This window comes from Hyphomonadaceae bacterium ML37, from assembly GCA_027627685.1.
GTDB lineage: Bacteria > Pseudomonadota > Alphaproteobacteria > Caulobacterales > Maricaulaceae > Oceanicaulis.
In genome coordinates this window covers 1,183,986-1,239,632 of the sequence record CP091241.1, presented here as the reverse complement: position 1 = coordinate 1,239,632, position 55,647 = coordinate 1,183,986, and the positions used below count along the sequence as shown (strand labels likewise).

The 55,647-nt window shown below is 64.4% G+C and carries 58 protein-coding genes, 2 tRNA genes and 1 pseudogene (2 of these 61 running past the window's edge); 23 read left to right on the top strand and 38 right to left on the bottom strand.

From position 1 onward, the window contains the following. Positions 1–378, top strand: partial view of a tryptophan-rich sensory protein gene (locus L2D01_06080; GenBank protein ID WBQ11350.1) — the 3' portion only. 99 nt of this gene lie to the left of the window's left edge; 378 of the gene's 477 nt are visible here — the last part of the coding sequence; its start codon lies off the left edge, out of view; the stop codon is at positions 376–378. 322 nt (positions 379–700) lie between these two features. On the opposite strand, the gene L2D01_06075 is transcribed toward L2D01_06080, so the two are convergent. After that, positions 701–1,933 (bottom strand): TIGR03862 family flavoprotein, encoded by a 1,233-nt coding sequence (locus L2D01_06075; protein ID WBQ11349.1) that lies wholly within the window; start codon positions 1,931–1,933, stop codon positions 701–703. Then, a complete protein-coding gene (locus L2D01_06070) occupies positions 1,930–2,070 on the bottom strand; it encodes a hypothetical protein (GenBank protein ID WBQ11348.1) in 141 nt (46 codons plus the stop codon). The genes L2D01_06075 and L2D01_06070 overlap by 4 nt, the downstream gene beginning before the upstream one ends. Positions 2,071–2,611: 541 nt before the next feature. On the opposite strand from L2D01_06070, the gene L2D01_06065 reads away from it, so the two are divergent. After that, positions 2,612–3,145, top strand: a complete 534-nt coding sequence (locus L2D01_06065) for a hypothetical protein (protein ID WBQ11347.1) — start codon at positions 2,612–2,614, stop codon at positions 3,143–3,145. 15 nt (positions 3,146–3,160) lie between these two features. Here the strand turns inward: L2D01_06065 and L2D01_06060 are convergent, their stop codons facing one another. Further along, positions 3,161–4,048, bottom strand: coding sequence for a site-specific integrase (locus L2D01_06060; GenBank protein WBQ11346.1), 888 nt, complete (start codon positions 4,046–4,048; stop codon positions 3,161–3,163). Here L2D01_06060 and L2D01_06055 point away from each other — a divergent pair. Beyond that, positions 4,047–5,459 (top strand): phage portal protein, encoded by a 1,413-nt coding sequence (locus tag L2D01_06055; protein WBQ11345.1) that lies wholly within the window; start codon positions 4,047–4,049, stop codon positions 5,457–5,459. The genes L2D01_06060 and L2D01_06055 overlap by 2 nt on opposite strands. Next, the gene (locus L2D01_06050; GenBank protein ID WBQ11344.1) at positions 5,452–5,964 is read left to right on the top strand and encodes a DUF2190 family protein; all 513 of its coding nucleotides are present in this window, start codon (positions 5,452–5,454) and stop codon (positions 5,962–5,964) included. Before L2D01_06055 ends, L2D01_06050 begins: the two co-directional genes overlap by 8 nt. A 3-nt stretch (positions 5,965–5,967) precedes the next feature. Here the strand turns inward: L2D01_06050 and L2D01_06045 are convergent, their stop codons facing one another. From L2D01_06045 to L2D01_06015, 7 genes are all read right to left on the bottom strand, one after another. Beyond that, positions 5,968–6,213, bottom strand: a complete 246-nt coding sequence (locus L2D01_06045) for a hypothetical protein (protein WBQ11343.1) — start codon at positions 6,211–6,213, stop codon at positions 5,968–5,970. Positions 6,214–6,253: 40 nt separating this feature from the next. Beyond that, positions 6,254–7,318, bottom strand: a complete 1,065-nt coding sequence (locus L2D01_06040) for a hypothetical protein (protein ID WBQ11342.1) — start codon at positions 7,316–7,318, stop codon at positions 6,254–6,256. A 1,008-nt stretch (positions 7,319–8,326) separates the two neighbouring features. Further along, positions 8,327–8,698, bottom strand: coding sequence for a HigA family addiction module antitoxin (locus tag L2D01_06035; GenBank protein WBQ11341.1), 372 nt, complete (start codon positions 8,696–8,698; stop codon positions 8,327–8,329). Between the two features lie 27 nt (positions 8,699–8,725). Then, the gene (locus tag L2D01_06030) at positions 8,726–9,124 is read right to left on the bottom strand and encodes a type II toxin-antitoxin system VapC family toxin (protein WBQ11340.1); all 399 of its coding nucleotides are present in this window, start codon (positions 9,122–9,124) and stop codon (positions 8,726–8,728) included. Next, positions 9,121–9,372, bottom strand: coding sequence for a type II toxin-antitoxin system PrlF family antitoxin (locus tag L2D01_06025; protein ID WBQ11339.1), 252 nt, complete (start codon positions 9,370–9,372; stop codon positions 9,121–9,123). Before L2D01_06025 ends, L2D01_06030 begins: the two co-directional genes overlap by 4 nt. A 151-nt stretch (positions 9,373–9,523) precedes the next feature. Continuing rightward, positions 9,524–10,792, bottom strand: a complete 1,269-nt coding sequence (locus L2D01_06020; protein WBQ11338.1) for a type II toxin-antitoxin system HipA family toxin — start codon at positions 10,790–10,792, stop codon at positions 9,524–9,526. Continuing rightward, positions 10,789–11,079, bottom strand: a complete 291-nt coding sequence (locus tag L2D01_06015; protein ID WBQ11337.1) for a helix-turn-helix transcriptional regulator — start codon at positions 11,077–11,079, stop codon at positions 10,789–10,791. The genes L2D01_06020 and L2D01_06015 overlap by 4 nt, the downstream gene beginning before the upstream one ends. 224 nt (positions 11,080–11,303) lie before the next feature. Between L2D01_06015 and L2D01_06010 the strand changes: the two genes are divergently transcribed. Then, positions 11,304–11,450, top strand: a complete 147-nt coding sequence (locus tag L2D01_06010; GenBank protein ID WBQ11336.1) for a hypothetical protein — start codon at positions 11,304–11,306, stop codon at positions 11,448–11,450. A 190-nt stretch (positions 11,451–11,640) separates the two neighbouring features. On the opposite strand, the gene L2D01_06005 is transcribed toward L2D01_06010, so the two are convergent. Further along, positions 11,641–12,309, bottom strand: coding sequence for a hypothetical protein (locus L2D01_06005; protein ID WBQ11335.1), 669 nt, complete (start codon positions 12,307–12,309; stop codon positions 11,641–11,643). A gap of 136 nt (positions 12,310–12,445) precedes the next feature. Here L2D01_06005 and L2D01_06000 point away from each other — a divergent pair. Continuing rightward, positions 12,446–13,797 (top strand): IS3 family transposase gene (locus tag L2D01_06000; protein ID WBQ11334.1). Its coding sequence is split into 2 segments (ribosomal slippage): positions 12,446–12,782 and positions 12,782–13,797, totalling 1,353 coding nucleotides; the frame shifts between segments, so codons are not numbered across the junction. Positions 13,798–13,938: 141 nt separating this feature from the next. Here L2D01_06000 and L2D01_05995 read toward each other — a convergent pair. The 9 genes from L2D01_05995 to L2D01_05955 form a co-directional block, all read right to left on the bottom strand. Further along, complete coding sequence (locus tag L2D01_05995) at positions 13,939–15,225, bottom strand: nucleotidyl transferase AbiEii/AbiGii toxin family protein (protein ID WBQ11333.1); 1,287 nt, start codon at positions 15,223–15,225, stop codon at positions 13,939–13,941. Next, positions 15,222–16,031: a hypothetical protein gene (locus tag L2D01_05990; GenBank protein ID WBQ11332.1), complete on the bottom strand. Its 810-nt coding sequence runs from the start codon at positions 16,029–16,031 to the stop codon at positions 15,222–15,224. Before L2D01_05990 ends, L2D01_05995 begins: the two co-directional genes overlap by 4 nt. A 126-nt stretch (positions 16,032–16,157) precedes the next feature. Further along, complete coding sequence (locus L2D01_05985) at positions 16,158–16,340, bottom strand: hypothetical protein (protein ID WBQ11331.1); 183 nt, start codon at positions 16,338–16,340, stop codon at positions 16,158–16,160. Between the two features lie 1,215 nt (positions 16,341–17,555). Continuing rightward, positions 17,556–17,729 carry a hypothetical protein gene (locus tag L2D01_05980; protein ID WBQ11330.1) on the bottom strand — a complete coding sequence of 58 codons (174 nt, stop codon included), beginning with the start codon at positions 17,727–17,729 and terminating at the stop codon, positions 17,556–17,558. 95 nt (positions 17,730–17,824) lie between these two features. Next, the gene (locus L2D01_05975; GenBank protein WBQ11329.1) at positions 17,825–18,499 is read right to left on the bottom strand and encodes a hypothetical protein; all 675 of its coding nucleotides are present in this window, start codon (positions 18,497–18,499) and stop codon (positions 17,825–17,827) included. Positions 18,500–19,040: 541 nt separating this feature from the next. After that, entirely contained in the window at positions 19,041–21,080 is a 2,040-nt protein-coding gene (locus L2D01_05970; protein WBQ11328.1) for an alkaline phosphatase D family protein, read from the bottom strand. A gap of 14 nt (positions 21,081–21,094) precedes the next feature. After that, positions 21,095–23,326 (bottom strand): TonB-dependent receptor, encoded by a 2,232-nt coding sequence (locus L2D01_05965; GenBank protein WBQ11327.1) that lies wholly within the window; start codon positions 23,324–23,326, stop codon positions 21,095–21,097. Between the two features lie 257 nt (positions 23,327–23,583). Then, positions 23,584–23,898, bottom strand: coding sequence for a hypothetical protein (locus tag L2D01_05960; GenBank protein WBQ11326.1), 315 nt, complete (start codon positions 23,896–23,898; stop codon positions 23,584–23,586). Continuing rightward, complete coding sequence (locus L2D01_05955) at positions 23,895–24,278, bottom strand: hypothetical protein (protein ID WBQ11325.1); 384 nt, start codon at positions 24,276–24,278, stop codon at positions 23,895–23,897. Before L2D01_05955 ends, L2D01_05960 begins: the two co-directional genes overlap by 4 nt. A gap of 815 nt (positions 24,279–25,093) precedes the next feature. On the opposite strand from L2D01_05955, the gene L2D01_05950 reads away from it, so the two are divergent. The 6 genes from L2D01_05950 (at position 25,094) to L2D01_05925 (ending at position 29,286) form a co-directional block, all read left to right on the top strand. Beyond that, positions 25,094–25,750: a hypothetical protein gene (locus L2D01_05950; GenBank protein WBQ11324.1), complete on the top strand. Its 657-nt coding sequence runs from the start codon at positions 25,094–25,096 to the stop codon at positions 25,748–25,750. Between the two features lie 283 nt (positions 25,751–26,033). Beyond that, a complete protein-coding gene (locus tag L2D01_05945) occupies positions 26,034–27,893 on the top strand; it encodes an O-antigen ligase family protein (protein WBQ11323.1) in 1,860 nt (619 codons plus the stop codon). A 157-nt stretch (positions 27,894–28,050) separates the two neighbouring features. Beyond that, positions 28,051–28,272 carry a hypothetical protein gene (locus L2D01_05940; GenBank protein WBQ11322.1) on the top strand — a complete coding sequence of 74 codons (222 nt, stop codon included), beginning with the start codon at positions 28,051–28,053 and terminating at the stop codon, positions 28,270–28,272. Next, a complete protein-coding gene (locus L2D01_05935; GenBank protein WBQ11321.1) occupies positions 28,269–28,433 on the top strand; it encodes a hypothetical protein in 165 nt (54 codons plus the stop codon). Before L2D01_05940 ends, L2D01_05935 begins: the two co-directional genes overlap by 4 nt. After that, on the top strand, positions 28,430–28,609 hold the full coding sequence (locus tag L2D01_05930; protein ID WBQ11320.1) for a hypothetical protein: 180 nt from the start codon (positions 28,430–28,432) through the stop codon (positions 28,607–28,609). Before L2D01_05935 ends, L2D01_05930 begins: the two co-directional genes overlap by 4 nt. 146 nt (positions 28,610–28,755) lie before the next feature. Next, positions 28,756–29,286, top strand: a complete 531-nt coding sequence (locus L2D01_05925; protein WBQ11319.1) for a DUF3489 domain-containing protein — start codon at positions 28,756–28,758, stop codon at positions 29,284–29,286. Between the two features lie 55 nt (positions 29,287–29,341). On the opposite strand, the gene L2D01_05920 is transcribed toward L2D01_05925, so the two are convergent. The 3 genes from L2D01_05920 to L2D01_05910 all read right to left on the bottom strand — a co-directional run bounded on the left by L2D01_05920 (position 29,342) and on the right by L2D01_05910 (position 30,680). Beyond that, positions 29,342–29,581: a hypothetical protein gene (locus tag L2D01_05920; protein ID WBQ11318.1), complete on the bottom strand. Its 240-nt coding sequence runs from the start codon at positions 29,579–29,581 to the stop codon at positions 29,342–29,344. A 118-nt stretch (positions 29,582–29,699) separates the two neighbouring features. Beyond that, on the bottom strand, positions 29,700–30,122 hold the full coding sequence (locus L2D01_05915; GenBank protein ID WBQ11317.1) for a hypothetical protein: 423 nt from the start codon (positions 30,120–30,122) through the stop codon (positions 29,700–29,702). 24 nt (positions 30,123–30,146) lie between these two features. Further along, on the bottom strand, positions 30,147–30,680 hold the full coding sequence (locus L2D01_05910) for a flagellin (protein ID WBQ11316.1): 534 nt from the start codon (positions 30,678–30,680) through the stop codon (positions 30,147–30,149). An 886-nt stretch (positions 30,681–31,566) separates the two neighbouring features. Here L2D01_05910 and L2D01_05905 point away from each other — a divergent pair. The 4 genes from L2D01_05905 (at position 31,567) to L2D01_05890 (ending at position 35,096) form a co-directional block, all read left to right on the top strand. Continuing rightward, positions 31,567–32,949, top strand: coding sequence for a peptidoglycan-binding protein (locus L2D01_05905; GenBank protein WBQ11315.1), 1,383 nt, complete (start codon positions 31,567–31,569; stop codon positions 32,947–32,949). Between the two features lie 32 nt (positions 32,950–32,981). Beyond that, a complete protein-coding gene (locus tag L2D01_05900) occupies positions 32,982–33,692 on the top strand; it encodes a hypothetical protein (GenBank protein ID WBQ11314.1) in 711 nt (236 codons plus the stop codon). A 709-nt stretch (positions 33,693–34,401) separates the two neighbouring features. Then, positions 34,402–34,686, top strand: coding sequence for a hypothetical protein (locus tag L2D01_05895; protein WBQ11313.1), 285 nt, complete (start codon positions 34,402–34,404; stop codon positions 34,684–34,686). Then, positions 34,683–35,096, top strand: a complete 414-nt coding sequence (locus L2D01_05890; protein WBQ11312.1) for a type II toxin-antitoxin system VapC family toxin — start codon at positions 34,683–34,685, stop codon at positions 35,094–35,096. The genes L2D01_05895 and L2D01_05890 overlap by 4 nt, the downstream gene beginning before the upstream one ends. A 74-nt stretch (positions 35,097–35,170) precedes the next feature. Here L2D01_05890 and L2D01_05885 read toward each other — a convergent pair whose 3' ends face one another. The 5 genes from L2D01_05885 to L2D01_05865 form a co-directional block, all read right to left on the bottom strand. Beyond that, positions 35,171–35,689: a GNAT family N-acetyltransferase gene (locus L2D01_05885; protein WBQ11311.1), complete on the bottom strand. Its 519-nt coding sequence runs from the start codon at positions 35,687–35,689 to the stop codon at positions 35,171–35,173. After that, positions 35,686–35,961, bottom strand: coding sequence for a DUF1778 domain-containing protein (locus L2D01_05880; protein ID WBQ11310.1), 276 nt, complete (start codon positions 35,959–35,961; stop codon positions 35,686–35,688). The genes L2D01_05885 and L2D01_05880 overlap by 4 nt, the downstream gene beginning before the upstream one ends. Before the next feature lie 74 nt (positions 35,962–36,035). Continuing rightward, positions 36,036–36,467: a DUF6362 family protein gene (locus tag L2D01_05875; protein ID WBQ11309.1), complete on the bottom strand. Its 432-nt coding sequence runs from the start codon at positions 36,465–36,467 to the stop codon at positions 36,036–36,038. Further along, complete coding sequence (locus L2D01_05870) at positions 36,464–36,655, bottom strand: hypothetical protein (protein WBQ11308.1); 192 nt, start codon at positions 36,653–36,655, stop codon at positions 36,464–36,466. The genes L2D01_05875 and L2D01_05870 overlap by 4 nt, the downstream gene beginning before the upstream one ends. Further along, on the bottom strand, positions 36,652–37,188 hold the full coding sequence (locus L2D01_05865; GenBank protein ID WBQ11307.1) for a hypothetical protein: 537 nt from the start codon (positions 37,186–37,188) through the stop codon (positions 36,652–36,654). Before L2D01_05865 ends, L2D01_05870 begins: the two co-directional genes overlap by 4 nt. A gap of 436 nt (positions 37,189–37,624) precedes the next feature. Here L2D01_05865 and L2D01_05860 point away from each other — a divergent pair. Together L2D01_05860 and L2D01_05855 are read left to right on the top strand one after the other, a co-directional pair. Continuing rightward, positions 37,625–37,775: pseudogene (locus tag L2D01_05860) on the top strand (ATPase). Between the two features lie 496 nt (positions 37,776–38,271). Further along, the gene (locus L2D01_05855; protein ID WBQ11306.1) at positions 38,272–39,117 is read left to right on the top strand and encodes a Fic family protein; all 846 of its coding nucleotides are present in this window, start codon (positions 38,272–38,274) and stop codon (positions 39,115–39,117) included. A gap of 360 nt (positions 39,118–39,477) precedes the next feature. Here the strand turns inward: L2D01_05855 and L2D01_05850 are convergent. After that, positions 39,478–39,554 (bottom strand) — tRNA-Met (locus tag L2D01_05850). Positions 39,555–39,771: 217 nt separating this feature from the next. Here L2D01_05850 and L2D01_05845 point away from each other — a divergent pair. After that, on the top strand, positions 39,772–40,485 hold the full coding sequence (locus tag L2D01_05845; GenBank protein WBQ11305.1) for a hypothetical protein: 714 nt from the start codon (positions 39,772–39,774) through the stop codon (positions 40,483–40,485). 100 nt (positions 40,486–40,585) lie between these two features. Here the strand turns inward: L2D01_05845 and L2D01_05840 are convergent. Further along, positions 40,586–40,661, bottom strand: a tRNA-Lys gene (locus L2D01_05840). A 127-nt stretch (positions 40,662–40,788) separates the two neighbouring features. Between L2D01_05840 and L2D01_05835 the strand changes: the two genes are divergently transcribed. Continuing rightward, positions 40,789–41,388 carry a hypothetical protein gene (locus L2D01_05835; protein WBQ11304.1) on the top strand — a complete coding sequence of 200 codons (600 nt, stop codon included), beginning with the start codon at positions 40,789–40,791 and terminating at the stop codon, positions 41,386–41,388. Positions 41,389–41,475: 87 nt separating this feature from the next. After that, on the top strand, positions 41,476–42,705 hold the full coding sequence (locus L2D01_05830; protein ID WBQ11303.1) for a threonine synthase: 1,230 nt from the start codon (positions 41,476–41,478) through the stop codon (positions 42,703–42,705). Here the strand turns inward: L2D01_05830 and murD are convergent. From murD to pdxH, 3 genes are all read right to left on the bottom strand, one after another. Then, a complete protein-coding gene (gene murD / locus L2D01_05825; protein WBQ11302.1) occupies positions 42,702–44,027 on the bottom strand; it encodes a UDP-N-acetylmuramoyl-L-alanine--D-glutamate ligase in 1,326 nt (441 codons plus the stop codon). The two genes, L2D01_05830 and murD, sit on opposite strands and share 4 nt — an antisense overlap. A 72-nt stretch (positions 44,028–44,099) precedes the next feature. Next, positions 44,100–45,050, bottom strand: a complete 951-nt coding sequence (locus L2D01_05820; GenBank protein WBQ11301.1) for a DUF1499 domain-containing protein — start codon at positions 45,048–45,050, stop codon at positions 44,100–44,102. A 63-nt stretch (positions 45,051–45,113) separates the two neighbouring features. After that, positions 45,114–45,782 (bottom strand): pyridoxamine 5'-phosphate oxidase, encoded by a 669-nt coding sequence (gene pdxH / locus L2D01_05815; protein ID WBQ11300.1) that lies wholly within the window; start codon positions 45,780–45,782, stop codon positions 45,114–45,116. Between the two features lie 91 nt (positions 45,783–45,873). Here pdxH and L2D01_05810 point away from each other — a divergent pair, with 91 nt between their 5' ends. Both L2D01_05810 and aroC read left to right on the top strand, forming a co-directional pair. Continuing rightward, positions 45,874–46,407, top strand: coding sequence for a J domain-containing protein (locus tag L2D01_05810; GenBank protein WBQ11299.1), 534 nt, complete (start codon positions 45,874–45,876; stop codon positions 46,405–46,407). A 61-nt stretch (positions 46,408–46,468) separates the two neighbouring features. Continuing rightward, the gene (aroC, locus tag L2D01_05805; protein WBQ11298.1) at positions 46,469–47,560 is read left to right on the top strand and encodes a chorismate synthase; all 1,092 of its coding nucleotides are present in this window, start codon (positions 46,469–46,471) and stop codon (positions 47,558–47,560) included. On the opposite strand, the gene L2D01_05800 is transcribed toward aroC, so the two are convergent. The 5 genes from L2D01_05800 to L2D01_05780 form a co-directional block, all read right to left on the bottom strand. After that, the gene (locus L2D01_05800) at positions 47,548–48,618 is read right to left on the bottom strand and encodes a chromophore lyase CpcT/CpeT (GenBank protein WBQ11297.1); all 1,071 of its coding nucleotides are present in this window, start codon (positions 48,616–48,618) and stop codon (positions 47,548–47,550) included. The two genes, aroC and L2D01_05800, sit on opposite strands and share 13 nt — an antisense overlap. Before the next feature lie 90 nt (positions 48,619–48,708). Next, complete coding sequence (locus L2D01_05795) at positions 48,709–51,171, bottom strand: TonB-dependent receptor (GenBank protein WBQ11296.1); 2,463 nt, start codon at positions 51,169–51,171, stop codon at positions 48,709–48,711. A gap of 211 nt (positions 51,172–51,382) precedes the next feature. After that, positions 51,383–52,270, bottom strand: coding sequence for a DUF1838 domain-containing protein (locus L2D01_05790; GenBank protein WBQ11295.1), 888 nt, complete (start codon positions 52,268–52,270; stop codon positions 51,383–51,385). Positions 52,271–52,375: 105 nt separating this feature from the next. Beyond that, on the bottom strand, positions 52,376–55,645 hold the full coding sequence (locus L2D01_05785) for an error-prone DNA polymerase (GenBank protein WBQ11294.1): 3,270 nt from the start codon (positions 55,643–55,645) through the stop codon (positions 52,376–52,378). Further along, a protein-coding gene (locus tag L2D01_05780) for a DNA polymerase Y family protein (protein WBQ11293.1) crosses the window boundary here: on the bottom strand, positions 55,645–55,647 show its end. The gene runs 1,527 nt beyond the window's last position; the window shows 3 of its 1,530 coding nt (coding positions 1,528–1,530); its start codon lies off the right edge, out of view — the gene reads right to left on this strand; its stop codon occupies positions 55,645–55,647. The genes L2D01_05785 and L2D01_05780 overlap by 1 nt, the downstream gene beginning before the upstream one ends.

The window sequence follows — 55,647 nt, the reverse complement described above, 5'->3', positions numbered from 1 at the left end:
AAGCCGGCCTGGACGCCGCCCAACCTGCTCTTCCCGATCATCTGGGCGATCCTCTATGTGTCCATGTCCGTCGCGGCGGCGCGGGTGGGGAGTTATGAGGGGGCGGTTCTGGCCATCGCGCTGTGGGGCCTGCAGATCGGCATCAATACGCTGTGGTCGGCGGTGTTCTTCGGCCTGCACCGCATCCTGACCGGCGTGATCATCATCGCCCTGCTCTGGGTCGCCGTCGTGGCGACCGTGATCGCGTTCGCGCGCCACGAGCTATTCGCCGCCGCCCTGCTCGTTCCATACCTGATCTGGGGCACATACGCGTTCGCACTCAACCTGTCGGTCTGGCGGCGCAATCGCGGGCCACAGACGAAGGCATTTGCGGGCTGAGCGGGCCCAACCGGCCGGCATCGCGGCTCAAACCGTAAAAATGGCGGCTCTCCCGCCGTTGAGCACCGCCTTGCCCACAATACCGCGGTGGCGCGCGGCCAAACACATTGAGATCGTCGCCGCGCCGCCGGCGGTGATTGGCCGTCGCTCGTCCGTGCCGCAGCCCAACGGGCTTGCCAACCCGCGGCCCCGTCAGGCGAGTCTGCGGGCCCGCAGGTCTTGAGCCGGGGGCTCATTTCACAGGTGATTGAGTTCTTGGGCGCCATGCTGGGCGTCCGGGTGATCGAAGTGATCGCGGCAACTTGCGGCCTGAAAGAAAGTCTCATTTGCTTCCTGTGTTCAGCGCGTCCCCGCCATTAAGCCAGTCCGCCACCCCCTTCGCCGCCGCGGCGCCGCTGGAAAAGCTCGCCTGCAACAGATACCCGCCTGTCGGCGCTTCCCAGTCGAGCATTTCTCCAGCCACGAACGCGCCGGGCAGCGCGGTCAGCATGAAGCGCGCATCGACGGATGCCCGGGCAATGCCGCCCGCGCTTGATATTGCCCGGTCAAGGCCTTGCATGCCCGTCAGCGTAACGGGCAGCGCCTTGATGCGCGCGGCCAGGTGTTGCGGCTCGCGTGGCGGCTCGCCCGCTTCGCGCAGCAGCGCAGCCGGGAGCGGCGAGAGCCGGGCCTGCTTGCGCAGCGTGTTCGACAGGGACTGGCGGGGTTTGGCGGCTGCGAGCCGTTTCGCCAATACGTCCGCGGCGATGTCGGGCGCGAGATCAAGCGTCAGCACCGCCTGGCCGTCCCGCGCGATCGCGGTGCGCAAGCCCGCGCCCAGGGCGTAGATCGCCCCGCCCTCCACGCCATAGGCCGTGATCATGGCTTCGCCGCGGACTGTCCGGCCGCCATGTCTGAAATTGGCCGCTTTGAGCGGTTGCCCGGCGAAACGCTCCCTGAATAGAGCCGACCAGCCAACATCGAAGCCGGCATTCGCCGGCGTGAAGGGCGTGATCGCCACGCCGCGCGCCGCCAGCCAGCCGGTCCATTCGCCCCTTGATCCAAGACGCGGCCAGCTCGCCCCGCCCAGCGCCAGGATCACCGCATCGGCCTCCACCGGTCGTTCGAGGCCATCGGGTCCGGCGATCAGGACGCGGCCCGCATCGTCAAAACCCTGCCATGTGTGGCGGACATGGAGGGCGACTGCCAGCCCATCCAGCCTTGCCAGCCAGGCGCGCAGAAGCGGCGAGGCCTTCATGGCGCTGGGAAACACCCGCCCGCTGGAGCCGGTGAACACCCCCTGCCCCAACCCTTCACACCAGGCGATGAGGTCAGACGGCGGGAAGGCGCGAAGGGCTGGCTCCAGCCAGTCACGCGCCGCGCCATAGCGGTCGAGAAAGGCGTCCAGGGGTTCGGAATGGGTCAGGTTCAGCCCGCCCCGGCCCGCCATCAGGAATTTGCGCGCCACGCTGGGCATGCGCTCATAGACATTGACGGCGAAACCCGCGCCCGCCAGGCGCTCCGCCGCGATCAGGCCAGCCGGGCCAGCCCCGATAATGGCGATGCGGCGCGTCATGCTGCTGGCAGGCTGAAACGCCGGCCCCGGCCACGCCCGCCGGCGAACCCTGGGGCGGCGGCCATCGCAGTGCGCCGCGCCGGCCGGTCAATCGTGATGAAGGCGATGCACGCCCGGGTCTCGCAGTGGATGGTCATGGCTCTTCTCCCGCGCCCACACCGCCAGGCTGCGGCTGTCGAGGGCTAACAGAGCCGGATCGAACACGAAAGCCTGAACCCGGCAAGCCGCGCCGAGGCGGCGGGCAGGGCCCGCCCCCGGCGGCGCGAACCGGCGCTGGAAATCCACCCCGCCTTGACACGCATCGGCGCCGATTTGCCAGGCCATATCAAAGCCGTCAGCTGATCTTGCGTCCCCAGGGTTCCAAATTGCGGCAAGCAAGCGCCACCGTCAGACGCAGCCTCTTAAACTCATGTAATCATGAAAAGTTTGGGTGCGGGGGTAGGATTTGAACCTACGACCTTCAGGTTATGAGGGCTACCCGCGAACTCGCAATAGCTATGTTATTTCAGTTAGTTATTTGCTTTTTAGGAGCGCAATGTCGGCGTCGTGTCGCACGGAGCAGACGTTACAATTTGGGCGACTACCTATTCGAAGCATCGTCAGCAAGGCCTGCCCCGAAAAAACGTGACCGCTTATCCGCTTGCTACTATGATTGTGCGGTTATCGAGGAGGTCCACTATGTTCGGATGGTTAAAAGGTAGACAAGCGCAAGAGCGAGAGTTTTTTGCGTCATTGATGAGCGCTGCTGCGGAAGGTCAGGCTCGCGATTCAATTAACCGCGCCCTCGATAGCCTAAATGCAGAGATTCTGCCGCTTGATTCGAGCATAGACTTTTCCGTCCAAGCATCATCTGAGTTTATAAAGATACTTAGCTGGTCTTGCGGAATTTCGTTGTCTAAATGCAATGACGACGAGGCCTTTGTGCAACGTATTTTTTCGATGGTCGCGAGTGACTACATTTCTCAAAAGATCGGCGCGCAGTTCGAAAGCGTCTCGGCAGTTGCAATTCTGAATACGTTTGGGATTGAAAATCGCGACGAACTCGCCGAGATTATCGATAAATTCAATGAAATGGTGCTTAACGATAGCAATACGATCAATGCAATCGGCAGCGTGATTAAAATATGGTTCGAACAACCAACAAATGAGAATTTTTCAAAAATCCAGAGTCTATTTCGTTTCTGCGTTGCTAATGTTAAATCGCAATATTGATATTACTATATAAATTTAGAAATTATAGCCCAGCAGCTTGGCCTCGACCATAGCCATGGCCTTCTGGTGCTCGGGCGACGGGAACAGGTGCCCGTACCGCTCCATGGTCATTTGCACAGAGGCGTGACCGGCGAAGGTCATGATCTCCTTGATCGAGAAGCCCTGCTCGATCCAGAGCGACACGGCGAAATGGCGCAAGTCGTGCCAACGCAACTTCACACCGACCTGCTCCTGCAGCTTACGGAACCGGGATTGCGTATTGGTGTGCTGGAGGACACCGCCGCGTGGTGCGGGGAACACGAGGCAGAGCTGGCTCTTTGGGCAGCGCAATTTCCAATGGCGTAGAACATTCAGCACCATCGGCCCGGCCGGGATGTCGCGATACCCAGCACGCGATTTGGGCTCGCCCATCTTATTGTAGGCGTCGGCGCGTTGGCGGACATAGATAAAGCCCTTTTCAAAATCCACGTCCTGCCAGCGCAGACCACGCAGCTCGGAGGCGCGCAGCCCGGTCAGGGCCGAAACGATCAGCAGCGGTTTGAATTCCTCATCGGCCGCCTCGATCAGCGCGCGGATCGTCTCCTTCGAAGGCACCGGCGCCTTGTGCTCGATCCGGCTGGACTTGATCACCCGCACTCCTTGAGCAGCATTGGCGAACAGCTGGCCGTTATCGATGGCATGGTCGAGCAGCAGCTTCAGGGTCGAGAGCGCGCGGCGGGTCAGATGCTCAGATCGACCGTTCACGAGCAGCCTGTCCCGGAACTCATTCACATGGCGCCGCGTCAACTGGACGATCAGCTTAGGGTCGCTGACGTTTCCAGAGAGGCGGACCATCGATCTGTCTCCGTTTCCCAAATATTCCCAATAGCTTGAGGGCTCGTTTCGGGCGATTCTGCCGCCCATGCGGACCTTTCTCCATCGCCTTCTCGGCCTTGCGCGCGCTCGCGGCTTCGACGCTGCGGGCGGTGGGCGGCGTTGGGATGGGGCGCGGACGGTCAATGGGCTGAACACCGCGATCCTGGCGGGCGCGACCACGGCGGCACGGCGGGCCGGGTGGTATGCCCGGAACAATCCGTGGGTCACTGCGGCGGTGGACAGCCTGGTCGGCAATGTCGTCGGCGCCGGGATCAAGCCGCAGTCCACCCATCCCGACCGCGCGGTGCGCGAGCACCTGCAGGCGCTATGGCTGCGCTGGACGGACCATGCCGCCCCGGACGGGCTGGCCGATTTCTACGGGCTGCAGGCCATGGCCGTGCGCGCGATGGTCGAGAGCGGCGAGAGCTTCGCTCGCCTGCGCGTCGCAAGCGAGGCCGATGCCCTTCCGCTCCACATCGAGCTTCTGGATCGCGAGCAGGTTCCCATGGACCTGCATCGCGAGATCGGCGGCGGGGCGCGGATCCGCGCAGGCATTGAGTTCGACTCTGCCAGTCGCAGGGTCGCCACCTGGGTCTTGTCCTCCCGCCCGGGCGATCCGCTGGGGTCTCTCCGCATGGACCCGCTCCGCGTCCCCGCCGCCGATTGCCTGCACCTGTTCAAGCCGCTCGCGGCGGGCCAGCTGCGCGGGATCACCTGGCTCGCGCCGGTGCTGCTGCGGCTGCACGAGCTCGACCAGTTCGAGGATGCCGCGCTGGTCAAGGCCAAGGTCGCGGCGCTGTTCACCGGTTTCATCACCGATCCAGACGGCACGGCGGGCGGGCTCTCGGGTGCCAACTCCGGCGGCGCGCTGACCGTTGGAATGGAACCTGGCAGCCTGATCCCGCTGCCGCCCGGCACCGACATCCGGTTTTCCAACCCCACCGAGCACGCCGCCTACGCGCCCTTCGTGAAGAACCACCTGCGCGCCGTCGCGGCGGGGCTTGGGCTCCCTTACGAGCTGGTCTCAGGGGACCTGGAAGGCGTCACCTATTCCTCGATCCGGGCCGGGCTGATCGAATTCCGGCGCCGCGTCGAGCAGCTGCAGCACAATGTGGTGGTGCATCTGTTCTGCCGCCCGGTCTGGGAGCGGTTCGTGCGGTTGGCGGTGCTGACTGGCGAGCTGCCCGCACGCGATTTCGACCGCGATCCGGCCGCTTATCTGGCCTGCGAATGGCTCCCACCCAAGTTCGATTACGTCGATCCCAAGAAAGACGTCGAGGCCGAGATCCTTGCGATCAACGCGGGGCTCAAGAGCCGGTCCCAGGCAATCTCCGAGCGCGGCTACGACGCCGAGCAGGTCGATGCCGAGATTGCTGCCGACAAGGGCCGCGCCGAGGGGCTGGGGCTCGCCTTCGGCCAGACGGCGCCGCCGCAACAGAAGGAGGCCGACGATGGGTGATACCGCGATCCTGCCCTTGGACGCCATGCCACCGCGGCAGGCCAGAAAAAGTCTTGCGGACGAAAAGAGTTTTCTGACCCGTCGCGCCACACTGGCGCCCGCAACTGCCGATCCGAAGGCCCGCACCGTCGAGGTGGTCTGGTCCACCGGCGCGCCCGTGCGCCGCCGCGACATGGCTGGCCAGTATACCGAACGGCTGAGCCTCGCGCCCGAGGCCGTGGATCTCTCGCGCCTCGAAGGCGCCAGCAACATCTTTGGAATCGCCGCCTACTCTGCCGCCGAGGGCGACCCCCTCGAACTGGCCACCACCGGCGTCTACAAGCTGCCGAAGGCGACAGCGGCTGTGCTGGCGGTCGGCGCGCGCGTGGCGTGGGACAATACTGCGAAGCAGGTTAACACCCCCGGCGCTGGACGCTTCCCGATCGGCATCGCCACCGAGGCCGCCGGAAACGGGGTCACCAGTGTCACGGTGCGGCTGGACGGCGTGGCGACGGCGGCGGCGTAAGGATCAGTTGGCGCACTCGCCCTCGCGGAACGCCATGTCGGTGATTTCGCGAAGGCGGGCGCGGTAGTGCTCCAGCGTCCCGACATCGCCCCAGTTCACATCCTCGGGGCTGCACTCGAAGTGGTCGGCGCTGAACGCGGCGAGGCGTTCGAGCATCGCGTCGATCTCGGTCTTGGCTGATATGAACGCGGCGAGCGCGGAGTCGTTGGTCTTGGGCATGATGGGCTCCGACAGAGTGTCCTGATCCATCAGGCTCCTGTCGGCTTCGATAGCAAGTTGGGAGCGACCGCTATTTCGAGGGTGCGAATGTGATGTCCTTGTCAGGAAACGCGTCACGCAAATTGACCATGGCCTCGTCAAACGCTCTGCCACCCCACTGGTTCACAAAGGCGTAGGTGCGTCCTTCGAACTGTAGGAGTTCGTCATCACCGGAGAAGTAGCGGCCCGGATCGAAATTCCGTCCTTCCCTTGCTCGGGCCTCCTTCGCCAAGCAATGGAAGTCCTCAGCCACCACCTCGCCCTCCACGGACACGAGGGCCCGATTGGACCGTGGGCCGCAATGCTTGGCGACCTCCTCCGGTGCGATGCCGCTCTCCACGAGGTGGCGGAACACCTGATATATCGCGTGTCGCTTACGCAGCCCCGTCAGTTGGCGCCCGCCGAGGGTGACGTCATAGCTGGTCCAGTCTCGCGTGTCCGTCCGCGCCTCACGCTCCTTGCGCTTCTTCTCGGTGACGCGGACTTGGTACTCTGCGACCTCTGGAAGCGGGATGATCTGCTGAACATCAACAAGGACACGACCATCAAGGTCATAGGGCTGGAGGCGCACGCAGCGGATGTCGATGCCGCGCTCGATCAACCAGAGAACGGATGTCGTCAGTTCGCGGCTGAACTCGGCCGACGCCAGGACGATACTGACGTCCTGCGCGAAGGCATCCTCGTCGGGCTCGTCCCACCCGAGGAAGTCGAGCAGTTCGGAACGCGCATCCGTGTCAGCTTTGCCGATCTGCATGAGATAGCGAGCGAACACCTCGGCGGCCTGGTCGAAGGTCATCGTGGAGACCATCGACGCGTAGCGGATTGCCTGCAGCTCCATATGGCCGCCATCCTCGGTCCGCTTCAGCTCGATCACCACGAGGTTCGCATTGCGGTCAATCCCGAGGAGATCGATGCGCCTGCGCGACTCGTCCCAGTCCCCGAACTCCTCCGCGATCACAAGCGTGTCAGGCGCGACCACGGCGATGTTCGCCCGCAGCAAGCGCTGCAGATCGCGACGCTCCTTCAACTGGACGTGCCCGAAAGTGGTCTTGGTGAGGGGACGGATTTCCTCGCTGGCAAACTCGTAGATCGGCATGGGCAATTCGGACCTTTCAGGACTTGCCCCTATCCAATCGTAGTGGCACCACGCGGGCAAGCGCCATCAGCCGCGAACGCTCCGCGAACATCGGCGCCGTCCCGTGTCGCATCCGTGTCGCACGGAAGAATTGGGAATGATCGTAAGCCTTTGGAATCTTTGGGGATGGTTTGGTAAGACTTTGCAACACGAGCGGGGCCCGCTGTTCGCGCCCCGTTCCGGCCTAAGTATTTGATATTTCAACGAAAGATTTGGGTGCGGGGGTAGGATTTGAACCTACGACCTTCAGGTTATGAGCCGTACGGAGCGGAACTCGATTACTTTCTCTATTATTCGATATAGACCGCATATTCCGCTTCTTAGCGCCGATTTTTCTAAGTTTAAATTTCGCATCACTTCGCGCCGTTTCGCGCCAGCTCCTTCCCTCTTGCTTCCACAGTGCTTCCAGAATTCCGCCGTTTGATGGCGTGGAAGCAAGTTAAGCATCTGAATCCGAATGCCCGCGTGCGAAATGTTTATGTTTTCTCCATGGGCGGACGCTCTTTCAGAGGTCAAGTATTCTTATGACCGACCTAAAAGTCAAGCTCGTGCGTATCGACAGTCATAATCGCATTGGGAAGGATGAGTTTCGCCGCCTGGCTCGGCTTCATTAAATAAAGCTCCAGAAACCGCTCTTTCGGCCGTGCTCGGCCTTCAGCCGGGCGGGGTAGGCTCCATGCGTATCGAAGGCGTCGAAACGCGCGCAGATGCTCGGCGCTGAGCGCGCGCTCGAAGCACGACCAGCGGGCGCCCTGCGCTTCATCGCCGCGACCGAGCACATCGAGAGCCTCGATGTGCGCGTCCTCCCAAGGCTTCGAGGCTCTCGGCGGGCGACGTCTTCTTCGAAGCCATGGTGCACCAAGGCTGGGCAGCGCTTTCAGGCCACCGCCTGCAGCCCCTTCTTGGCGACAAGGGTCAGGAGCTTTAGCGAGGCCCCGCGCGGGCGCTTCTCGCCGCGCTCCCACTGGCTTACGAGCCCTGTCGTTTGGGCCGACGAATAGCGCCGCGTTTCGCTAGCTCTTTGACCGGAAACCCCTTCACCCATGCACTGGCGCCCTCGGCGTCTGCCGCTTCACTCTCCCGCGCCCGGTGGAGTTGATAATCGGCCTCGATTCCAAGCCAGATGCTCGCATCCACGCCGAGCACCTTCTCAAACTGGAGAGCTGTCTCCGGCTCAAGGGATGCCTTCCCCGCGATGATCTCACTGATCAGTTTGGGAGAACGGCCGCACCGTCGAGCGAACTCAGCGTGCGAGAGCCCTTGCACATCTAGGCGTTCCTCTAGGACCCACCCCGGCGGGACAGCATAGTCCGGCCGAAACTCATTGGTCGCGGTCGCCATGTCTCTCTCCTCCTTCAGTGATAGAGTTCAGTCACCCAGCAGGCGAACACCGGGAAGTCCTGCCACCTTGCGATCGAAGGTCACCATTTCGGCAGCACCTGCGCGTTGGGCCGCGGCGGCAATCATCAGGTCGGCAAAGCCAAACCCGTTGTTGCGGTAGAGTTCCAGCGCCGGAGCAACCTCGTCAGAGCCTTCGATGTTCAGTTCGGTTGCCGAGAGCAACCCGCTGAGGGCAAAGGCGATTTCAGCGCGGCCAAGGCGATAGGCACGCTCCAGCACCCAAACGAGTTCTATCAAGACCTCGCGGCTGACAAAGCCCTGTGCGTCGTCCGTCAGTTGGTCGATCACCTTGGTGGCCATCTGCGCCTGCAACGGGTCGTCCTGCACCAGAAACCGCACCAGAACGTTGGTATCGAGCGCGATCACTGATCGGGATCCACACTATCCGTCGCGCCAGCGGAAATGGCCTCGTCCATCTCTTCCAGAGAAACAGGCTTCTGAACGGACTTGGACAGGATGCCCCGCGATTCCTTGACGGAGCGCGCCTTCAGGATCCGCACCTCACCAACGAGGATCAGGTAGCGCACCTTGTCCCCGCTGGTCAGGCCAAGCGCAGCCCGCACATCCTTCGGTAGGGTTGTCTGGCCTTTTACTGTCACTGTCGACTCATGCATCGGCGGACTCCTTACATATTGCAATTTCACCTTACCATGTGGGGATTGGAAGTGCAAAGCCAGCCAAGGAACGACCTTGATGACTCACGCCCGGATCGCCGCACGCGGCTTCAACACGCCGCTGCTGGTGCAAACCTCTGGGTCGACGCGTTCAACGAGCGGCTCCGGCCACCGTCAAAGCGCAGCGTTCGGCGCGGTCGCAGATCATATCGGCAAGCTGCTCAATAGCCGCCCCGTCCAGCCCGGGACGCGAGATCTCTGACGCCACGATGCTGGATTGCTCAAGGACGCCGTTGCTGATCTCGCCAACCCGTCTTCGGATCAGCGGAAGGCCGAGACCCGCGTCCGCCGCGAACGCTGCCCAGCCCTTCGCGTCCAGTTCGCCAAGCGTCGCGCGTGTCCCGATCTTCATGGCGAATTTCGGCGATAGATCGCGATACGCGACGGTCGCCAGCAGGTCATAGAGCGGGGCGAGGCGCGGGCCTTCGGCCTCGTAGAGGATCGAGAAGTTCTTGCCGTGTGCGTCGGCATTCCCGGCGATCACATTGAAAATCACCGCATCGAGGAGCTTGAGTACATCGACAGCGGGCCTTGCCGCGACACGGCGCAGCAGCGCAAAGCAATCTTTAAAGGTCGGGCCACCCTCGCTGGCGTATTTGGTCTGCGGCGGCACGCCGAGCGCCTGGCAGAAATCCTCCTGATGGATCCTGTGCACACGTCCATCATCGCCGACGGCGCGGTCATAGCGCTGCACCAGCAGAAATGTTCGATCCTGCACGGTGCACGCTTGTGCCGGCGCGACATCGAGACCGATTGCGCCAGCAAGGCGCATCACGAACGCCTCGTTCTCGGTCGTGCCAGCCAAACGCGATATCGGGGGCTTGAGAATATGCGTGGTCGGCTGGCCCGGCGCAGGCAGCGCCACCGCGCCATCTATCAGAACCACCGGCACCTTTGACTGCGCGCCGGCAAGAGACAGGCGCAAGCCTTCCTGGCCCGCGAGCAGCGGGCGGGCAGGCAGCGCGTCCAGCACCGCGATCAGCCCTGCATCACCAAGCGGTATTGGCCGTTGATCGTTGGCAATAATGATCGGCGCTTCGCCTGGCGCCAGGAGCTGAAGCGCGCCCGCGACATCGCCGCCGAGGCGATCGAGAAGGGCGAAATCATTCGCGCTCGACACCCCGAGTGCCTGAGCGGCGGCGTCGCGCTGGCTTTCCTCCGGCAGAAGACCGCCGAAAAACGGCCGGCACTCGCGGCGAGTGAACGGCGCCGCCCGCTTGGGCAGGGAGGCGGACAGGGGCTGCGCCGTCTCGTCGTTCAGCCATTCGAGCGCATAGGCGAAGCCGAGTTCACCATGCCGGTCCTGCGTCAGCTGGCCTACCGCGCGCCCCTCCCACCAGATGTCGAGGGTGCGCGTCATGACTTGCGCGCTCCTTCGGTGTCGGGCGGCGGTGTGATATCGATCGAGCATCCGAGCGCTGCCAGGACCTGAAGCGTCTTGCCGATCTGCGCGGTCGGCTTGCCCGCTTCAAGATCGACAATGAAGCGCAGGCCGACGCCGGCTGCGCCCGCAAGCTCGTCCTGGCGCAGGCCAGCAGCCTTGCGGGTGGTTCGCACAATGGCACCGATTTCGGCGGTGGTGAGTGTGTGTCTGGCCATGATATTTACCGAACGGTAAATTATCATGAGTTTCCGAAGAATGTCCACAAGAATTTCCCGATCAGGAAATATGTGTCTCGAACTGGCCTCCAGGCCAGCATTATTCCCGTTCGGTAAAACGCCCCGCTCGAGCGCACCAGAGGCAGGGATGGCTCCACGCCGGTCCAGCCGAGCGCCTGCCTCCCTGCAGAACAGATCTGCGTTGATGGGATTGAAGCGCCTTGCCGGCAAACCCCTATTTCCGGCAAGGTTTCCGGTAAATGGAGGGCAATATGGCCATCACCGATCCGTCTCCCGTCACCCAGTGGCGCAAGCGCCGCCAGCGGCAGGGGTTCGTGCGCGTCGAAGTGCAGGTCCGCAAGGAGGACGCCGCCCTCGTGCGGGAGGTCGCCACTGCCCTGCCGAGAGCAACCCGCTGAGGGCAAAGGTGATTTCAGCGCGGCCAAGGCGATAGGCACGCTCCAGCACCCAAACGAGTTCTATCAAGACCTCGCGGCTGCCCCGCGCGCGCCACACGCGCGATTGCGAAGAAACAGGCGGCACTTTCCGCCCTCTTGCTTCCACAATGCTTCCAACGGGCCGAGATCTGATTTTCCGGTAGCACGACCATCAGGCGGCGGTGAGCGACCAGAAGCCGAACTTCCTGCCGTGCTCCTCCTTCAACCGGACGACATAGGCGTCGTGCGTCTCAAAGGAGCCGAAGTCCTGGATGTCCCGCGCGAGCCGGGCGCAGGAGACCAGATGCTCGGCGGCATAGCGATACCGCTTCGCCCGCGACCTCGTGAGAGTGAAGTCGACCATCGCGCGGAGCGCCAGCGTCGCGGCCAGCGGATGACGCTCTGACAGGGCCTCCGCCGCGGGGGCGAGATACTCGTAGTGGTCCCCGTCGATCTCGTCATGTCGGGCTTTGAGGAGGTCGGCGGCCCGATCCAGCGCAGGCCAATCGAGGAAGAACTGCAGAGCGCGAAGAAGGCTCGGATAGGCTTTGGCGTGAGCCATCGCCCGCTCTTCGGCCTCGATGTCGTCGAAGTCGGGCAGCCGCTTGAGATACGCCCGCAGGTAGCTGTCGGAGAGAGTGCGTTCGAAACAGGCCCAACGGAATCCCTGCGCTTCGTCGTTTCGGTCAAGCGCCTCAAGGGCGGCCAGGCGGGCGTCCTCCCACTCGGGCGGGATCCAGCGGGCCTCGCTCACCTCGGCCTGCTCAATAAAGCTGAACGCGTCCCCTGCCCGGCCGGCTACCAGCAGGCGCTGCGCGATCTCGGCCGCGATCTTGGGCACCTTGCGAGTCTTCAGATCGTATTGCGCGATGAAGCCATCGACGTCGCCCTGTGTCCCCCGTCAGCACCTATGGCACAGGTTTGGGGTTGTGATTTAAGGAGGATTTGGGTCTCGTCGCAGTGACGAAGGAACGAAGATGAGATCCAAATCCACAAAGCCCAAAGCCCCTGCTGCAACCGTTGTGAAGGACATTCGCCGAGCGACCCGGCGACACTTCTCGGCTGAAGACAAGATCCGCATTGTTCTGGAAGGCCTGCGCGGTGACGACAGCATCGCCGAGCTGTGCCGCAAGGAAGGCATAGCCCAGAGCCTTTATTATACTTGGTCGAAGGAGTTCATGGAGGCTGGCAAGCGCCGACTGGCGGGCGACACGGCACGTGCTGCCACCAGTGACGAGGTCAAGAACCTGCGCCATCAGGCGCGTGACCTGAAAGAATGCGTGGCTGATCTGACCTTGGAGAACCGTCTGCTCAAAAAAAGCATGATCGCGGATGGGGAGGACGACGCATGAGGCACCCCGCATCCGAGAAGCTCGAGATCATCAGGATCGTCGAGCAGTCGCACCTGCCTGCCAAGGTCACGCTCGACAAGCTGGGTATAGCCCGTCGGACCTTTTATCGCTGGTATGACCGGTATCTGGAAGGCGGACCTGAAGCGCTAGAGGACCGGCCATCAGCGCCAAGCAGGGTGTGGAACCGCATCCCCGCCGAGGTGCATGACCAGATTATCGAACTGGCGCTGGAGCAGTCCGAGCTGAGCCCGCGCGAGCTGGCTGTGCGGTTCACCGACGAGACGCGTTACTTCGTGTCGGAGGCGACGGTCTATCGCCTTCTGAAGGCCCATGATCTGATCACCAGCCCGGCCTATGTCGTGATCAAGGCCGCCGACCAGTTCCACACCAAGACCACCCGGCCGAACGAGATGTGGCAGACCGACTTTACCTACTTCAAGATCATCGGCTGGGGCTGGATGTATCTGTCAACCGTGCTCGACGACTTCTCGCGCTACATCATCGCCTGGAAGCTTTGCACCAATATGCGGGCCGAGGACGTGACCGACACGCTGGACCTCGCTCTCGCGGCTTCCGGCTGCGACCAGGTGAACGTCCATCACAAGCCGCGCCTGCTGTCGGATAATGGCCCTTGTTACATCGCCGGCGAGCTCGCCGAATACATCGAGGCCCAGCGTATGAGCCATGTGCGCGGTGCGCCGTTCCATCCCCAGACGCAGGGCAAGATCGAGCGCTGGCACCAGACCATGAAGAACCGCATCCTGCTGGAAAACTACTTCCTGCCCGGCGATCTTGAGACCCAGATCGAAGCGTTCGTCGAACATTACAATCACCAACGCTACCACGAGAGCCTGAACAACGTGACGCCCGCCGACGCCTACTTCGGCAGGGCCCCAGCCATCATCAAAGAGCGTGAAAAGATCAAGCGACAGACCATCGAACATCGACGCTTGCAACACCGAAAGCACGCCGCCTAATATCAACCAACCAGACGAGGCCGATGCTCCACTAATCTACGATGCCATCTGTGCCAAATGTTCTGACGACGGACACTTATGAGAGATCACAGCTAGAGCCCCAATCAGGCTGACAATCAGCCCCTTCATTCTGACAATTCCCTACGATGGACCCGAAGCTTTAACGGTTCGTTCACGGGGCTCTTCGAGCGCTTGCTCTGAGAATGGCAAGCTGAAATGATCTAACGCGCTTGAGCGCGGCTCGTGCTGGAACAGCTCGATTTCATAGCGCGGCTTGAAAGTCTCATTTGTCACTGAGGCGTTGATGATGCGATCTGTGCGGTAGCTTCGAGGTTGACCGTTGTCGCGGCGAACGGCCATCAAAAGTACGTCGCCAGCCTGTGACTGGCGAAGCGAATAGGGCTCGATCCTGCGTGTGGATATGCCACCGTCTTCTGGGCGATAGGTAAGGTCAACACAGAGCCTGTTGGCTGCAGCAAACCGGATGATTTCAAGCGCTGGGCGGGCACGCTGCGGCACGGCGGCCGGTAGCGTCCTTTCGCGGATCAACATAGCACCAGCTTGATGGGGATAAGCTTGCAGAGCCTCAGGTCTGCGTTCACCTTCCAGCCAGGAGAAAAACTCCGGTAAGCCGCCCAGGAAGGCTTCCAGATCAGGCAGGGTTGGCAATTGGTGGCCCAACATCGCTCCCCAACTTCCGGCGAGCTCATCACGATGAGCTTGTATGAGTTCGAGGGCTGGAAAGGGAATGCCTTTAAAGTCGCATTTCTGGGCGATCACATCGCGCAGAACTGCCGGATCGGGCAGATTGGCATCATTTCGGAAGAGGTTGATGACATCATAGAGGTCGCGCGGACGTGTGCGTTCCGCCAGGGCGCGGACCTTCTCGCCGAAGGCCTCCTCATAGGTGTAAGTCAGGACGTCGATACCATCAGGAGGCACGTCGGAATATGGATGATAAACAGCCGCACGCACAGGCGGCATGACGATCCGTTCGTCCGCAGTCAGGTCAAGTTTCACGCGGGGCAAAGAGCGGGGCGAGATTGGCCCTTTATAAGCAACCTTTCCCTGACAGGCAGGGTTTCCTCTCGGGTTGTTTATGATCTCGAATGTTTGTTGTTCGACCGGCATTTCGATACCGGCCTGATCATAAACCCATTCGCTTATTTCGCTGAACACGGTGTGAAGGAATGTCACATCAAGGTGTTTCGCGTCCCGTAAAGTAAAATCTAAATCTTCCGAAAATCTGTAGGTTTCGAAATAGCACTTCTTCAGGCAGGTTCCGCCTTTGAACGCCCACTCATCCCTCAACGCGGGATGGGCTGAAATACCTGCCAAAATCCAGCCTAGTGCGTAATCTTTCTCGACGACATCTGGTCTGAGCGATTTCTCGTTGGCAATCGCCATCAGCTCTGCCCTGGGAATCATGTTCCCTCTCCTTGAAGCAGGTTGTGAGGAACAACGAGACGCCAGCGGCTAACGATTTTCCCCTGCGACATAACCGGATCAAGTCTCGCATTTCCCTTGGTCAGACGCTCAGCGCATTTGGCTTGAAGAGCCCGGTTCTTACCTTCTCGTTCCAATAGAAAACCTAACCGTTTGAAGACTGCACCGTTTCCGAGACGGTCAGCATACTCGATCAACCGCTCATCGCTGCGGTCGGATCGATTCAGATAAACGGACAAACAATCGGCAACGTGCTGGATACCCCCGCCGATCATCGGATCGTCCAGCATATCGATGATCGTTCGATGCGGATCAGATACCGCGACTTTCGTGTTCTCACGCCAAAGCACTTTTGTGCCAAAAACCTTGGTTGGCGCGATGTGTTTCAGGCTGAAGGTGATGCCTTGGTGGACCTGTGTTTTATGACGCACGGTACGGGCGGTCATTACAACGATGTCGTTGAAAATTTGCTCTGTCATATCCCAATGTTCGGAAGCTGTCCGCCCACCGATATAGGCTGGTTCGAACAGTGCTGGAACCAACACCCATGGGTCAGAAACAACCGTATCATTCTCCAGCATATCAAGGCTGGCCGCGACATAGACACCTTTGGCAACTCTGCGTAGCCAGCCTTGCTCGGTCCAACGCGCCAGCTTCTTCGCTGTCGCTATTCGATCAAGCTTCAAGAGCTCAGAGGCATGAGCGATATCAATGACATCTCCCGCCTCTTTGATAAGCCTCGAAAGCTCTTGCCGCGCTTGGGGAATCGGATCGCTTGTATATTTCATGCTCGTATTTTCGCAAAATTCGCGAATATGAGCAAGTGTGATATATAAATAAATGCTCTAAAAAATCATATTTTCGCACTTTATGCGAATTCAAGACGTTTCAATGTACGCAGAAGCAAGGCGGCACTAGGCCGCCTCGCTCACGCTTTGAAGCTTCTCCAGAAACTCACACGCCTTGGCGGCTTGCGCGGCGGCGGTGAAGATGGCGCGGTTATCGGCTTTGAGCACTTTGAGCCAATGGTCGATATAGGCCGCATGATCGGCGCGCGGGGTCAGAGCGATCCCAAGTCCTTTGGTCGGGCGGCGCATCTCCCCTGTGCGCCGCCCGAAATTTTTTGCGGCATTTTTCCAGTCTCATCGCGTCACTGGCACGGATTTGCGGTTGAAAAGCCCTGCTGCAGGCGCTAACAACTCATTAAGGTGCCGGCCTTACCCCTCCAACTCCCTCGAGGTCTGGCGCCTGATATTTTAAGTGTATGGTCGGGCGGCGTTGCCTCAGCGCCGCCCGACGCCTGTCCGGTGCCCTGTTACCCATCCAGAACCGTGATTGCGTCTGCGCCTTGAGCGCAGCATCCCCGCCTGGCCGGGACGTGCGCGACACGCACGTGCTCTTGCGCTTCGCGTTCAACATCGCACGCAAACGGGTGACGCTTGTCGTCACAACATAATTTAACTTGCCACGGGCCCGCTTGCGCCCAAGGATTATAGGTGAAGGTCAGGTCGCCACGCGTCCATTCCTTGTGGCTTTGCTCTTCACATTGCTACCATTTCTACCCCTTCGGGCGGCGTCTCCGGCACCGCCCGTTGTAGTTCCTGGCTCCCCCACCTTGCGATCGATCACGGGGCGCGGCGACGTCTCTGTTGAGGCGTTGCGCACATGCCATTGAATGCGATTGGAAATCATGCGCGCGACGGCTTCGGTGGCGGGCTGAGATGTTCAGCGAAGGCGTATCGAGCGTCCTCTTGACGGCCCCGGACCATGGCAGGCGCGACGACGTTGCGCTGCAAGAGTTGATGCTGGCGACTGCAACGCGCCGATCGGCTCGCCGTCGAGCCTGCGCGGACAATCCACCCCGTCAGGTGAAGATGGAGCGCATTCATCAGGGCTGGTCGCCGGTTTTCGGAGAGACTGCGCTCACGATCATGCGGTCAGAGCGTGCGGCCTGACGCAGTCAGCTCTCACCACGCTCGACACATGGCGCCGACGTGAGGCTGGCCTGGCGGGCAGGAGCACAATCTTGAGCGCCGCCGTGAGGGCGGCCGTGAGCGCCGCCGTGAGCGAAGCCGTGAGCGCAGCCGTGAGCGCAGCCGTGAGCGCAGTCGTGACGCAGTCATGACGCAGCGAGGGTGCGGCGGTGTTTATCGGACCCTGCGATGTGCTCTGCGCACCGCCTTGTCGGGCGGCGCCGGCTCGCTCGACTGGCCGCGGTGAGCGGCGCAGAACCCATATCCCCACTCATCGAAGGATGGCGCAGCGGGGCGTGATGCGCGCGCCGCTGCCAGACATCACAGTCACGGCTGGCGCTATGTGAGCTGTTTCAGGGTGGCGCGGCCCTTGCGCACAATGGCATTGATCTCTCGGCGCATCTCTCGCGCGGCTCTGGAGTAATAGCCGTGCTTGAGGGCGTTGGTATTGCCTTTGGGCGCGCCCGAGCCCGCCGCTCCGCCATGCATGCGGCAGCGCTTTTTGCCTGTCACGGCCGGAGCCTGGCAGGGGGCACCGTTGCGCGTGCGCGCGCAGCAGCGCTGAGCAGAGTGCATGGGGCCGGTATTGCGCGGGTGATCGCTTCCCATCAGGGGTCTTGGCGTGCCTGGCGCAAGCGCGCTGGCTTTTCGCGTTCGGCTTCGTCCTTGAACGCGTCACCATCCAGGGTCTTGTCATCACCTCGTTCTAGCGCCTTGCGGCCCGGATGATCTGACGGCGCATGAGTATGCACGTCGCCCAATATGGCCTGGCCGCCATCCTTGACGGTGACGTGCTTGACCACGACGGTCTGGTCACGCTTGCCGCGGCGCTTGTCGTAGGACGCGAGCAGCTTGTCATAGAGCGCAGACATTTTCGCGGCGTGCTTGAGGGCCTGGTCGCGACCTTCAAACGTCTGATTGGGGATCATGGATCGCCGATAGCACTCAGTCGCAGCATTGTGTGCTGCGATCATCTGGATGGCGAGCATGGCCTCGGCCTCGTCGCGCGGCGCCAGTCGCGCGAAAATCAGCAAAGCTGCGTTTGCCCTTGCCGCACGATCCTCGGGGCTCAGGTCCTTGGGCATCCAGAGTGTGGCAATCACATCGTTTATGACCCGGGTCTGGACGGCGCCCAGATCCGATCCCAGCGCCTGGAACTCCTGGCGCGTGCCGGCCTCATTCTGGGCTTTGGCAGCTTCATTGACAGTAACTTGAACAACGCCTTTGTCATTGGCCTTGGCGATGACGGGGTCTGGCCTGTCGGTGGAAATATTACAGGCCACGATTGGGGCTCCTGTTCGCTCAGACGTCAGCGCTCACGATGCAAGATGTTGCATTTATAGCACATATTTGCAACTGCGCAACACCCATCGGCGCGCCCTCGGCCTACAGCGTATGGGGTTGTTCCTCGGTATTGTTTCTAGCCCCCCTCCCCCCAGCCACGCACGTCAGCACGCGTTATCACGCGTGACCCGTAACGCGGCGGACGTGGCTGGGCTAGGCGCCGATCTGCTGAACCCGTTTGAGGCCTGAGCAGTCAGATCTGCTGCGAGATTGGCTGCAAGCTTTTGCACGAACCACGCTATCGCGCTCGTGCAAAAGCGTGGTCAGTCACCTGGCGCCATGGCTCATTGAGCTACTGCCTGAACATCGGACACTGATGGTGAGGATACAAGCGCGCACCGCGCGCGGCGTGAACCACAGCTCTCGTCGTTCGCGACAAGCCGCTCGCTCTCGCCTCCCGGCCGCGAGCCGCTGTCAGTCCCAGCATCGCCCCGATCGCACGGGTGAGGCGCTAAATCAGGGCGACGGCCTGTGCGGCAGTTACTGTCTGTAGAGCCCTGCGGGAAAGAGCGCGGAGCCTTCGATACGCGCCTCATCCATGCCCGCCGCCTCGCCAGTCCCCCAGGCGGGAGCAGACAGGTGAGCCACGCGGATATCCTGGCCCGAGGCTGCGTCAACCGAGTGGAATGCCGCGTCCACGCGATCTTGCATGAACGTCACGACACAAAAACCATTGGCGGCGCTGTCAAGCAGACGCAGATGCGGGTTCTGGGCCGGATTGCGTTGAGCCAGGCCCGCGGCCTCCTGCCCGGTCATCGATGTGATGACTGTGGCCGATATCCCGGCTCTGAACGTCATGTTGGCCGCGTCGGCCTGATCGGCCGGTGTCTCGATCACGCGATCATCAAACGCAAACAGGCTGCGCGCGGGGTTATCTCTGGGAACATTGCGCTCAAGGGTGACCTGGAAGGGCTGTGAGCTGATCCCGGCCGTGGCAAATTCGATGGCGGCAGGGTCGGACGCGTCATCATGGGCGCTGACGACCGCGCCGATATGCATGTGATGATCGCCGGCGAGCGACACCACATTGGCAACGCCTTCCTCGCGGAAAAACGTCAGCAAGGCGTTGCGTTCTGACGGATAGCCGTCCCAGGCGTCGATGGTCAGAACCGCAGGGTCGGAGGACTGGCCTACACTGTCGCTGTCAAGGCGCATGGGCGAAAGCGGCACCGAATTGGCCCAGGCTCTCCAGCGTGCGCGAGACGCGCGCATCACCGACTTGAACCAGTCACGCTGCTCATGTCCCAGCATGGTGCCCGGCGCATGAGTGGCGCGCGGGTTCTCAAAAGTCTGACCGGCAAAGGTCAGCTCAAGCGGCGGCGCGCCGTCATTGGCGTCTCGTCCTGCGTCCAGGGTGCGCACAATGCCAAGCGGCTGCAAGCCGCGGTCAATAGTGGTCAGGGCAACAGCCAGCTCGGCCGGCACGGCCTGCTCTGATCGGAAGGAGCGCGTGTCGGTCACGACAACGTCCACCATCGCACCCCATGAGAAAGCGCGATGAATGATGAGCGACTTGATGGCTGCGATATTATTGGGCTCGGGCTGCTGAGAACCGAGCGCGGCGTCGCGAAACGCCGTGTTGGACACGTCGGCAGCGCTGAAATCGCGCGCAGGCGATGCGATGCCCTCAAAGTCGGCCGACCCCGTCAGCAAAGCCGGCACATACTCAAACCACGCCTGGTTTGCGGCGACCTTGCGCGTCTGGGCGGGCAGCGGCGGAACGGTGTAGGTTTCGCTCGACTGCCAGGAATCATTGCTGAATTCGTGATCATCCCAGGTCACGATGAACGCAAAACGGGCGCGCGCGGCGATCATGTCGGGATCCGACAGGTATGTGCGCCACAGATGGCGATAGTCATCGAGCGTCACGGCATGACGAATGTCCGCGCTCTGGCCACCGCCCCCGCTCGGCAGCGGTCCGGCACGACGAACGGCCCCGTATCCAACCGCTTCATATATGAAGTCGCCCAGATGAATGACCGCATCGATGCGCTGATCTTCAGGAGCGGCTTCATCCATTTCCACCAGACGCCGCCAGGCGCCGTACTGGCCCTGCTCGTAATTCTGGCAGGAGGCGGTGGCGAACCTGACCGGCCTCAGGCTGTCTGGGCCGGGTGCCGTGCGCGTATGGCCCAGCGGCATGGACACATCGCCGTGCGCGATGAAGCGGTAGAACAGGCGCGTGTCTGACGGCAGATCGGTCACAATGAGCCGCACAGTGTGGTCGGCGTCGGCCACCGCCTCGATGTCAGTGCGCACGAGTACGGTCTCGAACCCTTCGTCGAGCGCCACTTCGGCCGTCAGAGCGACACGATCGGGCGTGGCGCCATCGTTCGCCTGCACGCGCGTCCACAACACCACGGACGACGCAGTCGGGTCACCGGACGCCACCCCGTGCGGGAACATATAGCGGCCGGTGGCCTCGATCGCCCGGGCGCTGGCCGCTTGCGGACCGGCCGCCGAAGCGATGGCCCAACCCAAAGCGCCCAGACCCGTCTGGATGAAACTGCGTCTGTCCATAATCAAGTCCTGACTTAGAAGCGGGTGCGGATCTCAAAACCGTATACGCGCGGCTGGGCCGGCACCCAGGTCGGTGTGCCGAAGGCGCGGCCGGTATTGCCGACATCACCCAGATAGCGCTCGTCGAACAGGTTCTGAGAAAACACAGACAGTTCGAAGCGGTCTTGAGGCGCGGACAGGGTGACGTTGAGGTTCATCACGCCAAAGCCGTCCTGGCTTTCCAGCGCCGTGTTGTCGTTGGAGAAGAACTGCTGCGACCGGTACACGTAGAACCCGTTGGCTCTCAGGTTCCAGTCAGCACCCACCGGCACATTGAAAGAGGCGCCCAGCGTGCCGCGGAAGCGGGGCGAGAATACCAGCCGGTTTCCGGAGAAATCCTGGCCGCCGCTGACGAAGTCGTCGTATGTGGCGTCCATGAGATTGACATTGCCGAACAGCGACACGTTTTGCGTCAGGCGCAGATCGCCTTCCAGTTCTGCGCCGAGAGCCGACGCCTCGCCCGCATTGGCCGCGATCAACAGATTGGTCTGGGGATCGAGAACCTGAGACTGGAAGTCCGTCCAGTCGTAGCGGAAGATCGAGCCATTGAGCCGCAGGCGGCGATCAAAGGTTTCGGTTCTCATGCCCAGCTCGTAGCTGGTGACAAATTCAGGCTCCACGACCGGGGCCGTCAGGTTCGTGCCGGGATCGGGGATAACGCCCGAGCGATAGCCCGTCGTGACGCTGGCATAGGTCAGCACGCCGGGCGCAAGACGCCAGTCGACCACCAGGCGGGGCTGAAACGCCTCAAAGCTTTCTGAACGGCTGGCGCGCTGCGGTCCGGGAGACGGGAAGAAAATCCCGAAATTGGTGACCGGCCGCTCACCCAGGAGGCTCTTGTCGTCATAGGTGTAGCGCAGGCCCGCAGACACCCGGATGGCGTCATTCATCTGCCACGTGCCATCAAGATAGGCCGAGTAGCTCAGCGTATCATTGCGCGTGTAGCCCGACTCAGATGCGAACCTGGGGAAGGGCAGCGGCAGGAGGTTCTGCTGGAGCGTGACCGGATTGATGGGACGGCCGGTGAAGGGGGTGCCGGGCGTGACAATCGTGATGATCGCCAGCGGATCATACTCAAGGTAAATGGTGTAGTCGGTGTGCTCCTGGAACACGCTGGCGCCGCCAATGAAGGAGAAGGCCCCGCCATTGTCCCAGACCGCGCGCACTTCGGTGGACCACTGGCGCAGGCGCGTGTCCTCAAGCCCGTTCACGATAAAGAGGTAGGAGCCATCCACGTCGAAGAAGTCATCCGACTTCAGGTAGCGGTAACCGGAAATGGACTGAACGGACCAGTCGCCCAGATCCGCTTCCACGAGAAACGTGGCGCCGGCAACGTCGCGCTCGAGGAAGGCGCGGTCGCCCAGCTCCTGGAATGCAGGGCCGAAGGGATCTGTCTGCAGCGGGCTGGGGTTCCAGGGCGTGTTGTCGCCTTCTTGGTCAAAATTGGCGCCGGGAACAGGGATGGTGATGCTGGCAAAGACATTGCTGTTTGAGCGGTCGCGCTGACCATTCAAGATCAAGGTGGCCGTGATGTCGGGCGTGATCTGCACCGAGCCGCTGACCCGGGCCGCCAGCATGTCGCGGTTATTATTCGTGTCGCCAGTGGCCAGATTGCGGATGAAGCCATCGCGCACACGCCGCGTCAGCGCGCCGCGCAGCGCCAGCTGATCGTTGACGCCCACATTGAAGATGCCGCCGAAGCGGTGACCGTTATAGTTTTCAAGACCCGCCCACAGCTCGCCCGACGTCTCGTCGAAGCGGGGGCGTGCGCTGACGACGGCCAGCGCGCCGGCCGTCGAGCCGCGACCGTAAAGCGTGCCCTGAGGTCCCTTGAGCACCTCAACGCGCTCAAGATCAAAAAGCTCGATCAGCGCGCCCTGGGCGCGGCCGATGGAGATACCGTCGTAAAACACCGACACGCGGTTTTCGACATTGGCGCTTGAGCCGCCTGAGTCCACGCCGCGCACGATGATGGACGGGTTCTGGATGGTCTGCTCGAAGACCTCCAGGCCAGGCACCAGGTCGGCAAGCCGGTTGAGGTTCTCAATGCGGGTCTCTTCCAGCTGGATGCTGGTGATGGCGCTGATCGGCAGCGGCACGTCCTGGAGGGGTTGGGGGCGGAACTGGGACGTGACCACAATCACGTCTTCACTGTCAGCACGTTCAGGCGCCTGCTGAGCCAGCGCCGCACCGCTGACGGTGGACATGAGCGAAAATGCCAAACCGAAGACACCCGACAAACGCATGGACAGCCCCTTTCCAGAATAATGGATGGGTTGTCCGTACTTTTGATCTGTGACCCAGGCGTGACTGTAAATTCAAATTTGGGTGACAGGCCGAAATGCGAACGCGCCAGCCAGGTCATGCGCGGCGCGCGGCCGGCAATGGGCGCGCCAGGCGCCAGGCGCGAGGCGGCAGGTGGTGGGCTGTGGGCTGTGGGCGGCGCGCGGCCGGGCTCTGGCGTCTATCGCCGCGGTGCCAGACGCGCCACGCGGGCGCTCTGGCGCAGATCCATGAACGGCCTGCGAGGCGCTGGCGTTTGCGTGCACACTTGTCCGGCGTGATCACTGCGCGTCGTCGCTCCCAGCAACATCACGGCCCACGCCGCCGCTTCAGTGACATCGCTGACGACCGCCTCGATGGCGTTGATGCGCCGCGCCTGGGCGTCATCAAGCATCTGCGAAGCTCGCCGGATCTCGAGCGTGATCATGGCCTGATAGCGCCCGAAGAGCACCGTGCGCTTGATGTTGAGATCGCGATTACCATGGAGCGTTATCACATGGTCTGGCTCGGGATTTGAGGGGTCTCGACCGCGGCGCACACCCGCGTTGACGCAGGGTGTCGTGCCCCCTCGGCATCCGGCTGGACCGGCTCAGCCCTTGCCAGGCGCTTATTGCGCCAGAAGGCCATAGTCAGCTGGTCGATGAATGCGTCGTCCTGAGCACGGCCTGGCGCCATGTCGCAGCGCAGCGCCCCCACGAGCGCATCGAACGCGGCCGGGTCTTCGCCTTCCTGGACGATATTGCGCCCGAACAGGGCAGGCTTGCGGGCTTGCTTGCGGGCGTTGCGGGCGGAGACCGCCTTGGTGCCGGCGGTTTTCGGGCCTGTGATCTTGTTGGCGTTGGCGCGGTTGGCGGCGACCTGCCGGGGTGTAGCCACTGCGCCTTCAATCGCGCCAGACGGCCTGGCGTGTTAGCGGTCTCAAGACCGACAGCGATTGCTGCGCGCCCTAAATCGATATCTTTAAAAAAACGAACTCAATTTGGCATACACTATTGTTTTTAAATATTTTTCCAGCCTTTTGCCGTTTGCCCCCCTCCCCCTTCCCCCGACGCGCGATAACGCCAGCTGCAGGATGCTGAAACAGACCGTGGCGGGCTGCCCATTATCGCGGCATCAAGCGAAGCAAGCCCCCGACCTTAGGCCAAGCGCCCCTGCGATCGAGGAGACGGCGAAGGGCGTGGAGCCTGCACGCCGCCGCGGCCGCGCAAAAGCCGACGCACCCAAAGCCTGGCTCGGCGATGTGATTGCCCGCCTCGCAGAGCGGGCGCTCCCCTTCGACACCGCCATCGGGCAGGAGCGGGGGTTGATGAACGCGGCCCCTCCTGCGCCCGCGATCGAGGCGCCGGCGACCACGACAGCCTGAGCGCAGGGTCTCACATCCGTGACGCGCAACACAGCCGACTTGGCCAGGCCGGGCGGCGACGCACTGAACCCGCTTGAGGCCCAAGCCGTCACATCTCCTGCGAAAACGGGCTTCAGGCCCGGCCACGAACCGCGCCCTGTCAAACCGTCGATCGCCTCGGGAGGCCTTAAGGACGCATCCTCAAAACCTTCACGCCCAGGAATGCGCCGGCAGCTCACCGGCATGGAGCTGCCATCGAGACTGAACAGATCGCGCTGCAGAAGCCTTGATCAGGATGCCCGCCTGCGGTCAGATACACCACGGGGTCTGGAAGAGTGGAGGGGTCATCATGGGATTTGTGGAAAGCTTCGCGCCAATGGCCGTCGACGCGGCATCGAGGGTCTGGTCCCTCGCCGCGCCAGCCGCGCCGGCGGTGGGGCCCGGTGTTGGCGGCGTACTGGCGTGGATGGTCAGGGCTGGACGCGCCAGAGCCGACGCGAAGCGAGAGATCGCCATCGCGCTGGTTCAGGTCCAGAGCGATCTCGCGCGGCTATACTTCACCAGACCCGGCCGCCGCCTGAACGGAGGAAACGAAGTCCCCGAGCCAATTGTCAAGGAGATATTCGGCCAGTATCGCGCGCGCATCATGGAACAGTCCGGGGTCGCGCGCGGGCAAGGCCTCTCTGCGCCGATCTGCGCCGTGATCAACACCTACGCGATGAAGGTCAAGGCGCTTGGTTCCTTCTGGGCGGACCGCTCCAATATCGGCGACGGATATCGCGACTCTTACCTGCGAACCAAGCAGCATCTCATCAATTGCCTGGAGGCGCTTGGCCAATACAAGGCGTACAGGGAAACGATCAAGCGGATTGAGGATATTGAGCCAATCGTGGAGAGCGACGATCCCGAACCGATCAGACCGGCTGGCTTTACCGCCGTTGACAAACATGACGAGAACGACGTCCGGGCGCCGAAAAGCCTCAGCTTCGCGCCAGCGTCCTCGTGATCACTTGAGCGCCTGTGGCGTCGCTTTACCCAAGCATACGATTGCTCCGCCTGAGAGCGCATGATGGTGTAGAGTCCATACCAACCCCCTAAAGGGGTCCGCGCCGTTCGCCATCACCGAAGCAAAACCAAACGCGCTCCAAACCGCAAAACAGGTTCACAACCCCCCCGAAAAAGGCTTTAACCCGAACGCTGCAACATCGCGGCCGGCGCACAGGCTCTCATTGCGCGCCCGCCCAAGGGCCTGGCCCGCAACACAATGATCAAAACGCTTGGGGGGGGACATGAACCGGCCGATCGCCGCCTTCGCCAGCCTCGGCCTCATAGCCGGCGCCCTGTTACTCTTCGGCGCCGACACGCCCGCAGCCAGCCTCGTGATCTCGGCAGCGCTGTGCATGGCCGCCATGTTGTGCGCGCTTGATCGCTCAACCGGCGCAAGCCCGGGCGCGATCGCATGGCTGATCCTCATTGGCGCATGGCTGGTGATCGGGATTTTTGAAGGGGGATGGATCAGCTCAGGCGCGCACGAGTACGCATCGCTCGCCGGCGCTGTGGCGGTCTGGATGTGCGCGCGCGCCGCCAGCCAGTCCTCACGCATGGCGCAATGGCTCTGGCGCGCGACGCTCGTCCTGGGCCTTGTGTTCGCATCAGTCGCGTTCATCGGCTTCCTGACCGATCCCAGCCGCCTGCTCTGGTCCGAGCACCCCTACGGCGCAGGCAACAGGCTCAGCGCGCCGTTCCTGTCAGCCAACACGGCAGCGACGTTCTACGCCGTCATGGCGGTCATGGCCACCGCGGACATCCTGCGTGCGACGCGCATCGCCAGGCCCGGCGCAAGCCCCATCAAGTTGATGGAGGCGCGCCTGCAGGCCAGCGCTCTGGGTCTTGTGACCGCCCTCGTCTCGCTGAGCTGCGTGTTCCTGACCGCCTCTCGCGCGGGCGCCACAGCATGCGCGCTCGCCATCGCCGGCCTGATCGTCTGGCACGCCCTGTCGCGGTGGCGCAGCGGCGAGACGCGCGGCCTGACCGGCTGGGCAGGACCCATCGTTCTGATCACGCTCCTGGCCGGAGCGTTCATGGTGTCGGGAGCGCTCTATGCGGAGCGGCTTGAGGCCACAGTGTTTGATGAAAACACCGACCGGGCGATCCTGATGGCGGCCTATTGGCGCGCTCTTGAGCTGGCGCCCTGGCTTGGACACGGGCCGGGGGGATTTGAGTACGTCAACGCCCTCATAGCCGATGCGCGCAACGCCAATATGATCATGCACCAGGGCGCAGCGCACAATATCGTGCAGCAATGGCTCCTTCAGGCCGGTCTGGCCGGAACGCTCATCGCAGCGCTGGTGCTCGCAGGACTACTGCGCGTGGTGGTCACAGGCCTCTGGCGGCGCCAGCAACAAACCCTCTATCTCAAGGCGGTGCTCGTCATCGCCGCCATGGTGTTCGCCCACGGAATGGTCGATTACGCCCTCGAAATCCCCGCCTTCATGTGGTTGTTCGCCTGGGTGCTGGGAATGGGCGCCGGGATCGCATCGGGCGGCTCAAGGCCGCAACGCCTGACCGGGCGTGCGCAGACGCTGGCCAAGATCGCCGCGGTCTATAGCCTTGGCCTGGCCGCAGGCCTCAGCCTGTTCGCAGCCGAAGACCGCCGACAGGCAGAATGGGTGCGCGCTCTGGACGAGGCGCGTTTTGATGAGTTCATCGGGCAGGACTCATTCAGCCTGCCGATGTACGCCTCAGTCTGGCATCTGGAGGCCTATGGCGATCGCGCTTTCCGGATGGAGGCGCCTGACCTGGAATTGGCGCGTGAAGCCTTGCAAGGGGCGATCGTCAGAGAACCGCGCAGCGGCACCTTGTGGATGAAGCTTGCTTACGCGGAGTATCTCTCCGGACAGGGCTGGACGCCTGAGGCTGTTGAAGCGCTGCGGGTGTCCTATCTCCGGCTACCCTATGCGCGCGTAACCCTCAACGAGCGGCGGGTGCGCTCTGAGAACTTGCGTGACTGGCGCCTGGCCTTTGCAGCTGTAGACTGGGCTGGGCTGCCCGAGGACGTCCGCGCGGCCGCCCGGCGCGAGGCGCGTCTGCTACCCGCACGCCAGCGCCGCGCTTGGTATGAGCAGATCGGTGAGAGCGAGAGCGGCTGAACGCTCCGCGCGAAAGCCCCGCATGGGCGGCGTACTGGCGCTCGCTCATCCCCTGCATGGCGCGCTCCGATTATTGTTCCAGAACAGGTGCTTATTGAGTTGATAAGTGACGCGGACAGAGCCTGTATGGGGTCACCAGCACACACGGGAGACCGCCATGACCCAGACCCCTGACACGCCCAGAGCCATCGACGCCTTCATCGCCAGAAAGGCCGAGATCGACGCCATGCTCGCCCGGCTCGCGAGCCTGAGCGACGAGCACTTCAACGCCAGCCCCGACCAGATCAACTGGGGCCATGTGGGAACCCTCGCGCACTACGCCGAGCTCCTGACGCGCGTCACCGACGCGGCGTTCAGCGAAGGCGAGTGCGCCCCATGAGCCGGGTGTTCGCCCATGACCGCATCGAGATCTGGCGCAGCCTTGAGCCATGGGGTGAGACCTTCTGGGTCTATGGCTGCACGCTCAGCGGCGATCCCATGACCGCGCCAAGCCTCGACATGGCGCTAGCCATCGCCGCCGCACACGGGGGCGCGTCATGAGCGCGCAAACGAACATGCCTTGGGCGGTCTATCGCTGCGACCGCCTGACACGCGGCGCCACCCCTCACAGCGAGCAACTGATCAGCGGGCATCTGACGCCGCTGGAAGCCATGCACCAAGCCAACCGCCTGAAGCGCGCTGACGGGGCACACAGCTACACCGTGGGGCCTGCGTGATGCGCGCCAGATCGCCGGGGTGCGTCATGCTGGTCCTGATGGCGCACGCCTGAACGCTCACGTCTCACGCCTCTCGCCCGCCATGGCGGGCTTGGGGTCGTAGAAGAGGCGTGATGGTCGCGCCTCCTCGTTCAGGAGGTCAGTCGATGGCTCAAATCCAACTTTCCGAAGCCCAAACCGTCATTCTCAGCGCCGCGTGCGCCCGGGTCGACGGATTCGTCTTTCCAATTACCGCCAAGATCAAAGGCGGCGCGGTTGGCAACGTCTGCAAAAGCCTGCTCAAACAGCGCTTGATCGAAGAGATTCCCGCGGTTGATCTCGATACGGTATGGCGGCACGACGAGACGCATGGTCCGATCACCCTGCGGGCGACGCCGCTTGCTTTCCGCGCACTGGGAATTGTCGAGGACAGCGAACAAGTGCCTGTACCTGACGGTGCTGATACTGGCTCAGTAGAGACCACAAAGTCACGGCACGGCAGCAAACAAGCTCTGCTCATCGCCATGCTGCGCGCGCCGGAGGGCTCAACCATCGAGGAGATCGCCTCAGCGACCGGATGGCAATCGCACACTGTGCGCGGAGCCATGTCCGGCGCGCTCAAGAAGAAGCTCGGCCTGACGATCACGTCGCACAAGGTCGAGGGACGCGGGCGGATTTACGCCATCTGCGCGGAGTAACAGGCCATGGCCACACATATCCTTCGCATGCGTGAAGTCCTCAATCGCACAGGTGTCAGCAGAAGCACCATCTATGTCCTGATGGGCAGGGGCGACTTCCCGCCGCCGCTCCGTCTCGGGCCTCAATCAATAGGCTGACGATGGTGAACAGCCCGCCCATGATCAGGTTCTCGGTCAGCGTGACCGAGAGCGCGAACAGTGGGAACACCGCGATCTGAGTGAGCACGGCCACGCCATAGCCAACGGCGACATTGGCCAGCGCCTCGATCATGGACATCGCGCGCGACTGTTTCATGCCGCATCAGCCTCGGGTGCTGTGTCAATCAGCCGCTCAGCCTTCACAGCGGTGAATGTCTGACCTTCATGAAGCGCCTCGCGGCCTGATCGCTTCCGCGCGACGCGCCGCGGCACGATCATGCCCGCGCGCTGCGCGGCGGGTCGAACAGGCCGAGTATGGCACCGGGCGCCGCATTGGCGATGGAGAGCGCCTGGAGCCCCAGCTGCTGCTTGACCTGCAGCGCCTGGACCCTGGCCGACTCCCTGGCCATGTCCGCGGCGTCCAGGTTGCCGATGCCCGTTTCCATAGCATCCGACAGCTTGCCGGCGAATGTGTTCTGGATTTCCAGCCGCTTGGACACGGTCCCGAGACGAGACAAGCCCTTGCCCACTTCGATGATCGATTGATCGAGCCGGTCAGCGATAAGCGCCGCCCTTTGGGTATTGGTTCCGCTTCCGCCGACCAAAAGCATCGGCCCCACTGAGAAGTAAATAAAATCCCATGTTGAGTTGAGCTTTATCAGGCCGTTATCGTGAGTATTATTCAAGGAGAAGCGCATGTTTTCATGGCGGATCTCGATTACCTAGCCCTCCCCGGCGCCGGTCATGGCCGTGAAGGCGACCGAGCCCGCTGGCGGCAGGCCGTTTGGGGAGCCCGGCGGCGGGGAGGGGAAGCCTGGAGGCAGGGGCGGAGGCGGGGGCCAGTCAAGGATATTGACCCCGTTGAACTCGGCCGAGCTGACCACCGTGTTGATCTGATCGCGAAGCGCCTTGAAGTCCTCGTTCAGGCTGGTGATGGCGGCCAGATCAAGCGAGGTGTCGGTGGCCGCCAGGGCAATGCCCTTCATCTCGATCAGCAGGTCCTGGATCGCCTCGCCGCCCGCGATCGCAATGTCGACGGCCGTCACCGCCCGATCCAGGGACTGCTGCACGGCGCGCAGGCCGCCAAGCTCGGAGCGCATGCCCTGTGCGATGGCGTAGACGCCGCCATTATCCCTGGCTGAGGCGACCTTGAGGCCCGTGGCGATGCGGTCTTGTCCCTGCATCAGGTCACGATGGGTGTGATTGAGATTTTGCAGGGCGATCATAGCGCCCGGTTGGGTGTTGATCGTGAGCACGGTCAACCCACCCCGCAGACGGGCCGCAGGCGGGCCGGATCGTGCGTATTGGCCATCGCCAGCAGGCCATGCCCGCCGCACGCCGCTAACCGGCTGTTAACCCTGACATCGAAGAGTGTGATGGAGCCAGCCGTGACGGCGCAGGCCGGATGAGCCGGTCCTCCGGACAGGGGCAGTGCGCAGCCAGGCCCGTCAAGGCTTTGAGCCACAGGGGCGGGGCATGCCGTCATAGGTCTCATGGCCGCTCCCTTCTGGAGGCCGATCCTGTTGCGCCCGGGCGCAACTCAACCCTGCAGCCATAACCTGATTGGCCTAAGATTCCGTTGACCACACAGGCTTCGCGCCGCGCACGGATCGAAGCGCCCGTCGCGGGGGCCTGCCTGTTTGATGACGCACGGCCGCGTCCCGGCGGCGCGGCTCACGCAGCGCCGCCCGACCATGACAATCGCTGAAGCTTGCCAAGGACGGATCGATCGCCAAAACCCTGAAGCGGCCTAAAGGCAGCACTCCAAGCCCGGCTGGCCCAATAGGTTGTGCTTACAATAATAACTTAAGCGAGCCGGAATTGATTAATCAGGCCGTTTAGAATTAATTAACAATGCCACGAGGGGTGGTGGTTGTTTATCCGGTCCGGGCGCTGACTCTGATGAGTTTGCGTTACCAAGGCCGGCTGGGTGCGCGTATGAAGTCTTCGTCAGGAATGCACGTGGCCGAGTGGCGTGTCGGCTGGAGCGGTATCGCCGCCATTATGCTGGCTTCATATGTCTTGAGCGCATGCCGGCCAGGCCCTACCGATATGGATATTGGCCAAATCCTTGACCAAGCCTGCATGGTAACGGCCGCGGCCATGGAGCCGCGATCACCGCAGCCGTGCGGGACAGAGTCTGTGTCTTACGCATGTTACCGGGGATATAGCGAGCTCCTGTCCCCGGACGGCCGCCAGCGCCTGAGCCCGACGGATGTGGCGGCATTGCGCCGATGGGTGCAGAATGATGGCGACCCGAACCGGCCCGTGGCGCTGGATGAGATCACCCGGACCCTGTCTGTGGCCGGTGAGGACCGGGTTTTCAGGCATTACGAAACGGTGGTGCGCACCCCGCCCTGCCCGACATCCTGTCCCCAGCTTCCCTGGGCGGCGCAGCAACACGGGGATTCTATCTGCATACAGGGTGGCGGTCTGGCTGCATCCGGGCTGATGGCGCGCAGCCCTGCGGACTCCGTGTCCGGATCCATCTGCCTGTCGCGAGAGATTGTCGGACGCGTTTATGCCGATTGTGCGCGCCACTGGCTGCTCAAAGGCGATGCCGAGCTTGCCCGCCAGGATGTCCAGTGCCTGACGGACGGTGCGTTCACGGGAGACGGGACCGGGGCTGACCGGGCGTGTCCCGGGGGATATCGCGGCGGACAGGCCACGATCGGGTTGCAGCCGACCGACACAGCCTTGGAAAGGGCGATTGAAAGCTGGCGCATCGCGTCTGACTGGGGCCGCCTGTTCGGCGCCCAGGCCGCCCTTGTGGCGCAACAGCGGCTACAGGCCCATACGGTCCAGTGCATCAGCTCGGCATCAAGTTTGGAAAGACTGTCGCGCATCCGGCCCGGCTCCGCGGGCGACACCATCCGCCTGTCCATCCGGCAGCGCGCCCTGAGCGCCCTTGGCCATTATGGCGAGGAGATCGATGGCCGGTATGGCCCGGTGACAACCCGGGCCGTCAGAAGCTTTCAGCGGGAACTCGGATATGACGAGACCGGCGTCCTGTCGCCCCGGCAGACCGTGCTCTTGATGTGCCATGCAGCGCAAACAGCGCGCGATTCCCACATCCAGAACACGCTGGGCATCATGTATGCAGTCGGTCTGGGCGTGGAGCAGAATACCGATCTGGCCCTTGAGTGGCTCGATCTTGCCGCCCGGCGCGGGGATGGCGATGCCTATTTCAATCTGGCGATCATCTACGGCACCGGCGCCGTGCTGGGCAGCTACCGGCTTTGCGGCATCATCGAAAACACCGATCTCGCTGACGCGCACCTCGCCGCGGCGGCGCGCCTGGGCCACCCCGTCGCCCGCGAGTGGCGCGCCGCGCGAGCGTATCAGGCCTCCGGGAGTTCAGCGCAACGCTGGCGGCATATCAGCGGTGAGCTGGCGCGGTCGGCGGAAGCCCGGGGCGATGTGCTGTTCCAGACCTGGGAGCAGGACCACATAGATCGAGCCTATCTCGAGCAAATCAGCCTGCCTTGCCTTTCAGCCGAGGTGCTTCGAGGCGAGACGCCATAACGGCCTCACCATTCATGGGAGAACCAGGGGACATGCAGCGCACACGATATATCCAGGCCAGAAGCACCGCCCCTGCCGGGCTTGCCCTGAGCATAGCCCTGTTTGTGACGGGGTGCACCCAGTCCCCGCCGGCCGCACCGCTGACGGGTCATATGGCGGGGCTTTCCCGCCACGAGACCGCCGCAGTGGCTGAACGGATCTGCTCGGTCAGCGGTCTGGAGGAGCAGCACCGCGTAATGCAGCGCCAGTTCGCGGAAATCTCGCGCGATCCGCACTGGCACGCCTTCCTGACCGGACAGGCCGCGACACGTCAGGCAACAGACGCCGTATACCGCCGCGAACCGCTCGGGCAGGACGCGGGCCCGGCTGAAGCCAGCGAGCGCATCCGGCTCAGCCGCATTCTGGATCTCGATATCGATGCCTCCTACCGGCTGGCCGTCTCCGCCTGCCAGGCCTACATGTTCTGTGCACAAACTCCCGGCGGGGCAGGAGGTTACGGCGCGACGGGTTTCAATGCGTGCTCGGACGAGTTGTCGAACTGGACGCGGGCACAAGACCGCTACTCGCGCATTTCACTGCAACTGGCCGAAATCCGCACGGAGCTGGCCCGGATCGGCACGACCATACCGGCGCCGGCGCCGGTAGCCCCCACGCCCCCTCCTCGCCCCCAGAGCCGGCCCGCACCCGCTTGCAGGGACCATATCTCGGGAATCTTTACCTCATCCAGTTGCAGCCGCCCCTGAATTCGGACATCGATCCACCCGTGTGTCATACAGGCCAGTGACGAGCCAAAGGGTATGACGCTGATCCTGTGGGCTGGCGGGGGTGGATTCCGGCGGGTGGATTCCAGTGGCTTCCCGGGTGGACTCCGGGTGGCTTCCGGAGTCCAGGGAACCCACCTTGGAATCCACCGCCTATGTCACTGTTTTATTGTGGATTTCAGGCGTATCGGGGTGGCTTCCGCAAAGGGTGGCTTCCCAAAAAAATCGCTCTGGCGCTAGCGATATGGCGCGCTTAGCCCGCCAGCATACGAAGTGAACGGAAAGGAACCGTACAATCAATGGCTTACGAGAGGGCGGAGACTGTTTTTCCGGTCAACCGGTCATCGTTTGAACCGGAAAGACCGTCTCAAAACCGCCTCCAGAGACGGTTTTCGCAAGGGCAGAAGGCAGGCAAGCGAGCCTTGCAAACCGCCCGTGCGCAGGTCCGTCTGGACTCCGTCCTGGACTGCGGGGTCCAGGGCGGGATCCAGCTCGCGAGCACCACAGGCCAGCTCGTGCGCAAGTATCCTAGTCTGGTTGTTTTGTAGCCTCTCTGGCCGGAACCGTCTCGCCTCGCGGTGTCTCACGCAAAAATGTCTCAGATGAGCGGTGTGACCTTGACATCGCGCTTTTGAACCCGGTTGCCGCACCCCCGCATTTCCGGTAATATTTCCGGTCAATGGAGGGCAATATGGCCAGCACCGATCCGTCTCCCGTCACCCAATGGCGCAAGCGCCGCCAGCGGCAGGGGTTCGTGCGCGTCGAAGTGCAGGTCCGCAAGGAGGACGCCGCCCTCGTGCGGGAGGTCGCCACTGCCCTCGGCGATCCCGAGCGCGAGAGTGAGACGCGCGCTATCCTGCGCGAGAGGATCGCCACGCCCCGCAGCGGCGGCCTCAAGGCACTGCTCGCGGCAGCGCCGCTCGAAGGGATCGATCTTGAGCGACCGCGCGATTTCGGGCGCGACGTTTCCCTGTGAGCTTCCTGATCGACACCAACATCATTTCAGAAGTGCGCAAGGGCGACCGGTGCGATCGCGCCGTGGCGGCCTGGTGGGCGGGCGTTGCCGAAGATGATCTGTGGCTCAGCGCGCTGGTGCTGGGTGAGATCCGCAAGGGCGTGGAGCTTGCACGTCGCCGCGATCCTCGAAAGGCCGACGCGCTCGAGGCGTGGCTCGGCGATGTCATTGCGGGCTTCGCAGACCGGGTGCTCCCCGTCGACACCGCCGTCGCCGAGGAATGGGGCCGAATGAACGCGATCCGTCCGGCGCCCGTGATCGACGCATTGCTGGCGGCGACGGCCAAGGCCAACGGTCTGACACTCGTGACGCGCAACACGGCGGATGTGGCCGGGCTGGACGTGGACGTGCTGAACCCCTTTAATCCATAAGCAGGCCTGACAGCTGCGAGACTGCCGGAAAGCTTCCGGGCACAGCGCACTCTCGCGCTCTGATAAAGATGTGATCACGCGCCGACGAGCGCGCGCAGGTCTTTCATCAGCAAGAAGAGGTGATACGGGTCTGTCGCGCTTGGCTCGAAATCAAAAGCCTCATACCAGGCGCGCGCCTCATCGTCCTTGGCGTGAACGATGAGCGCCCTTATGCCCGCAATGTCAGCGGCTTCAACCGTGCGCAGAAGGGCGTCCTTGAGCAGCGCCCTGCCAAGCCCCTTTGCCTGCTGGTTCCGGTCGACGGCAAGGCGGGCCAGAAGCATGACAGGGATCGGGTGGCGGGCAAGTCCCGTGGCGACCCGGCTGGGGGCGTCGCCATACTCAACGGCGCCGACCGCAAGGCTGTAATACCCCACGACGCGCTGCTTTTCGAGACAGACGACATAGGTCTGGGCGCTGCCTGCTTTCAGATTGACGAGCGCGTGGCGTTGCAGGAACCGATTGAGCGGCTCTTTACCGCAATCAAATTGCGAGACCTCGTGGGAGGCGTCGAGCTTTGAGATGGCGCTGAACGTTTGGTCGGCAGCCGTCACTCCAGCAAGCTCTTGTTCGCGAGCAGTCTGGCAAGACGCGGCTTGCTCTGGACAGGACGGTCGAGCGCATCCTGGAAGGCTTGCCACTGCGCCTCATCCAGCTGGAAGAGGCGGCGATCAATCAGCGCCGCCTCGGCAGCCTGGATCCCGGCCTCGAGCAGGAACTCCGTCACGTTCTTGTGCGAGGACGTGGCGGCGCGCTGCAGCAACGCCTTCATGGTCGGCGTGGTGCGCACCTCGATGCGTTCGGATTTGGCTTCAGCACTGAACATGGCGGATATCTCCCTTTGGCTCTGATATCATACGGACACCGTACGGACAAGAAAGGCACGCGGCGCTGACGGGGTCAGGACCCCTCTTTGACCCGTTCGATCACATGGCGCCGCGACCGCAGCCGAGGCACATTGCGCCCGTTCAGCCGCCAGGCGATTACGGCCAGAGCGTAATCATGGCGCCGGTTCGCGGTGGCGCGGCTGACCCCGAGATCCCAGCAGATGGCCTTCCATGGACTGCGGTTGGCGCGCGCCCAGACGAGGCGGGCATCGTCTTTCTCCAGCCAGCGCAGCCAGAGCATGGCTTGTTCGGCCTGGCTGATCTGGTGGGGGCTCGGGCGCGGCCGGCTCATGCGGGGTGTCTGACCCACCTGATCAGCAAAGCTGTGGACGTACTCGGGCCACGCGCTGAAATAGCCCTGCGGCTTGACGCCGGGCAGCGTGGCGAGCACATCGGCTGCGCTCTCAAGACGGTCCGCGACCATGGTCAGTGTCCATTGGATCATCGGCGCATGTCCCTGTTCTGGGGGCCATAGAGCTTCTCGCCGAGTTGCCGGATCATCTCACGCTCGGGCCAGGTCAGGCGATCATCATCGAGCGAGACCGCGATGACGCGCTGCTCGCGCCATCCCTCGCGCTTGACCTCTTCGGGGCTGCGGCGCTGGCCGCCGTATCCGCGCGGCGCCCACCTCACAGCACACCTCCCCGGGTCTCGATGGCCCACAGTAGGATGGCGATGGCGTCGGCCTCATTTTCATCGGCGGGCGAGAACCCGCGGGCGCGGCCTGCCGCGATCATGGCCTCCTTGGGCGCATTACCCTTGCCGGTAGCGTGACGCTTGATCGTGCCGACCGGGACACCCTGATAGGGCACGCCGCGCAGTTCAGCCCAGGCGGTCAGCGTGGCCATGAGCCCGCCATAGACATGGGCGGCGTCGGTCGCAGCGTGGCGGCGGACCTCCTCGAACCAGATGGCGGCGACCGGACCGGAGAGCCTGTCGAGCTCGCCGAGCCAGCCCGAGAAGCGCAGATAGCGCATGCCGCCACCGTCATAGCGGCTGGGGCGCAGCGAGAGCGTGCCGCTGGTGATCAGACCATCCGGGGTGCGCAGCGCCCAACCAGTCGAGGTGCCCAGATCGAGCGCCAGCATGGTGCGGTGCGCATCTGCGCCCGGCGGCAGTTGCGGGGTTGCGCCACGCGCGGCGCTGGACACAGTCAGGTCAGCCATGATGGGTCTCCTTTGACGGTGGCTGGTCGTGGTGGAAGGCGGCGGCGGCCTGGTGCTTGGCGGTACGGGGCCGCCGCCGTCGGATCGGGGTGTGCGTGCCTCATGGATCGAGCTCGCGCAGCCAGTCGGGGATGTGTGAACCTTGAGAACCTCCCCCTGGAGGTTCCCCCGCAGGTTCACACCCGTAACCATCTGATCTGGTTCGGGTTTGTGAACCTTGTGAACCTTGTGAACCTGTTCCGGCCTCTTCTTTCATGTGCGCGCGCGCGCGCGTGTGCGTAGGGGTGGAAAAAGGTTCACAAGGTTCACAAGGTTCACATTTCCCATTGAGATCAGCGGGTTGTCCGTGTGAACCTCGGTTCTGGAGGTTCACACCCGCGCCGCGAGGTTCACACTCGCTCTTGTCTTTTGGCTGAGCCCAACCAGCCTCCCGCCCATCTCAGGGTCCCAAGCGGACTTCATCAAGCACCAGATGACCATCGCCAAGCTGCCGCTGGCCAACGAGATCGACGAGTTCCATTTCCGGGACGCCAATGAACGGGACGCTCGTCTGCGATCTCGCGAGCAGAGCGTTCCTTGGCCGGCAATGAGAGCTGGCGGTTCAAAACACAGGCCTGAGGCCAGACCGGACCTGGCGCGGATAGAGGGAATGAACATTTTACATAAAAGGAAGCTTCCGTTAGAACCACAACAAAGAAAGGATTTTGCGCTATCCTTTCTCAATCGGCCTGCCAAGGAAAGGATCCTTTTTCAACCATGGCGTCAGCAGCGGAGCCATCGCGCCTGGGACGCCTCGTAGCGATCTCGACCGCAGGGGAGCGCGCGGAGGCGTTTGTGCCTCCGCCCTTGCCGCCGTCTCCGCCCGTCAGGATGGAGCGGCTCTACCGTCACCTCGAGCGCGCGAACCGTGCGATCGGGCGACTCGATGGCGTGACCTCCATCCTGCCCGACACTCCTCTCTTTCTTTACATGTACGTCCGCAAGGAGGCGCTGCTATCCTCGTAGATCGAGGGCACGCAGTCGTCGCTTTCCGACCTGCTGCTCTTCGAGAGCGAGGAAGCGCCGGGCGTCCCGCTCGACGACGTGCAGGAGGTTTCCAACTACGTCGCCGCCATGAACCATGGCCTCGAGAGGATCCGCGAAGGCCTTCCGCTTTCCCTGCGCCTGATCCGGGAGATCCACGCCATCCTTCTTCAAAAGGGCCGCGGTAGCACGAAGCAACCAGGCGACTTCCGACGGTCACAGAACTGGATCGGTGGCACGCGACCCGGCAATGCCCTCTTCGTCCCGGCACCGCCCGAGCACGTCCTCGACCTAATGTCGGACCTGGAAGCGTTCATCCATGCCGACACGCCAGAAATGCCGACCCTCATCAAGGCTGGGCTGGTCCACGTGCAGTTCGAGACCATTCATCCGTTTCTCGATGGTAACGGTCGTCTCGGTCGGCTGCTGATCACGTTCCTGCTCTGCACGCAGGGCATCCTGAAGGAGCCGATCCTCTATCTCAGTCTCTATTTCAAGACGCATCGCCGCCAGTACTACGACCTGCTGCAGCAGGTTCGTGAGAGCGGCGACTGGGAAACATGGCTGGAGTTCTTCCTAGACGGCATCGCCGAGACGTCTCTGCAGGCATCAGAGGCGGCGCGCGAGATCCTCGCGCTGTTCGAAGCCGATCGGCACCGGATCGAGGATCTCGGGCGCCCAGCCGCATCCGCCCTTCGGGTACACCAGCTGCTTCAGCAGAAGCCGATCATCGGCATTCCCGCAGCGGCGCAGCGGCTGAGCATCTCGCCTCCGACAATTGCCAAATCGATCCAGCATCTGGAGGATCTCGGCATCGTGCGGGAGGTGACGGGCAAGCAGCGTGGCAGGATGTATGTCTACAGCGACTACTTGAGCATACTCAGCCGGGGAACCGAGCCCCTGTAGTTCAGAACACCGTGAGATTGTGGACAGGCTTCCAAATTTGACCCCGTTGCATTTCATCGCAGGCAATTGAGTCCAATCAAGAAATGCCTCGCCGACAGGGGTCATTATCGGCGCCGGCCATGACCCCCGTTAGGCTTGGTAAAAATGCAGCACTTTCAATTAGGTAAGGCAAATTTTCAGTGGGTCATATTTTGAAGCCGATTCACAGGTACTGGAAGCAAAGCTCGTCGCTGGTACCGATTTACGAAGCAATTTGAAGGCCTTCGCCCCCTCTTGCTTCCACAGTGCTTCCACGTGAGTTGGAAACACAAACGCCGCCCGCGAGGACGGTACTCAAGCATTTGAAAAAACAAAGGGATTTGGGTGCGGGGGTAGGATTTGAACCTACGACCTTCAGGTTATGAGCCTGACGAGCTACCGGGCTGCTCCACCCCGCGTCAAACCTATGTTCGCGACCGGGCCGCGTCCAAGGGAGGCGCTGTGTATGACGCCCGCGCGGCGCCGTCAACATCTGCACTGCGCGCCGGGCCGCGCGTGGCCGGCCAGTCTGCGCTTGCCCACGCGCGCCTGCTTGCACTATCTTAATACTTATAAACGCAACGCTCCGGCGGGAGGGACAGCCCGCACGGGGTTAAAATCACGCTGGGGGGCTGGATGAGCGACTGGAATTGGCGCGGCGGCGGCCGCAGCAGGCTCGGAGACAACGCGCGCAGGCGTATGTCGCGGCACCGGGCGACCGAGCTTTCCCTGGCCGCTCTGGTGGCGGGCGGCGCCCTGTTCACCACCTTCGTGACTGATGCCGCGACCCAGAGCGCCCTGCCTGGAGATTGGCCCACGCCCGCATTTGATCCGGCCCAATTCGCCCGCACCGAGGCCTCCCAGGGCAGCCGCGCGGCGGTGGCGGCTGCGCTCAATGGATCAGGGACGGCGCTGCGCTTCGCCGCAGAACCCGGCTCCACCCGCCACACGGAAGCAACGCCGGCAGGGGGTGTCGCCCTGACCCCGGAGGTGACGCTGCACGCACGCGCCGCAACGCCTCAGCCGCCCGGATGGTCTGGCTCCGCCATGGGGCTGCAGGTCACGGCGACGACCCGCGAACTGACCGATCTGCCGCCGGTCTTCCTGGTCGGCGGGGCGGGACGCGAGAGCTATATGATCGCGCCGGGCGGACCGCTCAGCTACACGCTGGCGCCCGCCGGCGTCGAAGCCAGCGTAGGCGACGCGCATTTCGGCGTGGGCGTGGAGCTGGGCGCAGACGTCTACGCCACGCTGGGCTATGTGCGCGAACAACGCCGCTACCGCGCTGGCGCGCGTGAGTGGAGGGAAGACGAGCACTATGCCGGCGTGGCCCTGCGTGCGCGCTGGTAAGCCTTGCGGGCTTGATCTGCTGGCCAATGGCGGCCGGGAACCTGCGGGGGGTGTCTGACGGCGCGCCGGTTCGGCGCGCACCTCCCAAGCCCCTTGGACTTGGTGAGCCGACCGGGGCTCGAACCCGGGACCTACTGATTAAAAGTCAGTTGCTCTACCAGCTGAGCTATCGGCTCTGACCCTCTCGGGAGAGGCGCGGAAACTATAGTCGGCCCCTGCGCGGGTCAAGCGCCGCGGCGCCACAGGCGCAGCAGGCCTCCCGACGCCATTCTCTCGCCCGATTCAACGCGGTACACTGAGCCCATGATTACACGCGCGCTCTCCCTGTGTCTGGCTGTCCCCGTTCTTCTGGCGGCGGCCGGTTGCGCGGGCGGCGCCGGGAACGGCATGGACGCCATGGTCACCGATACGCGCGAGGCCGGGGCTGACGCCATCGGCCTGCCGCGCGAGCGGCCGGGGCGGATCCGGGTGGATGATGGCGACGACACCGTGCCAACCCCCTATGGCGGCGCGGGGGCACGCCGGACGTGCTCCAACACCGCGCGCGACATCGCCCGCCTGACTGTCGTTCTGGGACCGGACCGCGAAGCGCCGCCGCCCGAAACCGGCGAGGAGACCGGCGAAGACGACCCCACCATGATGGAGCGTGGCCGGGATCTGGCCGCCGATGCGCCCGATCTCGCCCGCGACCAGTACCGCTCGCTCATCGTCGGGCTGAACCCGATCCGGCCGGTGGTGCGCTTTGTCGGCGGCGCCGCTGAAATCGAACGTGCGGCCCGCACCGAGCACGAGCTGGCCCTCAAACGCCGCGCTTTCCTGCGCGGCCTGCACGCGGGCTTCGGCTGCCAGCCGCGCTATCTGCAGCGCGCCTTCGAGGCCTATGGGCTGATCGAGGCGGAGTGAGCCCTGTACGCCACCGCGCGCAGCGCCGGGCTTGCATCGAAGGCGGCGCGCCATAGGCTCGGCTCTCCCTGCCCGCCCGGAGCGTCCATGAGCCATTTCACCCATCTTGAGTGTTCCATGACCGGCGCGCGCCTGGCCGCCGACCGGGCCCATAATCTCTCGCCCGAGGGCTGGCCGCTGCTGGCGCGCTATGATCTGGCGGCGCTGAAGCGCACCGCCGACCGCGACGCCATCGCCGCGCGCGCCGCTCATACCCATCCGGGTTTCTGGAAATGGCGCGAGCTTCTGCCCGTGGCCGATGACGCCCATGTCACCAGCCTGGGCGAGGTGGACACGCCCCTGATCGAAACGCCTGCCAGCGCCCGGGCGATCGGGCTCAAAGGCCCGCTTCTGATCAAGGATGAGGGCCGCCTGCCCACGGGCAGTTTCAAGGCGCGCGGGCTGGCGCTGGCGGTGTCCATGGCGCGACAGTTCGGGATCAGGGCCATGGCCATGCCCACCAATGGCAATGCCGGCGCGGCGTTGTCGGCCTATGGCGCGCGGGCGGGGATGGAGACCTGGTCCTTCTGCCCGGCCGACACGCCCGAAGTGAACCTGCGCGAGATCGCCGCCCAGGGCGGGCATGTCTACCGCGTCAACGGCCTGATCCATCAGTGCGGGGCGCTGGTGGGCGCCCTCAAAGAGGAGATGGGCTGGTTTGACGTCTCCACGCTGAAAGAGCCCTACCGGATCGAGGGCAAGAAGACGATGGGGATCGAGCTCGCGTGGCAGCTGGGCTGGACCCTGCCTGACGCGATCTTCTACCCCACCGGCGGCGGCACCGGCCTGATCGGTATGTGGAAGGCGTTCGACGAAATGGAGGCGCTGGGCTGGATCGGGCCGGAGCGCCCGAAAATGTTCGCCGTCCAGGCCGATGGCTGCGCGCCCATCGTCAAGGCCTTCGTGGCGGGCGAGGAGCATGCGCCCGAATGGCTGGATGCTTCCACCAGTGCCGCCGGTATCCGCGTGCCCAAGGCGATTGGCGATTTCCTGATCCTGCGGGCCGTGCGCGCCAGCGGCGCGGCGGCGCTGGCGGTGAGCGAGGCCGAGATTGAAGCGGCGCGCGCTTTGTGCGGGCGCGCGGACGGGCTGCTGCTCTGCCCGGAAGGCGCGGCGACGCTCGCCGCCGCACGCAATGCCCGCGCCGCCGGGCTGATCGAAGCGGATGCGCGCTGCGTCCTGTTCAATTGCGGCTCGGGCCTGAAATACGCCCTGCCCGACCGCGCGCGTGATCTGGACCGGACGAAGCCGGTGACGCGGGCGATGCTGGAGGGTTAGTCCGCCAGCGCCTGCGCCGCCGCCGCAAACGCCCGCCCGCGTGCGCCGAACACGGTGAACTGGCGCCCGCGCGGCGCAGCCGGAGAGAGCAGAACGACCCCGGCGGTCAGGGACGCGGCGGCGCGCGCCACGGCCCTATCGAAATCGGTCTCATAGGCGCACACGGACGCATGGCGCCCGCCCGCCAGCGCCGCGACGATGCGCGGGCCGTTTTCGGGGATGGTGATGATGGCGCGGATGCGGTCATGGCGCTCCAGCGCGGCGGCCAGCGCCTCATAATCCTGCTCACGCTCCTCCCCGCCCAGGATCAGCGCCACATCCTCTCCGGGAAAGGCGTCCAGCGCCAGAACCAGCGCTTCGGGCGTGGTGGCGAGCGAGTCATCGACGAACCGCACCTCGCCCTTCACCGCCACGGTCTGCAGCCGGTGGGGCAGGCCATGGAAGTCTGACAGGCTGTCGAACGCCGCGCGCGCATCCAGCCCCATATCCGCGATCACGCTGAGACCCGCGCAGGCATTGAGCGCATTGTGTGGCCCCGGCACGCTGGGGATGGCGCCCCAGACCTCGCCAGCGCGATGCACCACGCCGCCGGGCGCATGGAAGGTGTCGGGCGTGTTGTACCAGAGCGTATTGGGCCGGTGGGCGAACAGGCTGGCCAGGCGGTCATCGCCCGCGTTCAGCACGGCGCGTGTGTTGGGATCCAGGCTGACCAGGCGCGCCTTGTCGCGCTGATACGCCTCCAGCGAGCGGTGCCAGGGGATGTGCTCGCGCATCAGATTGACCATCACGCCATAGTCCGGCCCGTGAAGCAGATCCGCGCACTGATAGCTGGAGAGCTCCGCCACCACCGTGCTCGCGCCCGGCGGCGTTTCGATCACCGGCTCGCCGATATTGCCCGCCAGCACCGCGTCCTCGCCCAGCGCGCGCAGCATATGGTGCAGGAGCGCCGAGCTGGTGGATTTGCCCTTGGTGCCGGTAATCCCGATCACGCGCTGGCTGGCCGGTTTGCGCTCGAACCAGAGATTGGTCTGGCTGGTCAGGCGCGCGCCTGCGCGCAGCGCCGCTGACAGGCGCGGATCATACAGCGAGACGCCGGGGCTTTTGACGATCAGCACGCGGCCGCCCGCTTGCACGGCGGCCTCCAGCGCGTCCTCGTCAAGATAGGCGACGCCGGCGGGCAGATCCTCGGGCCGCGTGCGGTCGATCACCCCCAGCCTCACGCCCGCCGCCTCAGCGAGGGCCAGCGCCAGCACGGCGCGGCCTTCCTTGCCATAGCCCCAGATCAGGAGCCTGTCGTAATCGGCAAACCGCCCGGCCCGCATGCGCGCAAATCCTGTTTCAACCCGCATCAAGGCAAGCGTGTTTCGCCCGCACGCGCAAGCGGGCTGCGCCGGTCAGCCAGCGTCGCCGGATTCGGGTGCAGGCTCGGGCTGGGGCTCAGGCTCAGGCTCAGACTGGGGCTCCGGCGCAGGCGCCATGGCGGCGCCCTGGCCCAGACTGCTTTCCAGCGCCGCGAAGAAAGTGCGCAGGCGCGCCGCGTTGGCGCCGAGATCGGACATGCCCACACGCGACACCGAACGCGCATCCACACGCGATCCGCCATCGTCCAGCGGCGTGACGCGCACCACCACATCGTCGATGAAGCCGAACCAGAAGGTCACGTCCTGGGCTTCAAACATCATCGCGCCCTCCGACGCGGTGGAGATGCGCCAGCCCAGATCACGCGCCGCAGAGTGGGCCGCCCGGTAGGCCAGCGCCGGCTCGGCCGGGGTGATCAGGGGCGCAATGTCGGGATAGGCCTCGGCCTGGACCTGCGGCAGCGGGCGCTGCGAGCGCGGGTCGGTCTTGGAATGATAGTCCACTGAATTGGCGTTGGCGCCGCGGCGCTCGATCAACGCGCCAGTGAACTGGGGCGGGGTCTCGAAATCGGTCGTGATGTCATGGATGGGCGGGATCGCCGCGCGGTCACCGGATGCGCTGGACACCAGCGCCAGAGGCGCAGCGCCGACGATCAACGCCAAAACGCCCGCAACATACCCCCCGGCGCCCGGCGCATTGGCGCGCCCGAATATGAGGCGGAAGCCGACGGCCACGATCAGCGCCAGCAGGCCCAGCACGGCGGTCACCGGCAGGATGAACCCGCCGCCGATGGCGCCGGGCAGACCCAGCCAGTTCAGCGCGTTGAAGCCCGCCAGCCCCAACACATGCCGGAAGCCGTCAATGGGCGCCCAGAAGCCGAACTTGCCGCCGAACGCCGCAACAACGAACCAGAGCGGCGTTGCGATCGCGGCGAACGCGGCCAGGCCCACAATCAGATGCCGAATGGTGCGCAGGATAGTCATCATGGCGGTCGCCCCCTTTATCCAGCGTGTGCAGTATACGCCCTGGCGGCGCGCTCATACAGATATTCACGGATACAGCCGCGTCACACGCCAGGGCGTGTCCTCCAGGTCACGCTCGAACACCATGCGGTCATGCAGGCGGAAGGCGCGGTCGCGCCAGAATTCGATGCGCACCGGAACCACGCGGTAGCCGGTCCAGAACTCCGGCCGGGGAATGTCACCGATATGGAATTTGGCCGCATGGGAAGCGACGGCTTTCTCAAGTGCAAAGCGGCTTTCCAGCGGGCGGGACTGCTGGCTCGCCCAGGCGCCGATACGGCTGTCGCGCGCCCGGCTGGCGAAATAGGCGTCGGCCTCGGCGTCGCTGACCCGCTCCACCGCGCCGCGCACCCGCACCTGACGGCGCAGGGATTTCCAGTGGAAGCACAGCGCCGCCTTGCTGTTGGCCTCCAGCTGCAAGCCCTTGGCGCTTTGGGTATTGGTGTAGAAGGTGAAGCCGCGCGCATCCACATCCTTCAAAAGCACCATGCGCACATCGGGCAGGCCGTCGGCGTCCGCCGTGCCCAGCGCCATGGCGTTGGGATCATTGGGCTCGCGCTTGCGCGCCTGTTCCAGCCACTCGCCAAACAACGCCACCGGATCCTCGCGCGTGAAAATGTCCTCCGGGGCCGCCTCGGCCTCGCGGGCGTAGTCGGCGTCGCTCGGACTGGGCGGGATGGCGTCGCGGCCGCTCATGGGCGCTCCTGGGCTGTTGCGTCACGCTGACTTAGCGCGTCGGGATTTGCGGTCAACCGTTTGACAACCAGTCGGGCGCTAGCGTGCGCCGATGAACGTGACGCGCCAGGCCGTTGAGGCCGCCTATCATATCCTGGATCTGCCGCCCGGCGCCGACTTCCAAGAGGTCCGCACCCGTTTTCGTGCGCGTGTAAAGAGCGTCCATCCTGACATCGCGGCGCCGACGCCCGAAACGCTGGCTGATCTGCAGCGCCTGCTCAGCGCCTATGACACGCTGCGCGGCGCGGCCCCGCGCCGCCATGAGCTGATCGTCTCGCCCGAGATCGCCCGCCGGGGCGGCGTGCGCACGGTGCGCATCGAGCAGCAAGACGTGCTGGTGCGCCTGCCCGCCGGCGCGCAGAGCGGCCTGGTGCTGACCCCGGTCGGCGATCCGCGCTGGCGCATCCATGTCCAGGTCGATGAGACCGTTCCGTCAGACGCGGCGGACGCCGGCGCCGACGCGCGCAGCGAAGCTCAGGAGCTGGCCGAGGACGCCGCCGGCGTCCTGCGCGCCTTCTGCGACCGCTATGTCAGGGCCTCGCCCTCGGCCCGCCTGGCCCGCTGGGCGCGCACCGGGGCGGCGTGACGCCTGACCAAGGCGCGCTTATGGTGAGCCGCTGCGCCTTCCTCAATCTGAGTCACGCCCCATGTCCCACAACACGTTCGGCCACCTTTTCCGCATCACCACCTGGGGCGAAAGCCACGGGCCGGCTTTGGGCTGCGTGGTGGACGGATGTCCGGCGGGGATCGCGCTGACCGAGGCGGACATCCAGCCCTGGCTGGACCAGCGCCGCCCCGGCCAGTCGCGCCATGTCACCCAGCGGCGCGAACCCGATCAGGTGCGCATATTGTCGGGCGTGTTCCAAGACGAGCGCATGGCGCAGCAGCTGACCACCGGTGCGCCCATCGCGCTTCAGATCGATAATGTGGATCAGCGCTCCAAGGATTATTCCGATATTCGCGACGCCTGGCGGCCGGGCCATGCCGACTACACCTATGACGCCAAGTACGGCGTGCGCGATTATCGCGGCGGGGGGCGGTCCTCGGCGCGCGAAACGGCGGCGCGGGTGGCGGGCGGCGCAGTGGCCCGCAAGGTGCTGGGCGACGGCGTGACCTTACGCGGCGCGCTGGTGCAGATCGGCCCGCGCGCCATTGACCGGTCCCGCTGGGACTGGGACGAGGTCGCGCGCAATGACTTCTTCTGCCCCGACGCGGACACCGCCGCCCTTTGGGCTGGCGACATGGACGCAATCCGCCGCGCCGGCAGTTCGGTTGGCGCGCTGGTGGAGGTGGTCGTCAGCGGCGTCCCGGCAGGCTGGGGCGCGCCGGTCTATGGCAAGCTCGATCAGGATATGGCCAGCGCCATGATGTCGATCAACGCCGCCAAGGGCGTGGAGATCGGCGCCGGCATGGCGGCGGCGGGCCTGCGCGGTGAGGACGCCGCCGATGAAATGCGCCTCGGCCCCGGCGGCCAGCCTGTCTTCACCTCGAATTTCAACGGCGGCGTGCTGGGCGGCATCTCCACGGGTCAGGATCTGGTGATCCGCGTGGCGATCAAGCCGACCAGCTCGATCCGGATCGAGCGGCGCACGCTGACGAGGGACCTCGAAGAGACCACCATCGCCACGCAAGGGCGCCATGACCCGTGCGTGGGCATTCGCGCTGTGCCGGTGGCCGAGGCTATGGCCGCCCTGGTGCTGGCCGATCACAAGCTGCGCGCGCAGGCCTACCGGGCCTGACCGGGGCCCCACACGCCGGGCGCATGAGTGCAACTGGCCTGCATCCAGCGCAAATTGATCCCGATCCGCTCCGCCCCCGCCTCGCCCCAGGCGTAGGATACGGCGCGGTCATCGCCCGCCTCATGGACATAGAGCGTCAGCGAGCCGCGCCGCGCGCCATCCGGCCAGTCCACATCGCGCAGGCGGAGCTCCACCCGGCGCGGCGGCGTCTCGTCGGTCTCGATCACAGCGCGCCCGCCCTGATCATGGATGAAGACATCGCGGCGGAAATCCCATTGCGAAGGCGGAACGCCCTCCCCGCTCTCTCCATGGCTCACCCCGCGCAGCACCGCGGTCCAGCACAAAAAGGGGCGCGCCCGGCGCAGCTGATGGGCGATGCCGGCGCGATTGCCATAGACAAAGGTCCCGTCCTCGGTTTCGGCCCGGTCGCGGATCCAGATGGCGCCGGGCGTCAGCACCAGATCATCCTCGATGATCAGCGTCTGGCCGCTGCGCTGGCTGACCACCCGGCATTCGCCGCGGCGGGTTTGGCCCACGAACTGGTTCTCCTGACGGCGCCAATAGACGGCGCATTGCGGAAAGGCCGTCGCATCCGCCGGCGTCAGTCCCGCTAGCAAATCCGCATCCAGATGCGCGCCGGCGAGGCGTTCCGCCGCACGCGGCGCATGGATGTCCAGGCGGATTTCACCGGTCTCCGGCGCGGGCGTGAACACATAGATGCGCTGGCGGTAGATAACGCCTGCGTCCGCGCCTGAATATTGCTCGACATAGAAGACGTGCTCACCGAACGCGGGAAGGTCCACGCGCCGGAACACCGAATGGATGCGCTCATGGCGGGCGTCCTCGGGCACGCCCAGCGCGTCTGCGAAGAACACCTGGCGGTCATTGTCGAAACGCCCTTCGAACCAGCTCAGGAAGTCCGCCAGATCGCGCGCCATGACTGGATCGGATGTGGACTGCGCCGCGCCGGGCGCAGCGAACCCGGCGCATAGCGCCAGCGCGGTCACCAGGCTTGCGGCGGAGGCCCGCACGCTCTCACAGATGGTCTTCACCTTCATGGTATGCTTCTCCACATGCGAACGGCCGGGCCTGTGTGGCCCGGCCGTTCTGTTCCCCAAGCCCCTCAGGACTGTCCGTGAAGGACGGTCCTAGAAGCGGTAGCGGGCTTCCACGCCATAGGCGGCGCCGCGGCGCAGCGTGCCGAAGAAGGCGCGCGGCGCACCGCGGGCGGCGTCGGCCGGCGCGGTGTTGGGCGAGAAGCCGGCGCTGAGATAGGGGGTCTGCAGCCAGCGGGTCGCCATCACGATGGAGTCTTCGTCCAGCATGTTGCGGCCATAGGCCATGATCGTCCAGGTATCGCTCTCGATCCCGATCTGGGCGCCGAGGATCGAGGCTGACCCCGTTTCGGCCAGATTGTGAACCTGCACGTATTTCGACGACTCATAAGTGTAGTCGCCGCGTGCGAACCATTCCAGGCGGCCGTTCTGGCCGAAGGGCGCGCGCAGTTCGCCATTCACCGACAACTGGTGTTCGGAGGTCAGCGGAATGCGGTTGCCCGCGATGGAGCAATTGCCGGTCTGGCCGAAGAACTGCGTCCCCGTGCCCGGCGCCGTCGCATTGCCCGCGATCACGCCGCCGCCCGAGGTCAGCTCCCACTGCGCATCGTCGCACCCTTCGGTGAACTCCGGCTGGGTCCAGGCATAGGTCGCGCCCACAGACAGCATGTCGGTGAGCTGCTGGCGGTATTCCAACTCAAGGCCGAGGATCTCCGCCGCGCCCTGGTTGGTGGCCACCGAGTTGATTGCGCCGGCCGGGTTCGACACCGCCGTGGTCAGCTGCACGTCGGTCGCCTCGATGAAGTAGGCCGATGCGGCAAAGTATCCGGCCCCGCCGAACAGAGATTGCTTCACGCCGACTTCAAAATTCTCCGACGTTTCCTGATCATAGATCGGGTTGCCGGTGGTCTCGCCGATCTGGCCGTTCTGGCCGCCCGGCTTCACACCGCGCGCATAGATGGCGAACAGGGTGGTTTCGGGATTGACCGACCAGTTCAGCGTCAGGCGCGGGGTGAAGTTGGAGAAGGTGTCGGACCGGTTGAACGGGGTCGCCGTGCTGATCCCGTCCAGCGTGGTCTTTTCTTCCTCGGCGTGCCGGCCTTCAAACGTGACCGTCAGATTGTCGGTGACGTCGTATTCGATCAGGCCGAAGAACGCCGTGTTGGTGGTGGTCAGCTGGTTGGACGCATTGCCCGACGGATTGGAGAAGGTGATCGAGAACCCGTCATTGACCTGGTCATAGTAATACGCGCCGACCATCCAGCGCAGACGCTCGTTCACCGGCGACGCCAGGCGCGCCTCGAACGAATAGTCTTCGACCAGATTGCGGGTGGTGTTGGCGAAGAACGCGCCCGTGTCAGCCATGCCCACCGGCTGAAGGACAAAGTTGATGGAGCTGTGGTCGGAGTCCGAACCGAAGCGGCGTTCCTCATCACGATAGGCGCCGGACACGGTCAGGACATAGCCCGAGCCGCCCATGTCCCAGTTCATGATGCCGGACATCAGAATGGTATTGTTGCTGATGCCGTCAAAGGCCGTGCCGTCCGCCGTCGAGTAGAGCTGGAACGGCAGGAAGGGATTGAGCGCGTTGGCCGGCACGCCCGGCACGATGGCCGGCTGGCCCGGAAGGGCGGGACCGGTGTTCAGCGCGACCTGGCCGGGCTGGATCACGCCGCAGAAATACTGGTTGTTGTTCGTGCTTCCCGAGCGGGACCAGTAATTCAGCGAGCGGTAACCCGGCGAGCAGTTATTGCTGGCGGCCGGCTGCAGGAAGAGCGGCAGCGTGCCGTCGCGCGATTCCGAGTACTGGGCGCGCAGGCGGAAGTCGAAATGGTCGGTCGGATTGAGGTCCACCACGGCGGAGAACGATGTCGTGGACTGGGAGCCTACTGTGTCGCCGGTGACCTGATTGGTCCACTCGCCGTCGTAATTGTAGTCGCGCATCGACAGGCGGAATCCGGCGCGGTCGCCCATGGGGCCGGAGATGCCGGCCGACACCTCGTGCTCGCCGTAAGTGCCGCCGCGAGCGCGCAGCTGGCCCTCAAACTCGTCCGTGGCGCCGCGCGTGATGAAGTTGATCGCGCCCGCATAGGTGTTGCGTCCGTATAGCGCGCTTTGCGGACCGCGGATCACCTCGACCCGGGCCAGATCATTGGTGTCAAGATTCTGGATCGAGCCGGGATAATAGACGCCGTCGATGAAGTAGGCGGTGCCTGATTCCACGCCGAACTGGACGCCGGCGAGCACGTTGGCCTGGCCGCGGATCACCGGGCGCTCCGACGTGCGCCCGAAGGCGGCCGAGAAGGACAGGCCGGGCGTGAAGCGCGCCACATCGTCCACCGACTGCAGGCCGAGATCGAGAATATCCTCCTGGCCGAACGCGGTGACCGCGACCGGTGCATCCAGAATGGTTTCCTCACGCAGACGCGCCGTCACGGTGATGACGTCGCGCGCTTGCGGCTGGGCGCCCTCTTCCTGGGCTGAGGCGGCGGGTATGGCCGCCAGGCTGGTCGCGGCGATCGCGGCGGCCGTAGTCAACAGGATGTGCTTTTTCACGCTCTAGTCTCCCCTTGCGCGGCTTTTTCAGCCTTGTGAGTCGTGGTCCTGGCCAGCGCGACTCGGGCGCGGACGCAGGTCTGTTTCAATTGATATACCATTTCATTCTGTCAGACCGCTGTCATGTTGCGCTTGTCCGAACAAATGCGGGCCAGTGTTGCATTTCAGTGACAAACCCGGCCGCGCTTAAGGCGGCCGGGTCGAGGCGGGATCAGTTGCGCTCCGGCGCTGTAACCACACCCGCGGCGATGTCGCGATAGTAAGTCCAGCTTGTCACATTGGGCCGGTCGTCATCGAGCGCAGGCGGCTCGGTATATTCAGGATAGTGGCGGGCGATTTCGTCCCGGAAGAATTCCGGCAGCTCGTCCCAGCTGTCCAGCTTGGTGCCGGCGGTGTGGAAATAGATCAGCCCGTCGCGTCCGCGCATTTCCATCCAGGGCAGCCAGTCGGACATGCGCACCCAGCCCACCTCCACATCGGCGGTGGTCGTTTCCGGGTCGGTGATGTCATCGACGCGGCCGAAGAAATTGAACATCTCGGTGGCGTGATAGGTCCCGCCAATCTCGGCCTGGAACTCGCTGGCGAGCGGGTTGGAATAGAAGAGCGGCACGGTGGTGGTCTGCCAGAAATCATTGCCCATGGACGATCCGCGCCACTGGGCCGGGCCATTGGGTCCGTTAGGGAAGCTGCCGCGCGAATTGACCGGATCATTGGCCACGTGCAGCACGTCCACCGTCTCTCCGGTCCAGGGATTGTCCCAGGTGGACAGGATCTCGTTCGTGTCCGGATCGAGATAGAGCAGAAGCTCGCGCGACACGAGCCGGTAGCCGGCGCCGTGCTCGGGATGCTCCACCGTCACGCAGGCGCGCACATTCATGCCCTCAACGCGGAACAGGCGGCGGTCCGGCTCACCGGCCCGGCGCGAGAACGCGTAGCCGTGCCAGTAGAACGTGATCGGCTCGCCATCCACCGTGGAGCAGCCGATCTTGCGGTTCATGGTGATGACGTCGTCGGGATTGTCGAAGCTGAGGCGCTCCTGGGCGCAGGCCGCAGCCGCCGTGACGGCGCTCAGGCCCAGCGCAGCAATCAGGGTTCTCATGATATGTCTCCTCCGCACGGAGCCGGTGAGGTCCGGCCCTCGAAATGGTATATCATTTCGAAACGGGCGGAGGATCAAGTGAAAACCTCGCCTGATCGCTGAGCGTCACCGGAAATCCCGGCTGGCGGGGATGATGCTCTCCGCTTCAGATGCGGCGAATTTGCGCTTGGGGCGCTCGCGGGCATCAGCGCCGGGACGGGCCACCTCGTCGGCGCGGGCCAGTGCGCTCTGGAATCCGCCCGCCTCATCGCCTTGCGTCAGCGCGTCCAGCGCCTCGCTCCAGTCGCGCGCCTGGGCGGCGACCAGATGGATCACATCGCCCTCGCGCTGCAGCACGCCGGTCACGCCCAGGAGCTTCGCCCCGATCACCGCCCGGCGGAAACGCGCAAACACGTACGGCCAGATGATCACATTGGCCGTCCCGGTCTCGTCCTCAAGCGTGGCGAAGATCACCCCCTTGGCCGAGCCGGGGCGCTGACGCACCAGCACCAGACCGGCCACCCCGGTGCGCGCGCCGGGACGCAGGCGCGAGAGTTCGGCGCAGGGCTGATAGCCCAGCCGGTGAAAATGCCCGCGCAGGAAGGCCATGGGATGGCCTTTGAGCGACAAGGACAGGCTCGCATAATCCTGCACCACGTCTTCAGATGCTTTGAGCATCGGCAGGGCGGCGCCGGAATAGTCGGCCACCGCCCCCTCGCCCCCCGCAGCCGCGAAGAGCGGCAGGTCGGGACCGGCCACCGCCCGCGCGCGCCAGCCCGCCGCCCGGCGTGTCTCGCCCAGCGAGGCGAAGGCGTCAGCGCGCGCCAGCACATCCAGCACCCCGCGCCCCAGCCCGGCGCGCCGGGCGGCGTCCTCGATGCTGACAAATACGCCACGTTCCCGCGCCGCGATCAGGCGCGCGGCTGCGCTTTCGGCCAGGCCCTTGATCTGGCGCAGACCCAGGCGCACCGCCCGCCGGGCGCCGCCCTCAGGGGTCGCGCGCGGCCCCTCCCCCGATGCCAGCGTCTCCAGCGTGCTGTCCCAGTGCGAGGCGTTCACGTCGGGCGCGCGCACCATCACCCCATGCTGGCGCGCATCGCGCACCAGCTGGGCCGGGGCGTAGAAGCCCAGCGGCTGGGCGTTCAGCATGGCGGCCAGGAACACGTCCGGGTAATGGCGCTTGAGCCAGCACGAGACATAGACGATCAGCGCAAAGCTCGCCGCATGGCTTTCGGGAAAGCCATACTCGCCAAAGCCCTCCAGCTGGCGGAAACAGCGCTCGGCGAAGTCCGGCTCATAGCCGTTGGCGATCATGCCCGCGACCAGCTTCTCGCCCATCTCCTGAATCGTTCCGGCCCGGCGGAACGCGGCCATGGAGCGGCGCAGCCGGTCGGCTTCCGACGGCGTGAACCCCGCCGCCACAATGGCGATCTTCATCGCCTGCTCCTGGAACAGGGGCACGCCCAGCGTCTTGCCCAGCACCGCGCGCAGCGCCTCGGAGGGGTAGTTCACCGCCTCGCGCCCCTCGCGCCGGCGCAGATAGGGATGGACCATATCGCCCTGGATCGGACCGGGGCGCACGATGGCCACCTCGATCACCAGATCATAGAAACAGCGCGGCTTCAGGCGCGGCAGCATGCTCATCTGCGCCCGGCTTTCGATCTGGAAAACCCCCACCGTGTCGGCCTTGCAGATCATGTCGTAGACCACCGGGTCCTCGGCCGGGATGTCCTGCACCTGCATGGGCCGGCCATAGGCGTCTGCGATCATGGCCAGCGCGCGCGACACACAGCTCAGCATGCCCAGCCCCAGCACATCCACCTTCATCAGGCCCAGCGCGTCGATATCCTCCTTGTCCCATTCGATCGCCGTGCGCTCGGGCATGGCGGCCTTGCGCACCGGAACCATCTCGTCCAGCCGGTCCAGCGTCATCACGAACCCGCCGGGATGCTGGGACAGGTGACGGGGAAAGCCCTGCAGGGCGCGGGCCGCCGCCAGCGTGCGGCGCAGGGCCGGCGCATCGGGGTCCAGGCCCAGCTCATCGCGGATCGTCTGCGGCGACACCGGATCGCGCCAGCCCCACACCGCCTTGGACAGAGCCGTGATCACATCGCCCGACAGGCCGAACACCTTGCCCGCCTCACGCAGCGCGCCGCGCGGGCGGTAGCAATGGACCACCGCCGTCATGGCCGCGCGCCGGCGGCCATATTTCTCATAGACGTACTGGATCACCTCCTCGCGGCGCTCATGCTCGAAATCCACATCGATATCGGGCGGCTCGCCCCGCTCGGCCGAGATGAAACGCTCGAACAGAAGATCAATCCGCGCCGGATCCACCTCGGTCACGCCGATGGCGTAGCACACAGCCGAATTGGCCGCCGAGCCGCGCCCCTGACACAGAATGCCCCTCGAGCGGGCGAACCGCACCAGATCCTCCACGGTGAGGAAATAGCTGGCGTAATCGAGCGATGCGATCAGCTCCAGCTCATGCTCGAGCGCCTTCTGCACCGCCTCTGGAATCCCGCCGGGCCAGCGCCGCGCCGCGCCCTCGCGTGTCAGCCGGCGCAGCGTCTCCATGGGCGTCTCGCCCGCCCCGATCGTCTCGTCAGGATAGGCGTAGACCAGCTGGTCGAGGGAGAAGGTCACCGTGCGCGCCAGCTGCGCCGTGCGCGTCACAGCCTCGGGATAATCGGCGAACAGGCGCGCCATCTCGGCGGCGTCTTTGAGATGGCGTTCGGCATTGGCTTCCAGGCGCCGGCCCGCCGCATCGATGCGCACATGCTCGCGAATGCAGGTGAGCACGTCCTGCAGCGCCCGGCGTTCGGGCGCGTGGTAGAGCGCATCGCTGCTGGCGAGGGTCTGTACGCCCCAGGCCCGGGCCAGCGCCGCGAGACCATGCAGGCGCGCCCCGTCGCGGCCATCAAAGCGGCGCACCAGCGCCAGATGCACCGGCGAGACCGCGCGCGCCAGAACGGTTTCCGCCTGGGCGCGCCAGTCCTCATCCGCCTCGGGCGGGGGCATGAGGATCAGGATCTGCTCATCGCCCAGCGCCTGCGCCATGGCGGGCAGATCAATGTGCGGCGCGCCGGGTTCGCCGGTCTCATGGGCGTCCGACAAAGCCCGGCACAGCCGGCCATAGGCGGCGCGGGTGCGCGGAATGCACGCCAGCTCCACCCCTGTTTCAGCCACCAGACGCGCGCCGGTGAGCACGCGCACGCCCTGCTCGCGCCCGGCCAGAAAGGCGCGCACGGCGCCCGCCAGCGTGTTGCGGTCGGCCACCGCCACCGCCTCCAGCCCCAGCGCGGCCGCGGCTTCCACCATTTCGTGGGGATGGCTCGCCCCGCGCAGGAAGGAGAAATGGCTGGCCGCGCACAGCTCGGCGAAGCGGGGCCCCATTA

Bases quoted from the DNA above. Each gene is read 5' to 3' on its own strand.
- L2D01_06045 (WBQ11343.1), bottom strand. From the start codon at position 6,213: ATGGATCAGGACACTCTGTCGGAGCCCATCATGCCCAAGACCAACGAC.
- L2D01_05800 (WBQ11297.1), bottom strand. From the start codon at position 48,618: ATGAAGGTGAAGACCATCTGTGAGAGCGTGCGGGCCTCCGCCGCAAGC.
- aroC (WBQ11298.1), top strand. From the start codon at position 46,469: ATGTCCCACAACACGTTCGGCCACCTTTTCCGCATCACCACCTGGGGC.
- L2D01_05900 (WBQ11314.1), top strand. From the start codon at position 32,982: ATGCAGCGCACACGATATATCCAGGCCAGAAGCACCGCCCCTGCCGGG.
- L2D01_05915 (WBQ11317.1), bottom strand. From the start codon at position 30,122: ATGCGCTTCTCCTTGAATAATACTCACGATAACGGCCTGATAAAGCTC.
- L2D01_05790 (WBQ11295.1), bottom strand. From the start codon at position 52,270: ATGAGAACCCTGATTGCTGCGCTGGGCCTGAGCGCCGTCACGGCGGCT.
- L2D01_05970 (WBQ11328.1), bottom strand. From the start codon at position 21,080: ATGGACAGACGCAGTTTCATCCAGACGGGTCTGGGCGCTTTGGGTTGG.
- L2D01_05895 (WBQ11313.1), top strand. From the start codon at position 34,402: ATGGCCAGCACCGATCCGTCTCCCGTCACCCAATGGCGCAAGCGCCGC.
- L2D01_06050 (WBQ11344.1), top strand. From the start codon at position 5,452: ATGGGTGATACCGCGATCCTGCCCTTGGACGCCATGCCACCGCGGCAG.
- L2D01_06020 (WBQ11338.1), bottom strand. From the start codon at position 10,792: ATGACGCGCACCCTCGACATCTGGTGGGAGGGGCGCGCGGTAGGCCAG.
- pdxH (WBQ11300.1), bottom strand. From the start codon at position 45,782: ATGAGCGGCCGCGACGCCATCCCGCCCAGTCCGAGCGACGCCGACTAC.
- L2D01_05925 (WBQ11319.1), top strand. From the start codon at position 28,756: ATGGCTCAAATCCAACTTTCCGAAGCCCAAACCGTCATTCTCAGCGCC.
- L2D01_05950 (WBQ11324.1), top strand. From the start codon at position 25,094: ATGGGATTTGTGGAAAGCTTCGCGCCAATGGCCGTCGACGCGGCATCG.
- L2D01_06055 (WBQ11345.1), top strand. From the start codon at position 4,047: ATGCGGACCTTTCTCCATCGCCTTCTCGGCCTTGCGCGCGCTCGCGGC.
- L2D01_06010 (WBQ11336.1), top strand. From the start codon at position 11,304: ATGGCCATCACCGATCCGTCTCCCGTCACCCAGTGGCGCAAGCGCCGC.
- L2D01_06075 (WBQ11349.1), bottom strand. From the start codon at position 1,933: ATGACGCGCCGCATCGCCATTATCGGGGCTGGCCCGGCTGGCCTGATC.
- L2D01_05835 (WBQ11304.1), top strand. From the start codon at position 40,789: ATGATTACACGCGCGCTCTCCCTGTGTCTGGCTGTCCCCGTTCTTCTG.
- L2D01_05785 (WBQ11294.1), bottom strand. From the start codon at position 55,645: ATGGGGCCCCGCTTCGCCGAGCTGTGCGCGGCCAGCCATTTCTCCTTC.
- L2D01_05810 (WBQ11299.1), top strand. From the start codon at position 45,874: ATGAACGTGACGCGCCAGGCCGTTGAGGCCGCCTATCATATCCTGGAT.
- L2D01_05930 (WBQ11320.1), top strand. From the start codon at position 28,430: ATGAGCGCGCAAACGAACATGCCTTGGGCGGTCTATCGCTGCGACCGC.
- L2D01_05940 (WBQ11322.1), top strand. From the start codon at position 28,051: ATGACCCAGACCCCTGACACGCCCAGAGCCATCGACGCCTTCATCGCC.
- L2D01_06040 (WBQ11342.1), bottom strand. From the start codon at position 7,318: ATGCCGATCTACGAGTTTGCCAGCGAGGAAATCCGTCCCCTCACCAAG.
- L2D01_05965 (WBQ11327.1), bottom strand. From the start codon at position 23,326: ATGTCCACCGTCAGCGGTGCGGCGCTGGCTCAGCAGGCGCCTGAACGT.
- L2D01_05865 (WBQ11307.1), bottom strand. From the start codon at position 37,188: ATGGCTGACCTGACTGTGTCCAGCGCCGCGCGTGGCGCAACCCCGCAA.
- L2D01_05935 (WBQ11321.1), top strand. From the start codon at position 28,269: ATGAGCCGGGTGTTCGCCCATGACCGCATCGAGATCTGGCGCAGCCTT.
- L2D01_06035 (WBQ11341.1), bottom strand. From the start codon at position 8,698: ATGGCGACCGCGACCAATGAGTTTCGGCCGGACTATGCTGTCCCGCCG.
- L2D01_05830 (WBQ11303.1), top strand. From the start codon at position 41,476: ATGAGCCATTTCACCCATCTTGAGTGTTCCATGACCGGCGCGCGCCTG.
- L2D01_05820 (WBQ11301.1), bottom strand. From the start codon at position 45,050: ATGATGACTATCCTGCGCACCATTCGGCATCTGATTGTGGGCCTGGCC.
- L2D01_05985 (WBQ11331.1), bottom strand. From the start codon at position 16,340: ATGCGCCGCCCGACCAAAGGACTTGGGATCGCTCTGACCCCGCGCGCC.
- L2D01_06070 (WBQ11348.1), bottom strand. From the start codon at position 2,070: ATGACCATCCACTGCGAGACCCGGGCGTGCATCGCCTTCATCACGATT.
- L2D01_06025 (WBQ11339.1), bottom strand. From the start codon at position 9,372: ATGCATGAGTCGACAGTGACAGTAAAAGGCCAGACAACCCTACCGAAG.
- L2D01_05875 (WBQ11309.1), bottom strand. From the start codon at position 36,467: ATGATCCAATGGACACTGACCATGGTCGCGGACCGTCTTGAGAGCGCA.
- L2D01_06060 (WBQ11346.1), bottom strand. From the start codon at position 4,048: ATGGGCGGCAGAATCGCCCGAAACGAGCCCTCAAGCTATTGGGAATAT.
- L2D01_05920 (WBQ11318.1), bottom strand. From the start codon at position 29,581: ATGAAACAGTCGCGCGCGATGTCCATGATCGAGGCGCTGGCCAATGTC.
- L2D01_06065 (WBQ11347.1), top strand. From the start codon at position 2,612: ATGTTCGGATGGTTAAAAGGTAGACAAGCGCAAGAGCGAGAGTTTTTT.
- L2D01_05995 (WBQ11333.1), bottom strand. From the start codon at position 15,225: ATGATTCCCAGGGCAGAGCTGATGGCGATTGCCAACGAGAAATCGCTC.
- L2D01_05990 (WBQ11332.1), bottom strand. From the start codon at position 16,031: ATGAAATATACAAGCGATCCGATTCCCCAAGCGCGGCAAGAGCTTTCG.
- L2D01_05845 (WBQ11305.1), top strand. From the start codon at position 39,772: ATGAGCGACTGGAATTGGCGCGGCGGCGGCCGCAGCAGGCTCGGAGAC.
- L2D01_05880 (WBQ11310.1), bottom strand. From the start codon at position 35,961: ATGTTCAGTGCTGAAGCCAAATCCGAACGCATCGAGGTGCGCACCACG.
- L2D01_05945 (WBQ11323.1), top strand. From the start codon at position 26,034: ATGAACCGGCCGATCGCCGCCTTCGCCAGCCTCGGCCTCATAGCCGGC.
- murD (WBQ11302.1), bottom strand. From the start codon at position 44,027: ATGCGGGCCGGGCGGTTTGCCGATTACGACAGGCTCCTGATCTGGGGC.